Annotated in this window: 65 protein-coding genes, 1 pseudogene and 1 other annotated feature (2 of these 67 only partly in view); of the genes and pseudogenes, 10 read left to right on the top strand and 56 right to left on the bottom strand. The window is 27.4% G+C overall.

From position 1 onward, the window contains the following. The 41 genes and pseudogenes from map to gmk all read right to left on the bottom strand — a co-directional run. On the bottom strand, nt 1-587 hold the 5' portion of the coding sequence (gene map / locus UPA3_RS01310) for a type I methionyl aminopeptidase (protein ID WP_006688884.1). 163 nt of this gene lie to the left of the window's left edge; 587 of the gene's 750 nt are visible here — the first part of the coding sequence; it begins with the start codon at nt 585-587; its stop codon lies off the left edge, out of view. Between the two features lie 24 nt (nt 588-611). Beyond that, a complete protein-coding gene (locus tag UPA3_RS01305; protein ID WP_006688832.1) occupies nt 612-1,253 on the bottom strand; it encodes a nucleoside monophosphate kinase in 642 nt (213 codons plus the stop codon). Between the two features lie 8 nt (nt 1,254-1,261). Further along, complete coding sequence (gene secY, locus UPA3_RS01300) at nt 1,262-2,677, bottom strand: preprotein translocase subunit SecY (RefSeq protein WP_006689109.1); 1,416 nt, start codon at nt 2,675-2,677, stop codon at nt 1,262-1,264. Nucleotides 2,678-2,729: 52 nt separating this feature from the next. Next, nucleotides 2,730-3,176, bottom strand: coding sequence for a 50S ribosomal protein L15 (gene rplO, locus UPA3_RS01295; RefSeq protein ID WP_006688932.1), 447 nt, complete (start codon nt 3,174-3,176; stop codon nt 2,730-2,732). A 16-nt stretch (nt 3,177-3,192) separates the two neighbouring features. Beyond that, a complete protein-coding gene (rpsE, locus tag UPA3_RS01290; protein ID WP_006688963.1) occupies nt 3,193-3,804 on the bottom strand; it encodes a 30S ribosomal protein S5 in 612 nt (203 codons plus the stop codon). A gap of 17 nt (nt 3,805-3,821) precedes the next feature. Further along, nucleotides 3,822-4,187 (bottom strand): 50S ribosomal protein L18, encoded by a 366-nt coding sequence (gene rplR / locus UPA3_RS01285; RefSeq protein WP_006688827.1) that lies wholly within the window; start codon nt 4,185-4,187, stop codon nt 3,822-3,824. A gap of 18 nt (nt 4,188-4,205) precedes the next feature. Then, nucleotides 4,206-4,754: a 50S ribosomal protein L6 gene (gene rplF, locus UPA3_RS01280; RefSeq protein WP_006688947.1), complete on the bottom strand. Its 549-nt coding sequence runs from the start codon at nt 4,752-4,754 to the stop codon at nt 4,206-4,208. A gap of 8 nt (nt 4,755-4,762) precedes the next feature. Continuing rightward, on the bottom strand, nt 4,763-5,161 hold the full coding sequence (gene rpsH / locus UPA3_RS01275) for a 30S ribosomal protein S8 (RefSeq protein ID WP_004025683.1): 399 nt from the start codon (nt 5,159-5,161) through the stop codon (nt 4,763-4,765). 10 nt (nt 5,162-5,171) lie between these two features. Next, nucleotides 5,172-5,357, bottom strand: a complete 186-nt coding sequence (locus UPA3_RS01270) for a type Z 30S ribosomal protein S14 (RefSeq protein WP_004026507.1) — start codon at nt 5,355-5,357, stop codon at nt 5,172-5,174. A gap of 3 nt (nt 5,358-5,360) precedes the next feature. Next, entirely contained in the window at nt 5,361-5,915 is a 555-nt protein-coding gene (gene rplE / locus UPA3_RS01265; RefSeq protein WP_006688965.1) for a 50S ribosomal protein L5, read from the bottom strand. Between the two features lie 16 nt (nt 5,916-5,931). Further along, nucleotides 5,932-6,264 carry a 50S ribosomal protein L24 gene (gene rplX, locus UPA3_RS01260; RefSeq protein WP_006688875.1) on the bottom strand — a complete coding sequence of 111 codons (333 nt, stop codon included), beginning with the start codon at nt 6,262-6,264 and terminating at the stop codon, nt 5,932-5,934. A gap of 14 nt (nt 6,265-6,278) precedes the next feature. Continuing rightward, entirely contained in the window at nt 6,279-6,647 is a 369-nt protein-coding gene (gene rplN / locus UPA3_RS01255) for a 50S ribosomal protein L14 (protein WP_004026223.1), read from the bottom strand. A 19-nt stretch (nt 6,648-6,666) separates the two neighbouring features. Continuing rightward, nucleotides 6,667-6,921 carry a 30S ribosomal protein S17 gene (gene rpsQ / locus UPA3_RS01250; protein WP_004025503.1) on the bottom strand — a complete coding sequence of 85 codons (255 nt, stop codon included), beginning with the start codon at nt 6,919-6,921 and terminating at the stop codon, nt 6,667-6,669. Further along, nucleotides 6,921-7,148: a 50S ribosomal protein L29 gene (gene rpmC / locus UPA3_RS01245; RefSeq protein ID WP_004026203.1), complete on the bottom strand. Its 228-nt coding sequence runs from the start codon at nt 7,146-7,148 to the stop codon at nt 6,921-6,923. The genes rpsQ and rpmC overlap by 1 nt, the downstream gene beginning before the upstream one ends. Further along, nucleotides 7,148-7,564, bottom strand: coding sequence for a 50S ribosomal protein L16 (gene rplP / locus UPA3_RS01240; protein ID WP_006688879.1), 417 nt, complete (start codon nt 7,562-7,564; stop codon nt 7,148-7,150). The genes rpmC and rplP overlap by 1 nt, the downstream gene beginning before the upstream one ends. Nucleotides 7,565-7,578: 14 nt before the next feature. Next, nucleotides 7,579-8,352 (bottom strand): 30S ribosomal protein S3, encoded by a 774-nt coding sequence (gene rpsC / locus UPA3_RS01235; protein ID WP_004026040.1) that lies wholly within the window; start codon nt 8,350-8,352, stop codon nt 7,579-7,581. A 19-nt stretch (nt 8,353-8,371) separates the two neighbouring features. Then, nucleotides 8,372-9,307 carry a 50S ribosomal protein L22 gene (rplV, locus tag UPA3_RS01230; RefSeq protein WP_006688968.1) on the bottom strand — a complete coding sequence of 312 codons (936 nt, stop codon included), beginning with the start codon at nt 9,305-9,307 and terminating at the stop codon, nt 8,372-8,374. Nucleotides 9,308-9,328: 21 nt separating this feature from the next. Further along, nucleotides 9,329-9,595: a 30S ribosomal protein S19 gene (rpsS, locus tag UPA3_RS01225; RefSeq protein WP_004025915.1), complete on the bottom strand. Its 267-nt coding sequence runs from the start codon at nt 9,593-9,595 to the stop codon at nt 9,329-9,331. A 20-nt stretch (nt 9,596-9,615) separates the two neighbouring features. Then, nucleotides 9,616-10,455: a 50S ribosomal protein L2 gene (rplB, locus tag UPA3_RS01220; RefSeq protein WP_004025838.1), complete on the bottom strand. Its 840-nt coding sequence runs from the start codon at nt 10,453-10,455 to the stop codon at nt 9,616-9,618. A gap of 53 nt (nt 10,456-10,508) precedes the next feature. Continuing rightward, on the bottom strand, nt 10,509-10,826 hold the full coding sequence (locus tag UPA3_RS01215; protein WP_006689129.1) for a 50S ribosomal protein L23: 318 nt from the start codon (nt 10,824-10,826) through the stop codon (nt 10,509-10,511). A gap of 2 nt (nt 10,827-10,828) precedes the next feature. Continuing rightward, entirely contained in the window at nt 10,829-11,464 is a 636-nt protein-coding gene (gene rplD / locus UPA3_RS01210) for a 50S ribosomal protein L4 (protein WP_006688823.1), read from the bottom strand. Between the two features lie 10 nt (nt 11,465-11,474). Next, on the bottom strand, nt 11,475-12,176 hold the full coding sequence (gene rplC, locus UPA3_RS01205) for a 50S ribosomal protein L3 (protein WP_006688934.1): 702 nt from the start codon (nt 12,174-12,176) through the stop codon (nt 11,475-11,477). A gap of 24 nt (nt 12,177-12,200) precedes the next feature. Next, nucleotides 12,201-12,506, bottom strand: a complete 306-nt coding sequence (gene rpsJ, locus UPA3_RS01200) for a 30S ribosomal protein S10 (RefSeq protein ID WP_004025692.1) — start codon at nt 12,504-12,506, stop codon at nt 12,201-12,203. Nucleotides 12,507-12,724: 218 nt separating this feature from the next. Then, nucleotides 12,725-13,087, bottom strand: coding sequence for a 50S ribosomal protein L20 (rplT, locus tag UPA3_RS01195; protein ID WP_006688834.1), 363 nt, complete (start codon nt 13,085-13,087; stop codon nt 12,725-12,727). Between the two features lie 54 nt (nt 13,088-13,141). Then, entirely contained in the window at nt 13,142-13,336 is a 195-nt protein-coding gene (gene rpmI / locus UPA3_RS01190) for a 50S ribosomal protein L35 (RefSeq protein WP_006688895.1), read from the bottom strand. Nucleotides 13,337-13,350: 14 nt separating this feature from the next. Continuing rightward, nucleotides 13,351-13,914 carry a translation initiation factor IF-3 gene (gene infC / locus UPA3_RS01185; protein WP_006688881.1) on the bottom strand — a complete coding sequence of 188 codons (564 nt, stop codon included), beginning with the start codon at nt 13,912-13,914 and terminating at the stop codon, nt 13,351-13,353. A gap of 197 nt (nt 13,915-14,111) precedes the next feature. Next, nucleotides 14,112-15,665, bottom strand: a complete 1,554-nt coding sequence (locus tag UPA3_RS01180) for a BMP family ABC transporter substrate-binding protein (protein ID WP_006688914.1) — start codon at nt 15,663-15,665, stop codon at nt 14,112-14,114. Nucleotides 15,666-15,839: 174 nt separating this feature from the next. After that, nucleotides 15,840-16,282, bottom strand: a pseudogene (locus UPA3_RS01175) (hypothetical protein). A 9-nt stretch (nt 16,283-16,291) separates the two neighbouring features. Next, nucleotides 16,292-16,609, bottom strand: a complete 318-nt coding sequence (locus tag UPA3_RS01170; RefSeq protein WP_006689232.1) for a hypothetical protein — start codon at nt 16,607-16,609, stop codon at nt 16,292-16,294. Nucleotides 16,610-16,665: 56 nt separating this feature from the next. Beyond that, complete coding sequence (locus UPA3_RS01165; protein ID WP_006688888.1) at nt 16,666-17,814, bottom strand: hypothetical protein; 1,149 nt, start codon at nt 17,812-17,814, stop codon at nt 16,666-16,668. A gap of 177 nt (nt 17,815-17,991) precedes the next feature. Beyond that, nucleotides 17,992-20,340: an amino acid permease gene (locus UPA3_RS01160; RefSeq protein ID WP_038105987.1), complete on the bottom strand. Its 2,349-nt coding sequence runs from the start codon at nt 20,338-20,340 to the stop codon at nt 17,992-17,994. A 211-nt stretch (nt 20,341-20,551) separates the two neighbouring features. After that, nucleotides 20,552-21,304 (bottom strand): tyrosine-type recombinase/integrase, encoded by a 753-nt coding sequence (locus UPA3_RS01155; protein ID WP_006688953.1) that lies wholly within the window; start codon nt 21,302-21,304, stop codon nt 20,552-20,554. A 129-nt stretch (nt 21,305-21,433) separates the two neighbouring features. After that, nucleotides 21,434-22,999 (bottom strand): formate--tetrahydrofolate ligase, encoded by a 1,566-nt coding sequence (locus tag UPA3_RS01150; protein WP_006688872.1) that lies wholly within the window; start codon nt 22,997-22,999, stop codon nt 21,434-21,436. A 14-nt stretch (nt 23,000-23,013) separates the two neighbouring features. Further along, nucleotides 23,014-24,300, bottom strand: coding sequence for an MSC_0882 family membrane protein (locus tag UPA3_RS01145; protein WP_006688943.1), 1,287 nt, complete (start codon nt 24,298-24,300; stop codon nt 23,014-23,016). Between the two features lie 109 nt (nt 24,301-24,409). After that, the gene (locus UPA3_RS01140) at nt 24,410-25,966 is read right to left on the bottom strand and encodes an ammonium transporter (protein WP_006688868.1); all 1,557 of its coding nucleotides are present in this window, start codon (nt 25,964-25,966) and stop codon (nt 24,410-24,412) included. 173 nt (nt 25,967-26,139) lie between these two features. After that, the gene (locus UPA3_RS01135; protein WP_006688894.1) at nt 26,140-27,663 is read right to left on the bottom strand and encodes an ammonium transporter; all 1,524 of its coding nucleotides are present in this window, start codon (nt 27,661-27,663) and stop codon (nt 26,140-26,142) included. Between the two features lie 145 nt (nt 27,664-27,808). Further along, nucleotides 27,809-28,720, bottom strand: coding sequence for a ribosome small subunit-dependent GTPase A (gene rsgA / locus UPA3_RS01130; RefSeq protein WP_006688949.1), 912 nt, complete (start codon nt 28,718-28,720; stop codon nt 27,809-27,811). A 2-nt stretch (nt 28,721-28,722) separates the two neighbouring features. Further along, nucleotides 28,723-29,883, bottom strand: coding sequence for a serine/threonine-protein kinase (locus UPA3_RS01125; protein WP_006688905.1), 1,161 nt, complete (start codon nt 29,881-29,883; stop codon nt 28,723-28,725). A gap of 5 nt (nt 29,884-29,888) precedes the next feature. After that, nucleotides 29,889-30,632: a PP2C family protein-serine/threonine phosphatase gene (locus UPA3_RS01120; protein WP_006688864.1), complete on the bottom strand. Its 744-nt coding sequence runs from the start codon at nt 30,630-30,632 to the stop codon at nt 29,889-29,891. 3 nt (nt 30,633-30,635) lie between these two features. Then, complete coding sequence (locus tag UPA3_RS01115) at nt 30,636-31,646, bottom strand: 23S rRNA (adenine(2503)-C(2))-methyltransferase RlmN (RefSeq protein ID WP_006689138.1); 1,011 nt, start codon at nt 31,644-31,646, stop codon at nt 30,636-30,638. After that, a complete protein-coding gene (gmk, locus tag UPA3_RS01110; RefSeq protein ID WP_006688865.1) occupies nt 31,627-32,202 on the bottom strand; it encodes a guanylate kinase in 576 nt (191 codons plus the stop codon). The genes UPA3_RS01115 and gmk overlap by 20 nt, the downstream gene beginning before the upstream one ends. A gap of 214 nt (nt 32,203-32,416) precedes the next feature. Further along, nucleotides 32,417-32,492 (top strand) — a sequence feature (ribosomal protein L21 leader region). Nucleotides 32,493-32,519: 27 nt separating this feature from the next. Here gmk and rplU point away from each other — a divergent pair. The 3 genes from rplU to rpmA are packed head-to-tail and all read left to right on the top strand — an operon-like array spanning nt 32,520 to nt 33,444. Beyond that, on the top strand, nt 32,520-32,822 hold the full coding sequence (gene rplU, locus UPA3_RS01105) for a 50S ribosomal protein L21 (protein ID WP_006688851.1): 303 nt from the start codon (nt 32,520-32,522) through the stop codon (nt 32,820-32,822). 5 nt (nt 32,823-32,827) lie between these two features. Continuing rightward, entirely contained in the window at nt 32,828-33,136 is a 309-nt protein-coding gene (locus UPA3_RS01100; protein WP_006688952.1) for a ribosomal-processing cysteine protease Prp, read from the top strand. Nucleotides 33,137-33,141: 5 nt separating this feature from the next. After that, complete coding sequence (gene rpmA, locus UPA3_RS01095; RefSeq protein WP_006688856.1) at nt 33,142-33,444, top strand: 50S ribosomal protein L27; 303 nt, start codon at nt 33,142-33,144, stop codon at nt 33,442-33,444. A 422-nt stretch (nt 33,445-33,866) separates the two neighbouring features. On the opposite strand, the gene rpmB is transcribed toward rpmA, so the two are convergent. Then, nucleotides 33,867-34,061, bottom strand: coding sequence for a 50S ribosomal protein L28 (gene rpmB / locus UPA3_RS01090; protein WP_004026215.1), 195 nt, complete (start codon nt 34,059-34,061; stop codon nt 33,867-33,869). 118 nt (nt 34,062-34,179) lie between these two features. Between rpmB and UPA3_RS01085 the strand changes: the two genes are divergently transcribed. The 6 genes from UPA3_RS01085 (at nt 34,180) to rpsO (ending at nt 38,957) form a co-directional block, all read left to right on the top strand. After that, nucleotides 34,180-34,797: an Mbov_0400 family ICE element protein gene (locus UPA3_RS01085; protein ID WP_006688848.1), complete on the top strand. Its 618-nt coding sequence runs from the start codon at nt 34,180-34,182 to the stop codon at nt 34,795-34,797. 104 nt (nt 34,798-34,901) lie between these two features. Beyond that, a complete protein-coding gene (locus UPA3_RS01080) occupies nt 34,902-35,168 on the top strand; it encodes a hypothetical protein (protein ID WP_006688901.1) in 267 nt (88 codons plus the stop codon). 14 nt (nt 35,169-35,182) lie between these two features. Beyond that, nucleotides 35,183-36,877: a DAK2 domain-containing protein gene (locus UPA3_RS01075; protein ID WP_006688935.1), complete on the top strand. Its 1,695-nt coding sequence runs from the start codon at nt 35,183-35,185 to the stop codon at nt 36,875-36,877. Between the two features lie 4 nt (nt 36,878-36,881). Continuing rightward, entirely contained in the window at nt 36,882-37,877 is a 996-nt protein-coding gene (plsX, locus tag UPA3_RS01070; protein WP_006688948.1) for a phosphate acyltransferase PlsX, read from the top strand. Then, nucleotides 37,867-38,577 carry a ribonuclease III gene (rnc, locus tag UPA3_RS01065; protein WP_004025836.1) on the top strand — a complete coding sequence of 237 codons (711 nt, stop codon included), beginning with the start codon at nt 37,867-37,869 and terminating at the stop codon, nt 38,575-38,577. The genes plsX and rnc overlap by 11 nt, the downstream gene beginning before the upstream one ends. 110 nt (nt 38,578-38,687) lie before the next feature. Then, a complete protein-coding gene (gene rpsO, locus UPA3_RS01060; protein WP_004025791.1) occupies nt 38,688-38,957 on the top strand; it encodes a 30S ribosomal protein S15 in 270 nt (89 codons plus the stop codon). Between the two features lie 342 nt (nt 38,958-39,299). Here the strand turns inward: rpsO and UPA3_RS01055 are convergent, their stop codons facing one another. The 12 genes from UPA3_RS01055 to ytpR all read right to left on the bottom strand — a co-directional run bounded on the left by UPA3_RS01055 (nt 39,300) and on the right by ytpR (nt 52,753). Further along, complete coding sequence (locus UPA3_RS01055; protein WP_006688858.1) at nt 39,300-41,429, bottom strand: heavy metal translocating P-type ATPase; 2,130 nt, start codon at nt 41,427-41,429, stop codon at nt 39,300-39,302. A 3-nt stretch (nt 41,430-41,432) separates the two neighbouring features. Then, the gene (locus UPA3_RS01050; RefSeq protein WP_006688893.1) at nt 41,433-41,657 is read right to left on the bottom strand and encodes a heavy-metal-associated domain-containing protein; all 225 of its coding nucleotides are present in this window, start codon (nt 41,655-41,657) and stop codon (nt 41,433-41,435) included. Between the two features lie 159 nt (nt 41,658-41,816). Continuing rightward, complete coding sequence (locus tag UPA3_RS01045) at nt 41,817-42,473, bottom strand: phosphate signaling complex PhoU family protein (protein WP_006688962.1); 657 nt, start codon at nt 42,471-42,473, stop codon at nt 41,817-41,819. A gap of 23 nt (nt 42,474-42,496) precedes the next feature. Beyond that, a complete protein-coding gene (pstB, locus tag UPA3_RS01040) occupies nt 42,497-43,486 on the bottom strand; it encodes a phosphate ABC transporter ATP-binding protein PstB (RefSeq protein ID WP_006688921.1) in 990 nt (329 codons plus the stop codon). 4 nt (nt 43,487-43,490) lie between these two features. Further along, the gene (pstA, locus tag UPA3_RS01035; RefSeq protein ID WP_006689125.1) at nt 43,491-45,686 is read right to left on the bottom strand and encodes a phosphate ABC transporter permease PstA; all 2,196 of its coding nucleotides are present in this window, start codon (nt 45,684-45,686) and stop codon (nt 43,491-43,493) included. Further along, entirely contained in the window at nt 45,686-46,858 is a 1,173-nt protein-coding gene (locus tag UPA3_RS01030; protein ID WP_006688890.1) for a PstS family phosphate ABC transporter substrate-binding protein, read from the bottom strand. Before UPA3_RS01030 ends, pstA begins: the two co-directional genes overlap by 1 nt. Before the next feature lie 87 nt (nt 46,859-46,945). After that, nucleotides 46,946-48,511, bottom strand: a complete 1,566-nt coding sequence (metG, locus tag UPA3_RS01025) for a methionine--tRNA ligase (protein WP_006688946.1) — start codon at nt 48,509-48,511, stop codon at nt 46,946-46,948. 19 nt (nt 48,512-48,530) lie between these two features. Beyond that, nucleotides 48,531-49,757 carry a replication-associated recombination protein A gene (locus UPA3_RS01020; protein WP_006688885.1) on the bottom strand — a complete coding sequence of 409 codons (1,227 nt, stop codon included), beginning with the start codon at nt 49,755-49,757 and terminating at the stop codon, nt 48,531-48,533. A gap of 1 nt (nt 49,758) precedes the next feature. Then, on the bottom strand, nt 49,759-50,598 hold the full coding sequence (rsmI, locus tag UPA3_RS01015; protein ID WP_006688957.1) for a 16S rRNA (cytidine(1402)-2'-O)-methyltransferase: 840 nt from the start codon (nt 50,596-50,598) through the stop codon (nt 49,759-49,761). A 3-nt stretch (nt 50,599-50,601) separates the two neighbouring features. Next, nucleotides 50,602-51,141, bottom strand: a complete 540-nt coding sequence (rnmV, locus tag UPA3_RS01010; protein ID WP_006688912.1) for a ribonuclease M5 — start codon at nt 51,139-51,141, stop codon at nt 50,602-50,604. Between the two features lie 6 nt (nt 51,142-51,147). Then, nucleotides 51,148-52,140: a ribose-phosphate pyrophosphokinase gene (locus UPA3_RS01005; protein WP_010891707.1), complete on the bottom strand. Its 993-nt coding sequence runs from the start codon at nt 52,138-52,140 to the stop codon at nt 51,148-51,150. A gap of 19 nt (nt 52,141-52,159) precedes the next feature. Next, nucleotides 52,160-52,753 (bottom strand): YtpR family tRNA-binding protein, encoded by a 594-nt coding sequence (ytpR, locus tag UPA3_RS01000; protein WP_006688899.1) that lies wholly within the window; start codon nt 52,751-52,753, stop codon nt 52,160-52,162. A gap of 144 nt (nt 52,754-52,897) precedes the next feature. On the opposite strand from ytpR, the gene UPA3_RS00995 reads away from it, so the two are divergent. Then, a complete protein-coding gene (locus UPA3_RS00995; protein ID WP_006688828.1) occupies nt 52,898-53,752 on the top strand; it encodes a DegV family protein in 855 nt (284 codons plus the stop codon). Between the two features lie 73 nt (nt 53,753-53,825). Here UPA3_RS00995 and UPA3_RS00990 read toward each other — a convergent pair whose 3' ends face one another. Beyond that, nucleotides 53,826-54,347: an MBA family surface membrane protein gene (locus tag UPA3_RS00990; protein WP_006688938.1), complete on the bottom strand. Its 522-nt coding sequence runs from the start codon at nt 54,345-54,347 to the stop codon at nt 53,826-53,828. Between the two features lie 122 nt (nt 54,348-54,469). After that, nucleotides 54,470-57,671, bottom strand: the 3' portion of a protein-coding gene (gene rpoC, locus UPA3_RS00985; protein WP_010891704.1) for a DNA-directed RNA polymerase subunit beta'. It continues 716 nt past the right edge of the window; 3,202 of the gene's 3,918 nt are visible here — the last part of the coding sequence; its start codon lies beyond the right edge, outside the window; the stop codon is at nt 54,470-54,472.

The raw sequence follows: 57,671 nt of genomic DNA, 5'->3' as shown, positions 1-57,671 counted from the left end.
TTCTCTTCTAATGTAACATTACGATACAATAAAGATCGATAATTAGGAATCAATGGATCTTCATGAATTTCATTACCACAACCGTGGCCGGCAAAATCACGAAGAACAAAATAACCGTTTTTTTCAATAAACTTTTGAATTGCATTCGAAATTGCATGTGTTGTTACTTTTGGTTTAATAATTGCAACGGCTTCGTCAATTGATTTTTTACAAATCTCTGATATTTTTAGTGCTTCAACATTTGAGTTGTTAATAATAATGGTAAACGCCGCATCACAATAATGATTATCGTATTTAACACCAACATCAAATGTTACCTTATCACCATCTTTTAAGACGTAATCGGTTGGGACTCCATGAATAACGCACTCATTCACTGAAATACAAATATGACCTTTAAAACCTAAATAGTTGTGAAAAGCAGCAATTCCACCATTTGCTTCAATAACTTCTTTAGCTAATAAGTCTAATTCTTTTAATGAAACGCCTGCTTTAGCTTGTTTATAAATTGCTTCACGAGCAATTTTTCAAATTCGCACAGCTTCTTTAATAGCAGCAATATCTTTTTCTGTTTTAACAATAACCATGGTTTTAACTTCATCTACTTTTTTTTACTTATTTTGTTTTAAATAATTGTTAATGTTTTTATAAACATCTTCAATAGGTTGATTAGCATTGATTTTAATAAAACGTGGATTAGTTTCATAATGCTTAATCAAAGGTAGGGTTAATTTATCATATTCATCTAATCGAATACTTACAGCATCTGCATGATCATCAGCTCGTTGATAAAGAGTAGCTTGATCATTGTCACATAAACCATGAACTTGTGGTTTTTTAAAATGAATATTATAAATTCCTGCACATTTTGGGCACATTCAACGCCCAGTTAAACGTTTCATTAATTCTTGATGATCAATATCTAGATAAAAAATATAATCTAAATTACAATATTGTTCTAATGCTAAGGCTTGATTAATTGTGCGTGGATAACCATCTAAAATAAATGATTGTTCATTTTTAATTAATTCATCAATTGCTGATTTAGCAACTTGATTAGTAATTTCATCTGGTACTAATTTACCACCAGAAACATTAATCTCTTTAATTTTACGTGCTAATTCGCTATCCTCTTTTAGAATTGCACGAAATAAATTACCTGTGGAAACATGTTTTAATGTATTATTTTTAGTTAATAATTCACTAACACTTCCCTTACCACTCCCTGGGGGGCCAATTAAAAGGATTTTCATAAATACCTCTATCAAATTTGTGACTTACTACTCTTGTCACTTTCAGCGCTTACTGTAATGGATGTTTCTAATTCTTTTCTTTGGTAAGCGTATGATGTTGAAGTTGATGTTGATTTAATTGCATTTCATAATTCAAGCGTTGCTGTAACCATAATAATAATTGAAGTTCCTCCAAAAATTGTTGATGGTTGAATTACAGGAATTCCATGATTGATTGTTTTAGCTACTAAAGCAACCAAATGAGGCAAGCATGCTAGAAAAGCAAGAATTGGTGCACCAATTCAATTCACGCGATAAATTACTTTTGTAATATGTTTTTCAGTATCCATTCCAACTTGAACACCTGGAATAAAACGACCGGCTTTTTTAATATCTTCAGCCATTTTTGGTGGATTAAGTTGTACATATGAAAAGAAGAATGTAAATAATAAAATTAAAACAACATAAATTGCTAGACCCGTTCAAGAATCAACAATGAAGTAATTATGAATCACATAATAACCCATGCTTTGTTTATCTAAAAATTCAGCAACTTGTGCAGGAATGGCTAAAACAGATGATGCAAAGATCACTGGCATTACTCCTGCTGTCATAATTTTAATAGGAAGAAATGGTAGTTTCTCATGATCTAAAATTAGAGCTTGACCGGTTTGTTGAACTGGAATTTTTCTTGTTGAATTATTAACAAAAACAACACCAATTAAGATCATAATATAGAATAAAATGTATAAAATGAAACCGATAATTTGTGAAACTTTACTGCTTGTTAAACTACCTAAATTTGAAAAAATTGCAATAAAGTGATTAAATAATGAAGCAACAATTCCTGTAAGAATTAATAATGTAATTCCATTACCAACACCTTTTTTCGAAATTAGATCAGCTAAAAATAACGAAATATAAGTGCCACCAACCATTAAAAAAATGTATGTTACATAAAATAATGGTGAACCAATAGCAAATGGTGCATTTGAAACAATTGAAATAAATCCATTTGCTCTTGTCATTAAATTAATAATAATGACAGCTTGCATCACTGCAAGAGGCAAGGTAATGATTCTTGTAATCACTTCAATTTTTTTACGACCACGCTCACCTGATTTGGATAATTTGGCGAGTGGTGGCACAAGCTCACTTGATAAAAGTTGCATAATAATTTGAGCGGTAATATAAGGTCCTATCCCAATTGCGAAGAGTGAAAATTGTGATAGCCCTCCCCCGCCTAATAAGTTAATAATTGAAAAGAATGAACCTTGATTGCCAAAATTACCATTTAACTTAATGTATGGCATTGGGATAACAGATCCAATTCTAAACAAGATTAATATACTTAAAGTTACAATTAATGCAACTAAAACTTTTTTATTTTTAAAGATCATTAACAACTGTCTAAAAGCATTTTTTTTCTTCTGTTTGTTAGTCATTGTTAATCCCCTTATTTTGGTTTAGTAATAAATTATATATTATAAACTTTTATTACTCTAAAATTTGTGCTTTTGCTTTTGAATTACTAATTGATTCCAATGCGCCTTTACTAAATTTGTGAGCACTTACTACTGTGCCACTTGGTAAAACTGCATTACCTATAACCTTAATTGGTAAATCTTCATTTTTAGCAATTTTATTTGCATACATAAATTCAACTGTTAATTCTTTTGTTTCATATTTTACTAATGAAATTAAAGTTACAACGTTATATTTATTTGCAAAACGATCGTTGTTAAAACCAACTTTTGGCACACGACGATAAAGTGGTGTTTGTCCTCCTTCAAAAGCTAAACGTACCATTCCTGATTTACGTGCTTTTTGTCCATCTTGTCCACGCCCAGAAGTTTTTCCTAAACCAGAACCATGACCACGACCAACACGTTTTTCTTTGTGGTTTCTTGAACCTTTTTTATATTCTAAATTATGTAATTGCATGACAAACTCCTAATCACTATATTTCTCTTAAACTTTTGTCACGTAAACGTGCAATTTCTTTTGGTGTTAATTGTTGTAATAACCCATTGATTGTGGCACGAATAACATTCATTGGCGCATTAGCACCACGTGATTTTGTATAAATATCAGTAAATCCAGCTAATTCAACCACAGCACGTACAGGTCCACCAGCAATAATTCCAGTACCTTCAGGAGCAGGTAGTAACATTACTTTAGCAGCTCCATGACGACCATTTACATCATGGTAAATTGAACCTTTTTTTGTTTGCTTAACTTTAATTAAATTATTGTTTGCGTTTTTAATCGCTTTTTTGATTGCATCTGGAACTTCAATTGATTTACCCATACCAAAACCAACAGTTCCATTTTTATCACCAATAACAACTAAAGCACTAAAACGCATCATACGTCCACCTTTTGTTGTTTTTGAAATTCGTTTAATTTTCACTACACGTTCTTCAAAATTTGATGTTGTTGTTTCACGTTTAAATGTTTTTGCTTTTGGTTCTGTATTTTCTTTTTTATTAACTACTGGTGCAGTTACTAGTTGTTGCTTTTCAACTTTTTCACTATCTACAATAGTTTCTTTTTTAACATTGTTTTCCATATTATAACTGCTCCTTTTTAAAATTCTAATCCAGCTTCACGCGCTGCATCTGCTAATGCTTTAATACGCCCATGGTATTTAGCACCATTTTTGTTAAAAATAACTTGTTTAAAGCCTTGTGCTAAAGCTTTTTTAGCAATATCAACACCTACTAAACGTGCATTATCTTTATTACCATTTTGTAAATCTAATTGTACAGATGATGATGAAGCTAAAGTAATATTTTTGTTATAGCAAATTAATTGTGCTCAAATGTGTGCATTTGTTTTTGTAATAACTAAAACAGGTTTGTTTGCAGCTAATTGAAGGTTACGAATTTTAACATGAAGACGTTTAGCACGAAGTGCACGTTGTTTAGCACGACTAAAATTAATTCTTTTCATACTTTATGAATGACCTTTCTATTTTTTCTTATCTGCAGTTTTACCTGCTTTACGCACAATTCTTTCGCCCTTATACATCACACCTTTACCTTTGTAAGGTTCTGGTTTACGATAAGCACGTACTACTGCTGCAAAAGCACCAACAGCAGCTTTATCTGCTCCATTAATACTAATTTCAGTAGCTGATGGTGTTTCAACTTTTAAACCTGTTGGAATTTGAATTAATAAAGGGTGAGAAAAACCTAATCCTAAATTAAGTTTTGAACCTTCAACTTTTGCTCTAAAACCTACCCCTTTAACTTCTAATTCTTTCTTTCAACCAGTAGTTACACCAACTAAAGCATTAGCAATATTTGCATTTACTGTTCCATGAAACATTTTTGTTTGTTTTTCATCGTTTGCACGACTAACTTTAACAGTATTATCAACAACATCTACACTAATTAGATTTACTGGAAAATCAACACTTAATTTTGCAGTTTGACTAACAATATGTACTTTACCAGATTCAACACTAACATTTACATTAGCTGGAATAGTTAATTTACGATTTCCAATTCTTGACATAAATATTCTTATCAAACGTAAGCGATTACTTCCCCGCCTACATTTTCCTTTCTTGCTTGTTTATCTGACATAACACCTTTTGAAGTTGTGATGATAGCAATTCCTAAACCATTTAATACTTTTGGTAAATTTAAGTGTGTTGAATAAATTCTTAATCCTGGTTTTGAAATTTGTTTAAAACCATTGATAGAAGATGTTGTTTGGTTTTTGTATTTTAGTTTAACAACTGTTTCAGATTTATTGTTTTCAGTTGGACGAATATCATAAGATTTGATATATCCTTCTTTAACCAATAATTCTAAAATCGCTGTTTTAAGCTTTGAAGTTGCAAAACTAACTTCAGCTTTATGGGCCTTACGACCATTATTAATTTTTGTAATTAATTCAGCAATTGGATCTAAATACATATCTATCCTCCTATCAAGATGCTTTCTTAATTCCTGGAATTGCACCAGCGTAAGCTAAATCTCTAAAGCAAAGACGACATACACCAAATTTACGATTAACAGCATGTGGACGACCACATCTTACGCAACGAGTGTATTCACGAACTGCAAATTTTTGATGTTTTTTTTGCTTAGCAATTAATGATTTTTTCGCCATAAATTATTTGTCTCCTCTTACTTTTTGAAATGGAGCACCTAGTCCCACTAGTAATGCTTTAGCTTCTTGGGCTGTTTTTGCAGTTGTAACAAATGTTACATCAAAACCACGCACTGATTTAACATCATCATAAACAACTTGAGGGAAAATAATTTGTTCTTTAATACCTAAAGTGTAGTTACCTTGGTTATCAAACGAATTATTTGAAATTCCTTTAAAATCACGTACACGAGGTAAAGCAATATTAAATAAAGTTTCAATAAATGCTCACATACGATCGCCACGTAATGTAACTTTAGCACCAATACTTTGACCAGCACGTAATTTAAATGTTGCAATTGATTTTTTAGCTTTTGTTTCAACAGGTCTTTGTCCTGTAATCAAAGTTAATTCTGAAATAGCTGCTTCTAAATGTTTTTTATCAGCAACAGCATTTCCAATTCCTGCGTTAATAACTACTTTTTCAATTTTAGGAATTTGCATTACAGAAGAATAAGCAAATTCTTTTTGCAAATCTTTAGCAACTTTATTTTTATATAAATCTTTTAAGAATGCCATAACTTATCCTTCCTTTTTATTTTTTATTTACATCAAGTTCTGAACCACTTTTACGTGCTACACGAACTTTTTTGTTATCTTTAAGTAAATATTTAACTTTAGTTGCTTTACCTTTATCTTTTCCTTTAGGATCAACTAATGCTAATTTACATAAACGAATTGGAGCTTCTTTTTCAATAATTCCAGATTGTTCATGCGTTTGATCTTTCTTTTGATGACGTTTAATTTTATTAACGCCTTCAACAAGTGCTGTTTGTTCTTTAGGGTTAACTTGAATAACTACGCCAGATTTATTTTTGTTTTTACCTGAAATAACAACAACTGTATCGCCTTTTTTAATTCTGTTCATTATCTGCTAACCTCCTATAATACTTCAGGAGCAAGAGAAGCAATTTTTGTGTATCCACGATCACGAATTTCTCTTGCTACAGGACCAAAAATACGTGATCCTCTTGGTGTCTTATCCTCTTTAATAAGTACACATGCGTTTTCGTCAAATCTAATTAATAAACCAGACTCACGACGAATTGATTTTTTTGTTCTAACAATTACAGCTTTGGCCATTTGTCCTTTAGCAATTAAACCAGCAGGTGTTGCTTTTTTAACTGAGACAACTACAATATCGCCCACTGATGCATAACGTTTTTTAGAGCCACCAAGCACTTTGATTACTCCAACTTCTTTAGCACCTGTGTTATCTGCAACTTTTAGTCTTGTCATATGTTGAATCATAATCTTCTCCTTAGTTGCACTAACGTGCTCTTTCTAAAATTTTGCTAACTCTTCAATTTTTTGTTGCACTTAATGGACGAGTTTCAGTGATTTCAACAAGGTCACCAACTTTGGCATCATCATTATCATTGTGTGCGTGGTATTTTTTATGACTAATTACAAGTTTTCTATATATTGGGTGTTTGCTTTTAGTTTCAACACTAACAACAACAGTTTTTTGCATTTTATCTGAAACTACTAACCCTTCTAAAACTTTACGACGGCTTCTTTCCATTATTTATTAGCCTCCTTGTTGTTTAATTTTTCTGCTAATTCACGTTCATTTAAAATTGTTAATGCACGTGCAATTGTTTTACGAATTTCTTTGGCTGTATGAAGTTTTTCTGCTTCCCCATTCGCAGCTGCAAAACGAAGTTCTAATAATTTGGCTTTAAGCTCAATAACAATTTTTTCAAGTTCTAAGCTATCTTTTTTACGAAGATCTTGTGCAATACTACTCATTAGTTAGCTTCTCCCTTCTTAACAATTTTTACTTTAATTGGTAACTTATTTCCAGCAGCACGTAAAGCTTCACACATTAATTCTTCTGAAACATTAGCAATTTCAAACATTACTGTTCCAGCCTTTACAACTGCTACTCATTTTTCTGGACTACCTTTACCAGAACCCATACGTACTTCTAATGGTTTTTTAGTTAATGACATATGTGGGAAAATACGAATTCACATTTTACCAGTTTTTAATAAACGTTTTGAAATTGCAATCCGTGCTGATTCAATTTGACGCGCATCAATTCATGCACCTTCTAGTGCCATTAATCCAAATTCACCAAAATCAACTTGTTTATTTCCTTTAGCTTTACCTTCGTAGCTTACTTTATGAGGCTTACGAAATTTTGTTCTTTTTGGTTGTAACATAATTTTATAATCTCCTATTCGCTAACTGCTTGTTTTGGAGCAGGTTTAGTATTTTTTGATCTTGATGAACGATTAAATGATCCTTTTTTTGGTTTTGAACTACGACTAAATTCCTTATTTGCAGCATGCGCAACACTGTTTACTAATTTGTTACCAAATAATTCGCCACGATTAATTCAAACTTTAACACCAATAATTCCATAAGTTGTATGTGCTTCTTGCATTGAATAATCAATATCTGCACGTAATGTATGTAAGGTCATTACACCTTGTGTATATCCTTCTTCACGTGCCATTTCCACGCCACCTAAACGACCTGAAACATGTGTTTTAATACCTCTAGCACCAGCTTTTAGAACTTTTTTAATTACCATTTTTTGAGCAATTCTAAATGAAACTCTATTTTCAATTGCGTCGGCAATTTCACGTGCCATTAATGAAGCTTGTAATTCTGGAATTTGAACTTCAACTACTTTTAAAGATACTAATTGTTTACGACCAACGATTTTGTTAATTGCTAATTCAATTAATTTCTTTTCTGATGCTTCTGTTCCAATTAATAAACCACTTTGTACAGCATATACATAAACATTTACCCGTTGTTGGTCACGTTCAATTTCTACATGATCAATACCAGCATTTTTATATTTTGTTGATAAATATTTTCTAATCTTATCATCTTCAACTAATCATTTAGCCATTTGTAATTGATCAGTTGGCACTCAACGAGATAGTCATTGTTTGTTGATCCCAAATCTTAGTCCATTTGGATTTACTTTTTGACCCATTTGTAAAATCTCCCTTACCCTATTTTAAATATTGGAATCCACTTGGACCTTTAGTCATGTTATATTCGCTAAGATCTTTTGGATTACGGTATTTATATGCTTTTTTGCTTACAAGTGCATGTGCTTTATCTTTTCCTTCATAGTAAGCATCATATTCTTTTTTAGAAATTACAGATTGTTTGCTGTATTTTCTTCAAATTGATGAAATTGCACCAATTTCAACTGATTCTAAATCAAATTCACCAACAACTTTTTTAGTTGGGCTAGTTACATAAACTAGTACACGTAAAACTTTATTAATAGGTGTTGTTTTATAAAAGATTACATTTTTTTCTAAATCATCAAATAAAACTTGTGCATTCTTAGGTGATGTTGAAATCATAATTGTTTCAGTAGTTTCTTCTTCTTTTTGTGAAGCAGTTTTTTCAACAACTTTTAAAACTTGTTGTTCACGTTTTAAAAGTTCTGGATCAACGTTTTCGTCTTTTTCAACTGGTTTTATTTCTACTTTGCTTGGTTTAGCAACTTTTTTAGTTTCAACTTTAGCAATCGGTTCAACTGCTAATGGTTTTTTTGATTTTTTAGCTTTAATAGCTGCTAATTCTTTTTCACGTTCATTAACATCATCAGATAAAACAATTTCTAAATGTGTTGTACGTTTAAATAATTGATCAGCAGAACCCTTAGCACGTGGTAGTGTTCTTTTCATTGTTGGACCTTGATTAGCTACAATTTTGTAAATATATAGTTTACTTGGATCCATATCTTTAGAGTTATGTTGAACGTTTGAAATTGCTGAGTTAAGTAATTTCAAAACGATTGGAGCAAACTTCTTTGGTGTATTACTTAAAATTCGAATTGCTTCATGTACTGGCTTGTTTCGAACTAAATCAATTACAAGAGAAGCTTTACGGTGCGAAATATGAATATTTCTTTGAATAACTTTATTTGTCATATCTATAAATTACCTTTCTTTCTAACGTTTAGCTTCTGTATGGTTTTTGAAATTACGTGTTGGTGCAAATTCACCTAATTTGTGACCAATCATATCTTCTGTTACGTAAACTTTTAAGAAAGTTTTACCATTATGAACTTCAAATGTTAATCCAACAAAGTTTGGAAAAATTTGACTTCTTCTAGATCATGTTTTGATTGGTTTTTTAGAAACTGATGCATTAGCTGCTTCAACTTTTTTTAATAAACTAGGATCAGCGTAAGCACCTTTTTTTAAACTTCTAGACATCGCGATTAATCCTTTCTATATTATTTACGACGACGAACAATCATGCTCGTTGATGATTTCTTATTGTTGCGAGTTTTAACACCCATGTGACGTTTACCTCAAGGTGTACGAGGTGCATCCATACCAACTGGTGAACGACCTTCACCACCCCCATGTGGGTGATCATTAGGGTTCATTGCAGAACCACGAACTGTTGGACGAACCCCTAAATGACGTGATTTACCAGCTTTACCTAAATTTTCAAGAATGTGTTCATCATTTGAAACAGTTCCAATTGTAGCACGACATTCTTTTCTAAATTTACGAACTTCGCCTGAGTTTAATTTAACTAAAATATATTTTTTAGTTTCATCAAAACCAAGAATTTGTGCACTAGCACCAGCACTTCTTGTAATTTGACCACCAGCATTTGGTGATAGTTCAATATTGTGAACTAATGTACCTTCTGGAATAAATTCAAGTGGTAATGAATTACCTAATAAAATATCAATGTTTTCATTTCCTGAAATAATTTTATCGCCCACTTTAATTCCTTTAGGAGCAATAATATAACGTTTTTCTCCATCAGCGTAAACAACTAATGAAATAAATGATGTTCTGTTTGGATCGTATTCAATTGATTTAATAGTTCCATAAATATTATCTTTATTTCTTTTAAAGTCAATAATACGATATTTACGTTTATGACCACCACCATGGTGTCTAATTGTAATTTTCCCTTGATTGTTTCTACCTGCTTTTTTAGGTAAAGTAACAAGCAATGATTTTTCTGGTTTACTTGTTGTTAAAATCGATTTGTAATCAACAACAACAGTTTGTCTTTTACCACTACTATGGTTTTTAATACGTTTAACTGCCATAATTGCCTCTTTCTAATTTGCTTTTCGACTGTTATTTTTAATTTTGTTTTAAACTACTTTGCGTTTGCTGCTTCAACTTCTTCTTTACTTACAGCTACTTTAACACCTACTGGCATTACTACATAAGCAATTTTTTTTGCTTTTGTATATCCTGGTCTAGCTGTTGAAGTACGAATTTTTGCAGGACGACGATTTGTAGTACGAATTTTAAGTGGTTTTAAACCAAAAATCGCAATAAATGCTTCACGAATTTGGTATTTATTAGCATTTTTATCAACAATAAAAGTTAATGTTTCATGCTCGCTTTTATTACGAATAGAATAAGTTTTTTCTGTCGTATATGGATGTAAAATAACTCTTGTTAATTCCATGATTATTTACTTACCTTTCTTGCGTAATTTGTAAATGCTTCTTCAGCCACAACAACAACATTTGCATGCATTAAATCACGAACTGAAACTTGGTATCATAATTTTGTTGTAACTTTTTGTAAATTGTTTGTTGATTTTTTAATATTACTAAAATTGTCGACTATTACTAATAAAACTTTTTGATTTTCTAAGTTAGCATTATTAATGAAATTTACCATTTTTTTAGTTGAAGGTGTTTCTAAATCGCTATTTGCTACTAAACCTAGCATTTTTCCTTCATTCAATTTAATAGTTAATGCTGATTTGAAAGCTAATAGTCTTACTTTTGCATTAACTTTTAAATTGTAGTTACGATTTGGTTTTGGACCAAATACCACACCCCCACCTGTTCAATGTGGGTTACGTGTTGAACCTGTACGTGCTTTACCTGTGTGTTTTTGTCTTCATGGTTTTTTACCACCACCACGAACTTCACCCTTTGTTAGGGTTGAATGTGTACCTTGACGTTCAGCTGCATTTTCAGCAAGCACTGAGTCAAACATTGCTTGTTTGTGAGGTACTTCAACAAAAAGATCAGAGGTTACTTCAAGTTCTTTTGCGAAGTTACCATCAATAGATAATAATTTAATTTTTGCCATGACTAACTCCTTATTCGTTTGCTTCACTTGATGATGCTTTATTAGCTAAGTAGTTAACAACTTGTGGATCGCTTACGATATGGCCAACTTTTTTAGCTGATTTTAATAAAACAATTGAACCTTTTGGTCCTGGAATAGCACCTTTAATTAGGATTAAATTTTCATTTGCTTTAACATCTAATACTAGTAAGTTTTTAGTTGTTACTAATTCATGTCCATAATGACCAGGTAATTTAGTTCCTTTGAAAACACGTTGAGCTTGACTACCCCCACGTCCTTTAGCAATAGAACCAACATAACGATGTGGATAACCAGCACCATGGCCCATTGGACCCATACTAAAATTATGACGTTTAATTGAACCTGTAAATCCGTGTCCTTTAGTATATGCTTGTGCATTAACTAATTGTCCTGGTTCAAATTCACTAACTGTTAATTCAGCACCAACTTCAGCAACAACATCTCTAAATTCTTTAATGTGACGTTTTGGATCTGAATTTGCTTTTTTGAATTGACCTAATAATGGTTTGTTTAATGCTTTTTCTTTTACTGTTTCATAACCAATTTGAATTGCACTGTAGCCGTCTTTTTCATTAGTTTTAACAGCTAAAACCTTATTTGGTTCAACATAGATAACTGTGGCAGCTACAGCTTTACCTGTTTCTGTAAAAACTTGAGTCATGCCAACTTTTGTTCCTAATAATGATTTCATTTTTTTTACTTGCCTCCTAATGAATTAAATTTTGAAAGTAACTTCAACACCAAATGGAACTGATAAACGTTTTAAAGCTTCCATTGTTTTAGGTTGTGGATTTTCTAAAATAATTAAACGTTTGTGTGTTCTTCTTTCAAATTGTTCACGACTTGATTTATTAACATGTGGTGATCTTAAAATTGTAAAAATTTCCTTTTTAGTTGGTAGAGGAATTGGACCTCTTAATTTAGAACCTGTAGAGTTAGAAATGTTTACAATTGTTTTTACTGTATCATCTAATAATCTGTGGTCATAAGATTCTAATCTAATTCTTAATTCTTGATTCATAAAATGTTGTCTCCTTTTGCATCGATATATTATGCGAATCATAAGAATTGTGTATTAATGAGTTACCTGATACGTTTTATTGACAACGTTTCTTGGCGTATCAGCAATCTCAACAATAACAAAACCTTTAAAATTATACACGAAACAAAAGTAAAAAACAAGATAAAAATAAAAAATATACTATAACCAGCAATTGGCAAGTATATTTTTATCTAATATTATTTCATTACTTTATCAACTAATTGATTAAATGCTTCAGGGTTGTTAATTGCTAATTCAGATAGCATTTTTCTATTTAAACCTTGACCATCTTTAGTAACAACATTAGCTTTTACTAATGCATTCATAAATTGTGAATATGTATATCCTAATTCACGAACTGCAGCATTAATTCTTGAAATTCATAATTTTCTAAAATCACGCTTTTTATTACGACGATCACGATATGCATACTCTGCAGCACGAATTACTGTTTGACGAGCAATTCTATATGAGGTATTACGTGTTCCTCATGAACCTTCAGCTTTTTCTAATCATCTTTTACGACGTTGACGTGTAACACTTCCACCTTTTACTCTCATTGCTAATTTACTCCTTAAATACTATTTATAACTATTAAATTATTTATATTCTAACTATAAGCATTGAGTATATCTTTTTGTGTCAGATGTGCTCATAATTGCGTCTTTTCTTAAATGACGTTTAGCTTTTGTTGAACGACCTAGAGCTAAATGTGATCTATAAGCGTGTTTACGTTTTAATTTACCATTTTTTGTAATACTAAAACGTTTTGCAACAGCTCTTTTTGTTTTTTGTCTAATTTTAGCCATTATAGTTACCTTCCTTATTTTTTAATTGGTTCAATAATTGTTTCATATCGATAATTGCTAACTTTTTTATTAGCTTGAACAACTGTACCATAATCTTTAATTAAGTCAATGAATTTTTCATAAGCTTGTACAATAAATTCATCTTTTGTACACATACGTCCACGTGCTTCAATCACAAATTTCACGTTGTCTTTATCTTCTAATCAACGTTTAGCATTTTCTGCTCTTACTTTTAAATCATGTTCACCAATCATTGGTTTAATTTTGATTTCTTTTACCTTAATAATTGTTTGATTTTTTCTTGATTCTTTTTGACGACGTTTTTGTTCGTATTTGTACTTACCATAATCTAAAATTTTTGTTACAGGAATATTTCCTTTTTTAGCAATAACAACTAAATCTAAATTCTTTGAAGCGGCTAAATTAAGGGCATCAATACGATTCATTTCACCTAAATTATTACCATGGTCATCAATTACAACCATTGTTCGAAAACGAATTTGATCATTAATTAAAGGTTGATTTTTACGTGCATCATTATTTGATGACATATGGCGTTGATTGTTTGGTGTATTCATTAAACACTCCTAATTAAAAATTAAATGTATAAAGAAAATCATTTATATCTATAACATGAATAAATGATGTAATAATCGAAATATTAAGCATTAACCTATTCCCAAATAAACAGAAATCAGGTGAGTTTTAAACTACTTTCTTTATACAATATAGAATTATATATTATTTATGGGTAAAAAGCAACTTAATAAGTTAACTAATATAATTTAGGAATAATAATGTTTTTAGATTTATAAAATTCTTCTAATCCCTTATAAATTGACTCAGAAAATGATTTATCTTTTAGTACATCAACTGATTGTCCTAAAAATATCTTAACTAAATTTATTTGATTAGCATCTTTAGCATTTCAATAATTATAAAAAGCTCTTGAAGCTTGACGTTTATTTGGATCTTTTTCTAAATAAAATGAATTAGATAATTCATATGGATATAGTTCATTTTTTTGATCAACATAAACTAATCCACCTAACATTTTTTGTAATTGTATAAATGGTAAATCTTGATATTCGCTTTTTAATACTCAATCACCTTGTTGTGATTTAGTAGCAACTTCATCTAATTTTTTAGTTCCAATTTGTGATAAAAGTTTAAATAAAGGATCTTCTTGGATTATTTCAACAATTGTTTTATAATCATTTACTTCTTTTAAACCACTTAATTTAATTGCATCAATTAAATACTGATGTCCAGCTTTTGATAATTCAACTAACGCTGTATTATCAACATAAGTATTTTTATTAAAACTTGCTTCAGTGTGTGTTCCTAATTTATAAGCGTCTTTGTTAATATCATTAGTTAATTGTGCCCCTTCTGATGCTTTTAATAAAGCACCTTTAAAAGCTAAATCTAAACGTTTAACAATAGAAAAAATAATTGTTTTACCGTTAGCTAATGATTTATTATTTTCACTAATACGTGCTTTATTTGTATTATCATCTAATTCTTGTTCTGTATCAACACCAACAACAACGATTGGTTTACTTGATTCAGCAGCAGCTGTTGTTGCATAATCGATTTGAGGTCCAGCCACTGGTAAAATTAAATCAACATTATTAGAAACTAATTGATTAACAATTGCTTTTGCTTTATCTGATGTTGGCGAAAAATCTCCTGATTGATAATTCGTAGCAAAGACTTGTTCTACATTAATTCATTCTTTTTCTTCATTATTTTCTGTTTGTTTAACTTTTTTGTTTTTTAGTTTTTCATTTGCTCATTGAATACCAAATTTAAAACCTTGAATAAATCTTGTAGTTGATGGTAAATGAATACCAACAAAACCGCCCCATGTTAATTTATTATCTTTACCAAAAACATTTTGATTACTATTTAAATAATAAGCTGCAGCAATTCCAGCTAAAAAAGCAGCTTGATCTGCACGATATGTGATTGATGCAATTCGATCTTTACCTGTTTGTAAATCATAAATTTCATCAATTAATACTGCTGAAACTTGTTGATTATCTTTTGGTGAATTAAAGTATTTTGAAATTGGATTTTTATGTCTAAATGAAATTAATCCTAACATACGTGCACCATCTTGAATTTTAGACGCATAGATTGCTTGATATGCATCATCCCCATCACTTGATGGGCGACCATAAAAATTGTTTAAAGTTAAGTTTCTAGAATCAGATTTTGTTTTATTTTGACTACATGCAACCAATGCTATAGGAACCAAAGCTACACCCATTATTCCAATAACTGATGCTAAAATAATTTTTTTATTTAATTTAATTTTTCTCATGATTTTCTCCAAACAAATTCTCATTTACACAAATTAAAAGGTTAATTATATATTTATATATACAAAAAAGACGTAAAAAAGAAACAAAGTAATAATTATTACCTTTTTAGTATAATAATTGGAACATTAAAAAGGTAATAAAAAATGACTTCAATATAAAGTCATTTTTTTCTTTTATATTAAACTAGATTCGTTTTGTTGCTTATAAAATTTATTTAATTGTACATAAATAATAATTGATCCGATTATAGGTATTATTCCTAAGCACCCTAAAATGCCAAAAACAAATGGCAAGACAAAGTTTTCTTGTCTTTTTAAATTTAAACCAACATTGACTGTTGTTGTTACAAATAAAGCAAAACTAGCAATTTCAATTAAAGCAAAAATTACTAAAAAAGCCACTCCAGCATTATACATAGCTCAAGCATTTACAACATTTGTTGTAGCTATATCTTGCGTTAAATATGGTGATCCATAATATGAGTAAACCATATAATAAATGCCAAGATGCACTAAAATAGCGCCAATTATTATAAAACAACTACTCCTATACTTAAAATTAAATTTGCTAATGCAATATCTAAATCTTTTTTATTAACAATTTTGTTCTGATTCACGATTTATCCTTAATTTTGTCCTAATGTTTTTTTCATTCCATCAATTGAAACTTTTAATGAAGCTGTTAATGCTTTATACGCTTCATCAGATAATTTTTCACTCTTATTGATTTGTTTATTAATTTCTTCTTTCAAAGTACTAAAAGCTTCTTTAAGTGCTGGCATTTTTGAAGCTAATTTGTCTAATCAACTTAAATATTCTTTATAAGTTTTTTCAAATTCTTTTTGTGCTTCACTCTTAGTAGAACATGAAGCAACAACAATTGGAATAGCAACTAATAAACTAGTTGGTAGTGCAATTGTTAAAATTTTTTGTCATTTTTTCATATTTCATTTCCTAAACTATATTTTTTGTGTTTTATACAATAAATTATGTATTTAATTTATTTTGTTGAAAAACTTAAGCTAGCTAAAAGCTCTTCTGTAATTTTGATTGATTTATCATCATATCTAATATCTTCAATTACAAAATCACTATTAGCATCTAATCCATTTAATGTGAATTGATAGCTTCCAATAGGTTTTGATTTTTCATTGAAATTAAATTCTTTAACTGTATTTGTTGCTTTATTTTTAACAAAGAAGCTAAATTTTATTGCTTTGTCTTTTTTATTAATTAATTTGTTAGCACCAACAATAATTGAATTACCATTTAATTTTAAACTTAATGTTATATTGGCACTGCTACTATTTTGTTTTGTAATACTAATAGATTTTAATTCTTGATTACCAAAAACTTTTTTAGTGATATCGATGATTTTTTCCACATTTTTAATATGTTTTTCACCAACAGTAATTGTGAATGATTTAAATAAGGAATTGTTTGCAGTGATTTCTATTTTTTCACTAATTACAGGTACTCTTGGTAATTTAATTTGAATTTCTGAATAATCTTCTTTAACGTAAGGTCTTTGATTTTCTAATATTGCATTTTTAAGATTTGCAACATTTGAGATTTTTGAAGTAAAAGTTACAGATTTTAAAATTTCTTTTGTTGGTTCATTTAAATTTTGAGGGTCTTTAACTTTTAGAACAACATAATATGTTTTATCATCAAGTTTCAAAATTTTTTCTTGTACTTCATATTCAATTTTAGGTTTAGTTTTTGTAGTAAATACTTGATTATTACTTAAAATAACTTCTTTATTTGTTTGATATAAAATTTTGTTAATTTTATATGTTTGACCGTCTTGTAAATTATTTAGTTTTAAAACTAATTTTTGATTTTCAATTGTTGCAGATAAATTACTTGCTTCAATAACTTCATTAGTGTTTTGAGTATTTTTTAAAATAACTTTAAAATTATCTAATGTTTTAAAACTATCATTATTATCAAAAATTAATTTAGCTTCATTAAAACCAGTTTCAACACTTGATAAACTTAATTTATATTCTTCTATAGTTGATGGTTTATCTGGTTTTGGATTAGATTTTTTTCCGTCTTTACAACTTGTTAATGCCAATGTTGATAATCCGCCAATTAATAAAATTGGCGTTGTCATTAATAATCATTTTTTATGATTCTTCTTCATATTTTAACCTTCTTTTATACATTTAATAAATAAGAATTTTAATAATTTGATTTGTTATCTTTATTTTATATAAGAGTATACATTTAGATTATATATATATATATAATATGTCAAGTGTAAAATAAAAAAATAAGTCAAAACACTTTTTAAAAAAGTATTAAGACTCATTTTTGTTTTTTAATGTTCTTCTTCTGGTGCAAATCTTGTTGCGATTTCAGCTGCTAAATATTGCATTTCATTCGCAACTAATTCTCTTTGTGCCTTATCTTTTGTTGTTCTTACAATTACTTGTTTTTGTTGTAATAATTGCACATGACGTTCAAATTTAGCAAATTCTTTTTGATCTTTGTATAAATGTCAATTATTAATTACATCTAAAACATTTTGATCAACGTTTGTTAAGTTTGAATGTTCTGATAAATTAATACCTCGTTTTTTATTTCAAGCATAATTAATTAGATAAATAAATAATCCAAGTAATAATGTGCATATAAACATTGGTAATGCAATTGAAATAAATACATAATAAGCTTCTTGTCCAGGATATAGTTCTGGAGCAGCTGGTAAGTAAGTTGCAACAACTGCAAATGTATTAACGCCCATTGCTAATAAAGCTAAACTAATTTGTAATCATGATCATTTAACTCTAAATTCACGACGTAATCAATTAGCTTTAAAGACATATCTTAGATATCCAATTAAGAAAATGTTATATCCAATATAATACATTGAGATTTGTGAAACAACGTTTGAAATGAATGAAATATTAGTAATTGATGCTGGTGTTCCCGATGCTACGGCATTAATGCCAATATAATCTTTGATTTTATCATAAATTGCTTTTACTTCACTGTTAGCATGTTTATTAAAATCAAAATGTAAAACATTAGCTTGTGCTCCAGGAGCATGACTATGTTCGTAAATTGAACGAGCCATTAGTTTAATTTCATCTAAATTTTGATTAGACAATAAAGCCATTGGTTCTTTTTGATCTTGGTTAATACGAATTTCATTAGCTAAAATATCACTAATTGTTTGACCTTTGTATTGCATTAATGAATTATAACCAAACATGTAAATTGCAAAAATGCACATTAGTAATACAATTCATAAAATTGCTACTGTTAACGCTGACCCATTCTTTAAACGATATGTAACCCATGCTGGGAAGTGGGCTTTACGCATTGCATAATTTAATCCAGTTGAAAGGTTTGACATTCAAACAGAAACTTCAACAAATACACCTATTCCAATGAAGAAAGTAATAGCTTGTAATCCTTGCATAGCCATTTTATTTGTTTCTATATTCATAACAGAAATAAATAAAGATGGGTTTTTTAAAGGATCGTTAACTTCTGATGTTAGTGTTAATAAATCAGAACGTGCTAAGTCACTACCTGTATTAATTGGATGACCATACACAAATTGATACATAACTTGGTTAGCGGCAGCTGTGCCATATTGAGTTTCAATTACTGAGTATGCATGTGCTAGTGTTTTATAATGAGCAACTGTGCCATCTGGTAGTTTAACATCAATTCCACCAACAGATAAGTTGAACATAATTGTCTGTACTAATCCACCATTGAATGATAATGTTGAAGTTGGTACAGTCATTGAAATCATAATTGATCCAATAATAATGCAAACTAAAGCAGAAATTACAACAATCATCATGGCTTGTGGATATTTCTTAGAAGGATTATCCATTCGATTAGCAGCAATAGCTGAAACTTCTACACCATGTAAGCTAAAACTAAATGCCATGAAAGATGCCATAACAACTGATGACATGAAAGTTTTATTTAATTCATAAGAAGTACCAGTTACACTTGGGTCTAAATGTGGTTCTTTTTGGAAGTGTTTTCCAATAAAGTATAATGGATCTGGCATTGTTGCCACTGTATAAATTTGGAATCCTAAAATAATAAAGAATGGTAGTAAAATACCAATGATTAAAGCAACTTGGCCAAATTGGTGAGTTCGTTTTTGGCCTAATAAACTCATAAAGATTAGACCTGCGACAACAACAATACCAATTCCATATAATGCCCCATTGCTAAAGTTTTTTGAAAAGTTGACTGATGTAGCTTGATTTAAAGTTGTTCCCAACTTAAGTGTATTAAAATAATTATATCCATCAGCACCTGCGAAAGCAAATGAAAAGGATGAAAGGACGAATAAGATCATAGCCACAAATCCAAATGTGACTTGGAATTGTAATCAGGTTACAATAAACCCATTTCGTGGACCTAATAAATTTCGTACCCAGGTAAATATTCCCCCCTCGGCCCAACCTTTAATTGTTGCCATTTCAGCGGCTGCAATCCCAATTGGAATGAATCAACACATAGCTGTAATAAAAGCAAAGATAATTGCAATTCAACCAGCTGTTGAAAGTGATGGGAATGTATAAAAAGCAATAATTGCTGAAGCTGTTAGTAAAACAAAACCCATTAAAGAAACTTTTTTGTTTTTTTCTAGTTTCTTTTTGATTTTTGCTTCTTTTATTTTATTATTTATCAATTTTTTATCACCTCTTATTCTAAAAATATTTGAAACTAATTTTATTTTTGATAAATCGCTTACGACCAATCAAAAATTTGCTCATAAATTCATTACTATATATAAAACCTAATTTCTAATTTAGATTATATAATAAATGCTAGTATTTCCTATGCTTTTTAGCATAAAAATGTCGATTTTTAACATTTTTATTTTTTATTTTTACAAAAATTTATTCTGCATCATTTTGGTACATAATTTTGTTATAAATTCGACGATTTGTTTGTTCATTTAAATTTAAATAACTAAACGTTGTTTGAATGTTTGCATGTCCCATTTGTAACATTACAGTTTTGGGATTTGCCCCTTTAATTAACATAAAAGTAGCAAAGCTACGACGTAATGAATGGGGAGTAAAATTCTTGCCAATAATTTTTTTAATATATAAACGTAATGTTTTAGTTGTTTCAAATCCTTTTAGATTCTCATAAAACTTTTGTAATTGTTCAAAAGTTTGTTTTACAAAGAAAATTTGTCGTTTTTTATTTCCTTTACCTAACACATACAAACGATTATTAATAGATTCTAGAAAAAATAATTCATGAGCTCTAATTCCTGTTTCAAACAAGAATCTAATAATGGTTTTATATTTTTTAATTTCTAATGAATCATCATCTAAGATATCAGTTTTTTTATATAAATTATTTTTACTAATTACATCAAAATATTTCATTTCAATTTGTGGTAATTTTAATAATTTTAAATTTTGTAAATATCTTTTTAGTTTTTTAAATTCAAAAAAACTTAATAAAACGTTTTTGTGTAAATGAATTGTTCGTGGTTTAAAGTTACTATTAATAATTTTATTTCGTATTTTAATTCACGAATCTAAAACAGGTTCATAATGTTTTAATACTGATTCATAAGTACGAATTGTGTTAAGACTTAAATTTCTTTTTTTAGTATATCTAATAAAATCTTTCATATTATCTACTTTTCCTTTTTATGATTTCTTATTTTTTTATCTTCTAAAGTATGAAAAAAATAAACAAGCATCTTTGAAGCGATCAACTTGTTTATTTTTTATTTTTTTAATAATAAAGATTTTTAATAGTTATTTCATAACGAAATTTTTGGCCGCTGGTTCTTTATTTAAGCCAGGCATACGATAAATAGTTGTTGTAATAGCAATGATTAATTTTGCAGCATAATTAATTTCAAAGCGTTCAATATGAATTTTAAAGTTCTTAGGATTATTTAATAATTTTGCATCATCAGAAATTGAATATGGTGTTTTAGCAATGCATAAATAAAAATCTAAATGTTCATAACGATTCAATTGTTCTTTAGCTTCATAGCTTAATTCATATCCATCAGCACCATAAACATTTTCACATATTTTTTTTAATTTATATGATAAATGATCTTTAATATCATAAATTAATTTTAATTCATGATCATTAATTTGATTAGTTAAAGTAATTGTTTTTTTAGTTATTTCTTCACTTTTTTTAGAACCATAGCTATAAGCATAAGAACGTGCATGTTCAATTTGATGTTCATCTAATAGTTTTTCTAAAGTTAATAAGTCTTCTTCGCTATCAGTATTAGTATTGACATTAATATAAACAATAAAAGAAACATTATATTTTTTAATGTGATTAATATGACATAAAACATTAGCAAAGCCTTGTTTAACGTAGTCTTTTTCGTTTGTTTGAGCATGATATGCGATTGATTTTAGACTAATAACTAAACCAATTAAATCTGGTTTTAAATTCAAACTAGCCATCTTGATATTCATAAATTTTTCAAGTCCTAAATCGCTACCAAAACCACATTCAGTAACAACATAATCACCTAAAGCTAAAGCATTTTTGGTTGCAATAATACTATTACAACCATGAGCAATATTAGCAAATGGGCCACCATGAACAAAAACAGGGTTATCCTCATTAGTTCGTACTAAATTAGCATATAAAGCATCTTCTAAAATTGCCATAATAGCTTTTGTTAATTCTAAATCACAAATTCTTATAGGTTGGTTTACTATATTATATGCAACAATTGTTTGCGCAAGTTTATCTTCAAAATCTTTATGATCATGTGCTAAACAAAATAATGCCATTAAATCACTCGCTGCTGTAATGTTGAAACCACTTTTTGTTTGTTGATGGTTAATATCATATTCAATATTACGTAAAGAACGATCATTAACATCTAGACATCTTTTAATTAAAATTTTTTGAGAATCGATTTGCATTGAAGACCTATTATGTATTTCATTTTCTATTACTGCAACGATTAAATTATTAGCTGCAGTAATCGCATGGAAATCACCACTAAAATGTAAATTAATTTTATCAAAGGGTTTTAAAAAAGATAATCCTCCTCCAGAACCCGTACCTTTCATACCAAAAACTGGTCCCATTGATGGCTCTCGTAAGGCTCCAATTGCTTTGTATCCATGTTTATTTAAAGCATCAACTAAACCAATAGCAGTTGTTGTTTTACCTTCACCAGCTGGATTAGGATTCATTGAGGTAATAACAATTAATTTTGAATCCTTTTTATTTAGTTTTTTAATTGATTTAATTTTAGCAATCTCATTGCCATAAAGTTCATAATCATCAATTAACAACCCTTTTTTATTAATCATTTCTTCAATAATTTTTGCCATATATAAACCTTCTTTTATTTTTTGATAGTGTATTTTCTTTTTAAAATAGTATACATCAAATAAAAAATTAAACCTAAAATAACAGTTAACACTAAAAATATGACTAGACCACGACGATTTGCTTGTTTTTTTAATGAAATTATTTCTTCACTAGTAATGATTTCATTAACATAATAACTATGAATACGATTAATACGATGATGAGCATTAAAAACCAACCATAAATGAATAATAAATGTTAATCCTAAAATAGCACCTAATCCAATCATTGCCCATAATGGATTTTTGTTAAAACTAATTTTTTGTGAAAGATGATTATTAATAACAACAGGAATTTTTATAATCAAATCACCAAAACGACTTCCTATAGCTGCATTATAATATAAATTCATAAAATAACTGACAACAAAAACACCAAATATCATAAAAAGACTAGTAAGATAAATATAAGCTGTGATTCAGTTTACATTAATATGTACTACTATTAATTTACGATATATACCTACAATAAAATTTGTTGCTTTTGTACAATCAAAATGGTTTTTTTGATAATCCATTTCTTTTTTAAAATTTATAAAATTACTACATGATAAAGCTAAAAAGAAAATCATCAAGACACAATAAATACTAATTGGTAAAAAAATCCATGGATTAAAATGATTAATAATAACTTCATAAATCAAATAAAATATTAATCCTACGCCAATTGCTAATAAAATAGTTCAAATGATAATTTTGTTACGAACTGCATGAATTTCTTTTAAATAAAAATCAGGTGTATTTTTTTGATTAACTTTTTCTTCTAGTTGACTAAAAGTTAAATTATTTTCACTTCCGTATGTTTTTGGATCGTCTTCATTATGATAAATAAATTCTGAAATATTTTGAGGAATAAATTGTTTAGTTTTTAAAGCAAAACCATTGGATTTTTGACTTATAGATAAATGATTATCATCTGTTAAGTCCTGATCTATTATTTCTTTTTTTAATTGATAATCAACAGTGTTTTTTTTATCGATTTCAATTTCTTTTAATCTTAAATTTTCATAATTTTTAGTAGGAACAATTGAAATTAATTGATCACTATCATCAAAATTTAGAGTTGGTTTTAACTTTAAAATATTGTCTTGTTTTTTAATTAAGATATCTTGTGAATCATTATTAGGAGAAAAACCAGCATTATATTCTTTCGTTTCTAATAAGCGAGTGTATTCAATATCATCACAAATTTTATTGTTATTACTTTTAATTCTATTTTTATCATTATTTTCATTAAAAACTTGCGTATTTATTCGTGGCATTCATTGATCCCCCATTTAAGATAAATATTACTATTTCATCAATTATAAATTATAAATAAAAAAGAAGTTAGTTTTAATTAACTTCTTAATTATGAAATACTGATATTTTCTATTTTGTACACTCACGAGATTTAGATTGTCATGTACAATCATTCTCATTCTCTATAAAAACAGGGTTTTTCTTGGCAGCTAAGTTGCTTTTTTTACAACCACTAGCTTTACATTCTCAAGTTTGATCAAAACTTTCATATTCAAACATTTCACTTTCTGAAGGAATAATAAAATCAAACTTGTATGCATCTTCACCATGATTGATGTAGTCTATATGGCCTAATTGTTGACGCACTGATAAACGAGGTTTAGTAATATAAACTATTAAACATGTAAAGGCAAATGCCCATGTTGCTGCTAATAATACAGCACCTAATTGTAGTCCAAATAAAATACCATAAATTGGATTTCCATTATTATCTAATCCGACGGCGTCATATTTAATTCCATGTGCAACCGTGTTAGTAGCAAATGCTCCAATTAATAAAGAACCTATAACACCACCCATTCCATGAACTGGTAGAACTTCTAAAGAATCATCAAAACGGAAGTAATCTAATAATCTAGAAACTGAATAACATACTAAAACACCCATAATGGCAATAGGAACAGAGGCTCAAACTGGAACAAAACCTGCTGCGGGAGTAATTGTTGCTAATCCAGCGACTGCACCAGTCACTAAACCTACTGTTGTTGGTTTGTGGTTTTTGTTAACAATAGTTTCAAGTGTAACTCAACCTATCATACCTATTGCTAAGGCAATAATTGTATTTAATCATGATGATATAGCTTGTGAAATGTGATTTGTATTTTCTTTAACAAAACCTGCACCACCAACATTAAATCCAAATCAACCAAAAAATAGTAATGCTGCACCTAATACAACCATTGGTAAATTATTAGCTCGCTTTTTATCTGTAATTAATGTTGTACGTTTTCCTAACATAAATGAAGCAGCCAAAGCTCCAAAACCAGCAGTTGTATGAATTACAATACCACCAGCAAAGTCAATTACTCCAGCAGCAGCTAAGAATCCTTGACCTCAAATTCAATGTGCAAAAGGAATATAAATTAAATATTGTCATAGTACTAAGAATACTAGATAATTTTTAAATTTCATTCGGTCTGCAAATGCACCAACCATTAATGGTGGTGTAATAATTGCAAAAGCTAATTGATAAGCAAAGAATAAAATTAATGGTACGCCGTTAGTAAAATTAGCAAAAACTAAAACTGCTCCTCCACTTCAACCATCAGCAAATAGTAGATTTCTAAATGCAAAATAAGTTGAAATATCACCAATTATTCCTTTACCAACAGAAGGTCCAAAAGCAAGTGAGAAACCTCCAAAAATTCAAATCAATGTTGTAATTCCAAGTGAAGCTACACATTGATTAATAATTGTTAAAGCTGATTTACGTCTTACTAAACCACCATAAAATAATGCTAACCCTGGTGTCATTAGTAAAACAAAAGCAATTGCTAAAGCTACTAGTAGTGTATTAGTAGGATTAAAACCTATTGCATTAAGTGTTGATTGACTTGCATCTGCGGGCACTCATGTTAATTCATGAGTTGAGAAATAAATATCTTTATTTAGGCCTCAAGTTGACACAATTTTCACCTCGTGTTTTCTTTTTCGTTTTCGATAAATAAATTTTGTACATAAATTTATAAATACAAAATATATCTATAGTATTATATTACGTTAATTAATAAATTCTTTATTTTTTTATTATTTATTAATTAAAAAAACTAAAGTATTTTGCTTTAGTCTTTTTTTAAAAATTAATGGTCGTTTGCTACTTTATGATTTTGCTGGTTTTTATTATTAAGCAATGAATACTTAACACCTGTGCTTGAGTGTCATGTACTATCTGCTAATTCATATTGCTCCATTTCTTTTTCAGATGGAATTTCAATATCGAATGAATATGCATCTTCGCCATGATTAATATAGTCTATATGACCTAATTGTTGGCGTGCTGATAATCTTGGACGAGTAATATATACTAATAAAATAGTAAATACAAATCCATAAACCGCAGCTAATAAAACCGCTCCTAATTGGACACCAAATAAAACACCAGTTGTTGTTGGACCAATTGCTTCATACATAATTGATGGGTTTACAGATTTAGATGCAAACGCACCAATTAATAATGAACCAGTAACACCACCCATTCCATGTACGCCTCATACTTCTAGAGTATCATCAATTTTGTGGAAATGATGTAAAGTTTTAGCACTAGTATAACAAACTAGCACAGCAGCTACACCAATAGGAACAGATGCTCAAATTGGAACATAACCTGCTGCAGGAGTAATTGTTGCTAATCCAGCAATTGCACCTGTTACTAAACCAACACCTGTGGCTTTATGATTTTTATTAAAGATTGTTTCAAGAACTGCTCAACCAACCATTCCAATAGCTAAAGCAATAATTGTATTAATCCAAGCACTTGTAGCAGCTGATCAAGTAGCAGCATTCCCACCAGCTACAAATCCTGATCCACCAACATTAAATCCAAATCAACCAAAGAATAACAATGTTGCTCCAATAATAGTCATTGGAATATTGTGTGGACGACTTTTATCATTCTTAAGTAAAACACGTTTACCTAATACTAATGAAGCAGCTAATGCTCCAAAACCAGCAGTTGTATGAATTACAATACCACCAGCAAAGTCAATTACTCCAGCAGCAGCTAAGAATCCTTGACCTCAAATTCAATGTGCAAAAGGAATGTAAATTAAATATTGTCATAGTACTAAGAATACTAGATAATTTTTAAATTTCATTCGATCTGCAAATGCACCAACCATTAATGGTGGTGTAATAATTGCAAAAGCTAATTGATAAGCAAAGAATAAAATTAATGGTACACCATTAGTAAAGTTTGCAAAAACAATTCCTACATCTCCACTTCAACCATCAGCAAATAATAGATTTCTAAATGCAAAATAAGTTGAAATATCACCAATTATTCCTTTACCAACAGAAGGTCCAAAAGCAAGTGAGAACCCTCCAAAAATTCAAATCAGTGTTGTGATTCCAAGTGAAGCTACACATTGATTAATAATCGTTAATGTAGATTTTCGACGTGTTAGCCCACCATAAAATAATGCTAAACCTGGAGTCATCAATAAGACAAAGGCAATTGCTAATGCAACTAATAAAGTGCTAGTCGGATTAAAATTAGTTAATGCTAATGTATTAGCATCAGCTGTTGCTGGCACTCATGTTAACTCATGCTTTGAAAAGTAAATATTTGGATCTACTCCTCAAGATGTAGTTATAATTGTTGACACAATTCTCACCTCTTATTTATTTTTTTTATACTTTAAAACAAAATATAATTTTTAAGTACATATTACTATTATAGTACTAAAAAAATAAAAAGCAAGCACAAGCGAATTATAAAAAGTATTTTTGCAACTAAAGAATTAGAATTATTTATTTACATTTTCTATTTTGAGCACGTGTTTTTATTTTCAACACATCATTTGGTAATTCTTTTATTATTTTTAAATAGTCATCATATCGTCAATTAACAATTAATTTTTCATCAACAGCTTTTTTAATAGCACATTCTGGTTCTTCAATATGTAAACAATTAGAAAATTTACAAAAACGTGCATAATTTGCAAAATCATTAAAGGCATTAGCCATTTCATTCTTGGTTAAATTAACCTCTAAATTTCCAAAACCCGGTGTATCAACTAAAAAGCCATTAGCAAAACTAATTAGTTTGGTACTTGTTGTTGTGTGTTTTCCTCGATTCAGAAAATGTGATATTTCCTGTGTACGTTGTTGAATGCTTGGATCTAATTTATTAATTAATGTTGATTTACCTACGCCTGAATTTCCTGCCAAACAAAGTGTCTTGCTTTTAATCTTTTCTTTTAATAATAAAATATCATTTTCTTTTGTTAATATAAAAACCGCATAGTTATTTTTTTTATAATCTAAAATTAACTTATTAATTTTTTGTTTTAAATGATTATTGGCTAAATCATATTTACTCAAACCTATTAAAACATTTTTAATATTGCGAGCTTCATAAAAAGCTAAATATTTGTTTAAACTCAATGTATTTAAATCTGGTTGTACAATAGAGACTACGATTAAAACAATATCAATATTTGCAACTTTGGGACGAATTAATTGATTATAACGTTCATAAATTTTTGTGATTAAATAAGTATTCCCAATTAATTCAACTTCAACATCATCCCCAACCATTGGTTTTAATTCATGACTGTTATGTTTAAAAATCCCTTTGGGAATTGCTTTTATCTGAATTTTTAAATCATAAAGATGTACATAAAAATTATTAGCAACAACCGAAATAATCTTTGCCCGCACAATTAGATTGCCCCACTTTTTTTAAAAAATAAAATAATAATTAATAAAATGATTAGAATAACCGATAAACAACTAATAAGAATAATAAATCATTTTTGTAAATATCATTTACGATCTTTTTCTTTAATTTCATATAAGCCTGCTAGATTTTTACGATAAATTCGTAACTTATTTAATGGTTTAATGTATTCTTGATTAAGATTTGACTCTGGATCCATAACATTACTTAAATCATCAATTAAAGTGTAGATATCTTTGTATAACAACTTATTATCTTCTTTTTTTCAAGCAAAACAACGCATTAAAATATTATCAATACCTTTTGGTATTGTTTTATTAATTAACGATAGTGGTTCAACATCATATGTTATTCATTTTTCTAAATAATCACGATCATCTGTAATTGTATGTTCACTAAAAGGGTTAGTTCCAGTAATTAATTCATATAACATAACTCCTAAAGAATGAATATCATAACTAACACCTAATGCGTCATTAATTAAACTTAAAGCTCTTTTATTTAAACCCTTATTAGCTTGTTCTTTAACTTTTTGCCCAAGACTTAATAATTTTGGTGAAGCGTAAATAATTGTACATTTAATTTCTTGATCTTTTGTTAAATCTTCACGATTGTAAAAAACCGATGCTGCACCATAATCAATAATTTTAATTTTTGTTAAGGTTTTATTAATCATGCAATTTTCTGGCTTTAAATCACGATGAATAATTTGTGGATTACAACTATGAAAAAAACTTACACCTAAGGCAACCTGACGAATAATTTCAACAGCCTTAACATAAGTAATTGTTTTAAATTCATCAAGATATTCACGCAATGTCAAACCTTCAATGTATTCAAAAACAATATAAATCCTTTTATCATTATTTTCTAACGAACCGGTTTCAAAATATTCATAATATTCCATAATATAGTTTTTTTTATCAGAATCAGAATTTTTAATTAAATTTGAAATTCTTAATTCATCATAAACAACCATTTGTTGTTTCTCATCATTAATATCTAAAACTTTAATAACAATAAACTTAGTTTCATCTGATAAAAAACAACATAAATAAACTTTACTAAAACCACCATCTGCTAGGTGTTTAACAACTTTATATTTATAATTAAGAATTGAGTTTGTTTTTATTTCTTCACGCATAAAATTTAAAAAATTAAGAAAGCTAATGATAAATTATCATTGCTACCGTTGATAATAGCTTGTCTTATTAATTGTTGTAAAAGTTCATTTTTTGTCTCTTGGGTGCTTTTTATTAATTTTTCATATAATGTATTTAATTCAAAATAGTTATGGAATCCATCTGATGTTAAAACAATAATTTCATTTGGGTTTAATTTATTTACGAATAAGTCATAACTCAAAAAAATATTACTTGTGCGACCAACAAATTGTGTTAATGAAAATAAATTCTTCTCATGTTTTTTATAAACCTCAGGGTTGGCTTTACGTTCTTGTAAAACTTGTAATAAATTATGATCGCGACTTATTTGTAAGAATTGTTCATTGGATAATAAATAAGCACGCGAATCACCAATATTTAGAGTGTATGAAAAATCATTAACAACAATAGAAGCAACAACTGTAGTTCCCATATTATAAACGTCTTTATCTAGTAAAACAGTGCGATCAATTTCAACCTGTGCTAGTTTAATAACTTTAATATACCATTTTTGAATCTGTTGTTTATCATACTCACTAAAATCTGTAGTTAAAAAATTATCTTTAATTGTTTCTAATGTAATGTGGCTAGCCGCAGCACCACCTTTATACCCGCCTAATCCATCACAAACAATTAATAAAGTTTGTTGATATTGATTTTGAATTACCAATGCACAATCATCATTATGTTTGCGTTGTGAGCCAATATCACTAATAAACCCAAAATTCATTTTTTACTCCTTAATTTTCAATTGTTTAAAACTAATATCTAAATCGTTACTTTTTCGTATACGCTTACTAATTCGTATTTTATTAACAGATAAAATATTAAAAAAATCATCTAAATTAGCACTAGTTCGATAATTATTTAAATTATAAGGAATTAAAAGCACATAACATAAGATGTTTTTTAATAATTCTACTAATTCATTAGCATAATTTAAATCATCATTAATTTTATCAATTAATAAATATTCTAATACAACGCGATTATTTGTAATCTTTGTATATGCCTTAATTTGCTCAATTAATTTTAAAAAAGATCAATTTTGATTTAGTTTCTTCAACATTATTTTTTGATAAATTAATGAGTTTGAAGCATTCATACTAATAATCAATTCTATTTGATTTTGTAATTGTCCTCATTTAATCAAATCAACATTTATACCACTTGTTCAAACTGCAATTTTCCTTTTTCCAATATTTAAACCATTTTCATTATTAATAATATTAATGAAGTTTGATACAACGTCCATATTTAATAAGCTATCCTGTAATCCTTTTATAATAACATTAGTAATGTTGCCTAATTTACGTTGATCTAGAAATTGTTGTATTAATAAAATTTGTAATACTAATTCATTAGTTGATAAATTAATAATTTCTTTTTTAAAATTAATTCCAAACGGATTTATTTTTATTAAAAATCCGTTTTTAAATTTAATAATCATGCAATTAATAATCAGATTTTTATCTGTTAAAAATTCAAACTTAATTGAACCATCAGAATTTGATTGATAACTGTTAATTTTTAATAGATTATTACTAAAATTTTCTTTTAGAATTATTACATTATTTTTAGCAATATTAGAAAATTTATCAAAATTAAAAATTCGTTTCTGATAAATCCAAGAATAAATTTGTTTGCTAATAAAAGATTTTAAGCCTAATTTAAATAATTCTTCTTTAAGTTCATTTAATGATAATGAATAAATTTCTTTTAGATTATGATTGTTTAATTTCATTTAGAATAATCTCCGCCAACTGGTTTGCTGCATGATCTGGATTATCATTAATAATATTATATTGATAATAATCTTTTATTGTTATTTCATGAGTAGCTTTTTGAATTCTTTTTTTAATTGTTTCTAATGTTTCTGTATTCCTTTTTAATAAGCGTTTTTTTAATTCATCAATACTTGGTGGTAATAAAAAAATAGAAATTAAATCATCATTTTTATATAAATCTAAAACTTTAAGTGCACCTACAACCTCAATTTCTAAAATAACATTTTTTCCTTCATCTCTTAATTTTTCAACAATAGTTCGTGGTGTTCCATATTTATTTCCAACAAACTCAGCTCACTCAATTAATTCATTATTTAGTATGGCCTTTTTAAATTCTTCATCATTAACAAAATAATAATCAACACCATTAACTTCACCTTCACGTTTTTTTCGGGTTGTCATTGAAATACTATATGCTAAATTTAAATCTTTACGATTTATGATTTTAGATAGAATTGTATGTTTTCCTACACCACTAGGTCCACTAAAAACAATTAATTTTCCGCGTTTCATAAATTAAAACTCCTCTTTTTTATTTTTATGGTTATTATTAATACCAATGTTTTTAAAATTTAGTAATTTTACATCTCTAATTTTGAATAAATTTACAACTTAATAAATAACACATGAGTTAATTTATATTATATAAAGAAAACATCCAAATAAACAAGGTTAACCTATTTAATTATGATATAATATTTAAGCTGTGTATGATTTAAATTAACGTATGCAGCTTCAACCACTCAAAAAAGGTTTAAAAATAAATGTTAATTTATACCTTATTGGTGAGTCTAAGTTGATAAGATATCAATTCTAAGGAGAAATTTGTAATGTTTGCTATTTTTCAAACAGGCGGAAAACAATACAAAGTTCAACAAGGCGAAAAAATCTATGTTGAAAAACTAGATTTAGAAGTTGGTAGTAAAATTTCATTTGATCAAGTTATTATGGTAGAAGGTAGTGTTGGTACTCCTTTTGTAAAAAATGCTGTAGTTAATGCTACTGTTATAAAACAAGGAAAACAAAAGAAGATCAACATTATTAAATTTAAATCTAAAAAACACCATTTAAAACGTCAAGGTCATCGACAACCATATACACAATTAGTTATTGATTCAATTAGTGTTAAGTAGTTTTTATGATTAAAATAAATCATTATCCAAACGCTTTATTAGTAAAAGGTCATGCAAATTTTGATGAGCATGGCAAAGATATAGTATGCGCTGGAGTGAGTGCTATTATTATGGGTGCACTTAATTGATTTGATCAACAAAAAACAACAATTAAGGTTGAGCAAGGATTTATATTAATAATTATTGATAATAACAATCAATTGTATCGTCAATATCTAGAATTAATTATAATTCAATTAAAAGCAATCTATTTTAAATATCAATCTTATATTGAATTACACGAATATAAACAACAATATAAAAGAGGTTTATAATTACAATGAATAAATTATACTGATTAACTGACTTACAACTTTTTGCTTCTAAAAAAGGGGTAGGTTCATCTAAAAATGGTCGTGACTCAAATCCTAAATATTTAGGCGCAAAACTTGGTGATGGGCAATCTACTAAAGCAGGTCAAATTATTTATCGTCAAAGGGGCAATAAAATCTACCCTGGATTAAATGTTGGACAAGGTAAAGACCACACTTTATTTGCAAAAACTGCTGGTGTGGTAAAATACACTAAATTTATGGGAGATAAAACAAAAGTTAGTGTTCTTCCAAAAGAAGATAATAATTAAAGAGGAATTATTCCTCTTTTTTTATTTTAAACATATTACTTTAAGTAATTTGATTAATGTTTAACAATTATCTTTTAAAAAATCTAAATATGAATATTAATATATATACATATATATTCTTCTTAAGATTTTAATCTTCTTATTTTATATTTGTGTTTATAAATTATTTCTAACGTCATTTTTCAATAAAAATTGATGATTTGTATATAATTAAGATTTGAATTTGTTATATTTATAATGTATGATTAACATTAAAAAATTTATTAATTAAAAACGGTTATTAAAACTTAATGTCAGTCATATAAATTTGTTTATTAACTAGAGTTTTAATTAAGTGGACTTTAAATAAAATAACCAGTTAATAATAAAAAAATGTACAAGCAATGGTTTGTACATTTTTTTATTTTTAACATTTTCGTTCACTAGGCTAATAAATTATGCTTTTTAAGTGTTTTTAGTGTTTTAGCTGAAACTAATACACGTTGGCTCCCGTTTTCAGTCTTAATAGTTGCTTTTTGTAAATTAACATTTCAACGACGCTTTGAATGATTCATAGCATGTGAACGTGTATTCCCACTTAAAGGACCTTTGCCTGTTAATTGATCTCTTTTTGCCATCTTTTTAAACACCTCCACGTGTTAAAATTATTTAAATATTTTAATTTCACTAATTTTAATATTATAAAATATTTATAGTAATATAATAAATTTTTTTATGAATATCAACTGAAAAAGTATGTATAAAGAGATTTTAATAAGAAATAGTGATTTAAATTATATTGTTAGTGATCCTTTTGAAAACATGATTGGAGGTTTTCCTATTATTTTATTTGAAAATGATAATTATATATATTATTTATCTGGTCAAAATGCTTATTTACCTTCAAAAATGCGTCGTTGAAAAAACTGAGATGAAATTTTGATCAATAAAAATGACTTATTAAAAGAAAATTTTATTTATAAGGATATTTATATTAATTTATTTCAAATCTATGTTACTAAAAAAAATAATTTAAGCAGATATTTAAGTAACCAGTTTAATTTTACGTTAACAAAAAACGATTTTAAAGACGAATTGTGAAATAAATTAATATATAATACAATAAAAAAATTGATTAATAATTCCAATCCACAAATTTTACTATTTGAAATTTCAAGAAATAAAAAGCAAAAATATCATAGTTTATTACTTTTTGCTGATAAAAATGTATTGAAAAAATTTTATTTAAATTCTGCAACAAAAGATAATTATGAAGATATTATTGATTTGGCCTTTAATAAATTTGAAAATTTACAAAATTTATTAAAAACAACAAAAGTTAAAAACCATTTAAAAAATTTGAAAAAGTATTAAGATTGTATTTATCTTATTTGTCTAAAAACATAAATAATAATTTTATAATATAATATAATTTTGAAACTATAAATATGAGAGCGTAAATGTGGTGGGAGTAGGGCATGTTAAAAAAAACTAAATTTGATACTCAACTTGTTAAAAGTTTAATTACATCCTCTATTTTAAAAGTTCCTGGGATTTTTAGTGTTGACATAAATGACAAATTATCAGATTTTAATCGTAATTATTTTGTAATTAAAATTGATTTACATGAAGATGTTGTTAATGTTTTAAGTGTAGCAAATGAAGCGCGTAATTTAGTATATTATGAATTGTCAAAACAATTAAATGATGATAATGTGGTTATTAACATCATTATAAACTGTTAAAATGGAAGTGTGATATGAAAACAATTAAGTTAGATCTTTTTCAAAAAATGTTATATGCAGGTGCAAAAATATTAGAAATTGAATGTGAATATATTAACGATTTAAATGTTTTTCCTGTTCCAGATGGTGATACTGGTTCAAACATGAAAACCACAACAGCTGGTGCAATTATTGCTATTAAAGAGATAGAAATATCCAATTTTTCCCAACTTGCTAAAATTTTTAGTCGTGGTCTATTAATGAACGCCAGAGGTAACTCTGGTGTTATTTTAAGTCAAATATTTCGTGGATTTATGGATGCTTTAAATAACGATGCTTATGAAGTTAGTATTGAACAATTAAAACAAGCTTTTAATGGTGCAAAAGAAAAAGCTTATGCAAGCGTCTCTACACCTATTGAAGGAACAATTTTAACAGTCATTCGCGTTATTAATGAGCGAATAAGTGAACGTCAAAATTTTGATAGTGTCGAAGATTTATTTGCATTTGTTACAAAAGAAGCGCAAATCATTCTAGAAAGAACACCAGAAATGTTACCTTCGCTAAAAGAAGCTAATGTTGTTGATTCTGGTGGATATGGTTTAGTAAGTTTTCTAAAAGGAATGTATCAAAGCTTAACAAATACATTTGATGAAAAATTAATTATTAAAAACGAAGAAGAAAATATTAAATCAAAGACTAAACCGCTTGATCTTGAAATTATACATAAAGAAAAAGAAGAAGGTTTTGGTTATTGTAGTGAAATTATTTTATCTTTACGAAAAAAAATTATCCCTAATTCACCAAGTAAAAGTTTTTTTGAATTTGAAAAATATAAAAGTGAATTAGCAAAAATCGGTGATAGTATTGTAGCAATCCAAGATGAAGATCTAGTTAAAGTTCATTTGCATACCCTAACTCCTTATAAATTCTTACAATTATCACAAAAATATGGTGAATTTGATAAGATTAAAATTGAAAACATGACAAACCAATTTTATGAAAGTTTAGAACGAAAAGGGTTGACTACAAAAAAAGAAAATAAATTGACTTTAAGTATGGAGCAAAAAATTATTGCAACAGTTCCATCTGAAAAGTTTAAAAAAATGTTTATTGAAGAACATGGTATTGATAATGTTATTGTTACTGAAACAGAAGGAGCTCCATCAATTCAACGTTTTGTCGATGAAATTAACTCAACAAACTCTTCACAAATTTTTATTGTCACTGATGATTCAAATATTGTATTAGCTGCTGAACAAGCTTCAAAAATCGTTGCTGAAAACAACATTTTGGTTTCTGTAATTGGAGCTTATAATGTTTTTGAAACGCTTTTAGCGATTTCTCATTTTGAACAGCAAAATGATTATCGCACAAATTTTAAAACAATGAATAAAATAGTTAAAAAAGCACGTAGTGGGATGATTACTACTTCAATTAAAAATGTTAAATATCCACATATTACTGTTAATAAAGATGATTATATAGGCATTATTAATAAAAAAATTATCGCTTCTGAAAAAAATGCTTATGATGTTTTATTAAAAACAATTGAAATGTTAATTGAAAGTTTAAAAAAACCAGAAATTTGTTATATATATTATGGCATTAATGCTTCACAAACAGATGTACATCAAATTGAAAAATACATTTCAGAAAAATATGGAATTATTTGTGATTTAAGATATACTGGTCAAAGTTTATATCATTACTACATAGGAATTCAATAATATTATGGAAAAAATTAAAATTTTATTAGATACAATGGGTTATGAAAATGATTTAGAACATGTAATTAAAGCAGCTAAAGATTTTTATTATCAACATGAAGATGATTTAGAAATTATCTTAGTAGGAAATGAACAATTAATTAAGCCATTATTAGATAATGATTGACGTTTATTCCCTATTGTACATACTGAAGTAAGCATTGAACAAAATGATACTATCTTATCAGCTCGTAAAAAACAAAATTCATCAATGCATTTAGCTTTAAGATATTTAAAAGATAAGCAAGCTGATGGAATGTTAACAGCTGGAAATTCTGCTGTTTTTGTTTATAATGCTTATGCTACAATCGGATTATTAGAACATATTAAGAAACCTGCTTTTATGCCTTTTGTTCCAACAATTGATGGTGGTGTTACAAATTTATTAGATGTGGGTGCATCAATTGATGTTGATGGTACAGATCTATTTAATTTTGCAATCATGGCTAATACAATTGCTAAAATGCGTACTCCAAATCCTCGTGTTGGCGTTTTAAATATTGGTACTGAAGATCATAAAGGTTTACCATATCATCAAGAAGCTAATGAATTATTAAAAACATCAAACTTAAATTATGTGGGTTTTGTAGAACCAAAAACAATTTTAGAACGAGAAGTTGATGTTTTAGTTGCTGATGGTTTTAGTGGAAACATTGCTTTAAAAACAATGGAAGGTGTTGGTAAAACAATTTCTAATTTTTTAAAAAATGAATATAAAAAACCAAAAAATCTTTTTGCTGCTTTATTGTCAAAACCAATTTTTAAAAAAATAAAAAAAGCATTTGATTATAAAGAACATGCTGGAGCTTTTGTTTTAGGATTAGATGGCATTTTAGTTAAAACCCATGGTAGTGCTGATTACCAACAATTTATGAGTGCTTTAAAAATTTTGTATGAAACAATTAAAGCAGATGTTTTAAATGAAATTAAAAAAGATTTAAATAATTATTATGGACAATAAAAAATTTTTAGATTTTTTAAAACAAAATAGAATTGAACCAAAAAATTTATCTATTTATCTTGAAGCATTAACACATAAATCTTATGCAAACGAGCATAAACTTACTAAAAACTATCAACGTTTAGAATTTTTAGGTGATGCTTGTGTTGAATGGGTAATTAGCAATTTTATTTTTAACTACAAAATTAAAGATAATGAAAAAATGCGTTCTTTAGATGAAGGTGAAATGACTCGAGCGCGTTCTAATATGGTACGAAGCGAGATTTTATCATATGCTGCTAAAGATTTAGGGTTAACTGATTTTTTAATGATTGGTGTTGGTTTAGAACAAGACCAATCAGCTCGTATGGAAAAAATCTATGAAGATATTTTTGAAGCATTTATAGGTGCTGTAGCTCAAGATCAAGGTATTAAAAAAGTTTCATTAATTCTTGAAAAAACTTTAATTAAATATTTTAGAGAAGGCCAAATTAATTATCAAAAAGATTATAAAACGATTTTTCAAGAACAAGCCCAACGTATTAATAAAAAACCTATTATGTATAAATTAGTACGTAATGAAGGCGATAAAAAAGAAGTCCATTTAGTTTGAAATGATTTAATTTATGGAATTGGAATAGCATCAACGCGAAAAGAAGCAGAAATTTTAGCAGCTAAAAATGCAATTTTAAAACTTGATGATTATACAAAAAAAGCATAATTATGTTAAAATTATTAGATATTGATTTCTTGCATAGTTTGATTTAAAATCTTCGAAATTAAACTAAGTTAGGAATAGATTAAAAAAATATACAATTCAAGGAGATTATCATGGCAGTAAGCAAACAACAAAAACATGATTTAACAGTTAAATTTGGTGGTTCTGCATCAAATACAGGAAAAACAGAAGTTCAAGTAGCAATCTTAAGTGCTGAAATTGATTCATTAACAACACATATGATTGAAAATAAAAAAGATAAAGCTTCAAAGCGTGGTTTATACAAAAAAGTAGCTCAACGTAAAAAATTATTATCATACTTACAACGTGTTGATATTGAACGTTATCGTGCTTTAATTAAAGAATTAAACTTAAGAGGATAAAAAAACATTAGTTAAATTTAATTAACTAATGTTTTTTTAATTATAGGAAATAAATATCATTAACCTAAAAGATATATGAAAAGCTGTTTTTTTATTAATAGATTTTATAATTTTAATGTGTGTTTCTTTTAGATTTCGTCCTTTTCTTAAAAGAAGTGCAAATTAATTATTAAACTAAATGCCTATTATCTTTATAATTTGTCGCTTATTATAAGGAATGTTCTCCAAATTCATTATTATTTCATCTTCGCATGAGTTTATTAATTAATTAAAACAAAAACACTTGTTTAATATACAACAAGTGTTTTTTTATTTAATTAGTAAATTAAAAAATAAATAAAATTATTTATGTAACATAGCCTCATTGATAATTTTTAAATTAAGTTTATGAATTTGCTTTTTATTAACTAGACGCATTTTTAATAATCTAAAAATTAATGAGTTTAATACAACAGCAATATCACTAGTTGTCATAATTAAAACAGAAATAAATGGTGGAATAATACCAATTAATGCTAGTGGAATAAAAATTAGATTATAACCAAACGCTCATAGTAAACTACTTACAATAAACATCTTAGTAATTTTTGTTAGTTTAATTACTTTGTAAATATTTAAAATATCTGGTTTGATTAAACTAATATCAGCAACTGCATTAGTTGCTTTATTAGTTTCACCAATTGATATAGAAACATTAGCTTGTTTTAAAGCTAATAAATCATTAATACCATCGCCAACATACATTACAGTTTTTTGATCATTTTGAATTTTTTTAATAATGTTAGCTTTTTCTTCTGGTTTAACTTGAGCATAAAAATGTTTAATTCCTAATTCCTTTGCGATTTTTTGAGCAACATTAAAACTATCACCAGTAATCATATAAGTTTCAATATTATTTTCATGCAATACCTTAATTGTTTCATAAGCATCAGCACGAATTTCATCTTCAAAAACAAGAATTGATTGCACCTTTTTGTTAATACTAAAAATAATATTTGAAGCTAATAAATTAGTAGAAGTAGAAGATTTTTGATTAATCAATGAAAAATCAAATTGATTTTCATTTGCATAATGTTCTGATGTTAATTCATAAATATTACCATCAACATCTTTAGCAATAATCCCCACTCCTGCAACTTCTTTAATATCAATTAATTTTGTACTCATGACGATATTATTAATAATGGCATAAGTTACGAATGATTTTGCTAGTGGATGTAAAGAAATTAATTCCATTTGATAAATTAAATCTAAAAATTGATCATTTCCTATAACTTGTTTTAATTGTAATTTTCCATAAGTTAATGTCCCTGTTTTATCAAAAGCAATTGCATTAACTTTTTTAATCTTTTCAAAAATATTACTATTGTTAAATGTAATCCCACTTTTAGCACCATGCCCTGCACCAATTAAAACTGCTAAAGGCACAGCAATACCAAATGCACATGGACATGATATAACTAGAACAGAAACTGCTACATATGCTGCTTTTTCATATAAATTAGAATCATTATTTGATCCATGAAGATTTAAAAAAGCAATTGGTAACTCTTGAATACTTGGTACAAAAGCTTGTAGTAAAAAAGCTAGAATGGCCATTAATAAGATAAATGGAGTGAATCATAACGAAATCTTATCAGCAACAACTTGAATTTTTGGCTTGCTACTAGCAATTTGATTAACACCATTAATAATTTTTTTAATCGTTGAATCATTATAAAGTTTAGTAATTTTAAAAATAAAATTATCTCCAACATTAATTGATCCAGCAATAATATCATTATTAATTGTTTTTAGAATTGGACGAGCTTCACCAGTTAATGATGATTCATCAACTTCAGCAATTTGTGAATATAATACGCCATCTAATGGAACAATTTCACCTTTTTTAACTAGTGCGTATTCGTTAATTTTAGCTTGAAAAACAACTTTTTCACTAACTTGTTTTGTGTTCAAATCATAACTATTATATTTTTTGACTTGTAAATTATTTAAAGATTGTAGATCTTGATTTGCTTTTAGTTTAATACGATCACTAACTAATTGACCAACACTCATTGTCGCTATAATCATGCAAGCTGTTTCAAAAAAACCATGTAGTTTAGGTTCATAAATAATTGTGTTAGAAATTAAACTATAAGTACTATATATGAAAGCAACACATGTTGAAATAACAACAAGTAAAGACATTCCAGGTTTTTTTCATTTAAAAACTTCAAAAAAAGCACCCTTAAAAAAACTAAAACCTAAACCAAAGACAATGAAAATACTTAAAACAAAAACAATTCATCCATATATAAAATAACCATCAATGCTTAAAATTAAATTACTTTTAAACATAAATAGCATTTCAAAAACCATTAAAGGAATACTAATTAGAAGTGCTATTGATGTTTTCATTAAAGAAATTAAATATCTTCTTTTATTAATAGGTAGTAATTGAAATTTTTTAATTAAATTATTCTTTAACATTTTTTAGTATATGTATTTTTCTAAAATATTTGTTTTGAAACCATTTTTATTGATTTCTTTAATTACATCTTGATCAGCAATTTTATTTTCTTCAAATTCAAAAGCAAATTCTGAATTTAAAATATTTACACTAATATTTTGTGCGCCAATCTTTTCAAGTACATTATATAAATTTGAAGAACATGACCCGCAATGTAAGTCACTAGATGTTAATAGCATATAAGTCATAAATAAGACCTCCAAGTAAAATAATTGGTACACTAATATTAAAACACAAAAATATAAATTTGTTCCATTTTTTTCACTTTTTATGTAAAATTTTTGGAAGACTTATTTTTTATATAAATAAAAAAACTAGGTAAATGCCTAGTTTTTGCTAATGATTTATTAACGACTGGTAATGTGCACATTACCAAAGTTCTGCACAATATTTATGCCATGTTCAATATTTCGTTCAATATGACGATACATTAAAATTAATTTAATATAATTTGAGTTTTCATCTAATAGTTTTGATTGATCATGTAAGGACTGAATTAAATTTTTATTGATTTTCATAATTGATTTAGAACGTAAATCTTTAATATGTTCAATTGTATTGACACTAAATTCATTTTTATCAAAAAAATCATATAAATCAGAAAGAATTTGATTAGAAATCTCAAAGCTAGTTAAAAAAAAATTTTTTTGTTCTTCATCAAATTCAGTTTCTAAAAAGTATTCACAAATAATTTCAGAGTGATCAGAAATTCTTTCTAAATCTTTAATAGAATTGATTCCTGCAATAAAAAAACGTAAATAACTAGCACGTGGTTGGTCACGTTGAATAATTCACATAATTTCTTCTAACATATCAGCATATGTTGTATTAACTTTTTTTTCTAAAAAACAAGCTTTTTCATATGTTTCTTTATATGATGATTGATCGTTTTTTAATAAATCACAAATTAGTTTTTGATTATCAATTACCATTTGAAAAAAGTTTTTAAAATCATTTAGTAAATCACATTGTGATTCTTTCATTAAAAAATAATTAGTAGCCATAAATATATCACCAGTTCTTTTTATTAACCAATCTTTCCAGAAATATAATCTTTTGTTCTTTTATTTTTAGGATGGATAAAAATAGTTTTTGTTTCTCCCGCTTCTTCAATTCACCCTTGATAAAAAAACACAGTTTCATCACTTATTCGCTGGGCTTGTGCCATTGAGTGAGTCACAATAATAATAGAATATTTCTTTTTTAATTCTAATATTAATTCTTCAATTTTAGCTGTTGCAATTGGATCTAAAGCACTTGTTGGTTCATCCATTAACAACACTTCTGGCTCTAAAGCAATTGCTCGCGCAATACATAAACGTTGTTGCTGACCACCTGATAAAGCGTTCCCAGCTTTATCTAAATCATCTTTAACTTCATCTCATAAAGCTGCACTTTTTAATGATTTTTCAACAATTTTTTCTAAAATTTTACGATCATTAATTCCATTATTTCGTGGACCATATGCAACATTATCAAAAATACTCATTTCAAATGGTGTTGGTTTTTGAAAAACCATCCCGATTCGTGTTCTTAATTCTAATGATGATATTTTTTTTGAACGTGTATTAGTTCCTAAAAAATAAATTTCACCTTCGTGACTAGTCCCTTCTATTAAATCGTTTAATTGATTTAAATTTCTTAAAAAAGTTGATTTACCACAACCACTTGGGCCAATAAATGCTGTTACTTTATTTCTTTTAATATCCAAATTTAAATCATGTAGAACATGTTTTGTTCGATTCATATATCAAAAATTAAAGTTTCGAATTTCAAAAACATTTGCGTGATTAAAATCTTCTTTTAGCAAATCAACTTGCGTTTTTTTCTTATTTAAAAATTGCTTTAATTCAGCTTTTTTTTGTTTTGGAAGTTTTAGTCAAGCAAAAGCTCTTTGGTATTTATTTAATTTTTGAAATTCATCATAAATTGCTTTAGCATCCAATTCATTTAAATTAGTTTTTTGATTTAAAGGAACAATTGTTTGAATTTCTTTATTGTCTTTTTGATCATTCATATTTTTATCCCCTAACTTTTAATAACTCTTTTTGAATTTGTTCATCATCAACATAACGAATTTCATATAACTTTAAACCAATTTTAGCAACTTTATTTACTGATTCATTATATCCCATGATTTTGGCTTGATTATGTGTTAAATAAAGATGTTTTTGATAAATTTGTGGTTTGAAAACTTTAATATCACGCATGTAAGGTGCGCGAAGATAATTTTTTAAAATTTTAAACCATTTTTTAATATCATGTTTAATAAATTCAAAATAAGGAACAATAACGTGAGCAATGATGATTAATGCAATAACTAATCATAAAGTAATAAAAGCAGATTCGTACATTACATTATGAGCAATATTTGTATTATTTTCATATAATTGAGCATAAATACGTGTTGTTAATGTTTGTCCAGGATTTAAAATTGTTATGCTTTGAGCTGATGATAAACCTGCTGTTAAATACAATGGTGCAGTTTCAGCTACAATTCGACCAATTGTTAATACAATCGCAGAAATAATTCCTTTTTTTGCTTGTGGTAAAACTAATTTAACAATTGTTTCTCACTTTGAACATCCCAATCCATAAGCATTTTCACGAATGCTCATTGGTACTGCTTTTAAAGATTGTTGAATTGAACGTGTAAATGTTGGAAGGACTACTAAAGTAATTGTTAAAGCACCCGCTAATAGTGATTTACCAATATTACCCATTGAAGTAAAACCAAAAATTTCAATAAAAATAACTAAACCAAACATCCCAAAAATAATCGAAGGCGTTGATCCAAATGAATCAATAAAAAATAATAAAACTTTTTTTGGTCATTTATTTTTAGCATATTCATTAATATAAATTGCGACAAACAATGAAAATGGTAAACCAATTAAAATTGCAACAATAATAATTATTAAAGTATTAATTGTTGCTTGTCCAGTTGTGTTTTTTGTATAAGCTACTACTGTTGATGTTGGTAAATTAATTGCTTTAATTCCATTAACTAAAATATCTAGTGAAATTCAAGCTAAAAAAGCAAAAGCAACCATAAACGCTAATGATTCAAAAAATAATTTGTGAACAGTATATAAACGTTTTAGTTTTCGATTTTGAATACGATCTGTAATATAGTTATTTAAGTTATCCAAATTGTTTACATGTAATTTATATTGGGAACGATGCGTAATTTTCTCATATAAAATTTTTAATTGATCTGGTATAAAACAAACTATATAAGCTAAACTTTTTTCTAATTTAATAAATCAAGCATATGTTTTCTTTGAACGTTTTCTTGTTAAATAAGTTACAAGGCCATTTAAAATCATAATCGCTACAAATAAAACGATCCCATAAATATATAGTAATCCTCTTAAACCTTCGCCACCATTTTCAGCGAACATGTTAGCTGAAATTACAGCACCTAATGGACGAAGAGCAGAGTGCATAATTTGTAAAAAACCAGTACCAAAAATGTTTTGGTAACCTTGATCACTTAAAATCATACTAATGGCCATTGTTTCGCCGATCGCACGACCTAAGGCAATAATAATGGCAATAATGATACCACCACGAGCTTCTTTTTTAAAAATCTTATAAATTGAACGTGTATAAGAACTTCCCATTCCTATCCCATTTTCAATTAAACGCATATCAATACCATCATATGTGCTTAGCGTTAAAGAAATAATTGTCGGAATAATAATAAACGCTAACATAAACATTGACGTAGTAATGTTTTGAACAGTATCAATGTGGAAAACAAACGAAATTGCAGGACCTAAAGACTGAATAGCAAATAATCCAAAAATAACTGAAGGAATTCCAGCTAATGCTAAAATCGTGACTCTAAAAAATTTTTGTAATCTTTTGTTTTTAATTCTAAACTTAATAAAAGTAGCTGTTTTAATACCAATTGGAGCAGCAATTATAATTGCACCAAACGAAACAAGCAAAGTAATTGCTAATGGAAATCAAACTGATGAACCAGCAGCATAATCAGCTAAGTTAAAATTCTTGCTTCAAAAAATGTTTTTTAATCCATAAGCTTCAAAGCCAGGTATTGAACGAATAATAATAAAAACAACTAAACCAATAAAACAAATAGAAAATAATCAAGCAAAACTAATAACTAACGTTTTAGCTAGTTTATCTTTTATTTTTTTGTTAAAAATGATTTTTTTAGTCTGTTGCGAATTAAGATTTAAAATACTCATTATGCTGATTTTGCTCCTAATATATTAATTCTATTTGATTCTATTAATTCAAAATCACTTACAAAAAAATTGTTTTTTGCGCTTTGATTGTTAATGGCTTCTTGAAAAGATTGTTCATCTTTATAAGGTTTTAAGAACATTGAATTTTTTTGTTCAAAAGTAAGGGGAATAAACCCTGATTCTTGAATGATTTTTTCAACTTTTTTATTGGTTAATAATCATCAAACGAATTCTTTAGTATTTTTAATTCCTTGCATATTTAAACTAAAAACTAAATTAAAAGGTCGATATCATCCATAAGTTTTAGCAACATTAACAATTTCTTGTTTGTTTTCATTAATTTCAAAAGGTAAATAATTTTTTAAATCTTTATTTTGTAAATAAGCAATCTTATATCCTTTAGCAATAATTTGATCATAATTTTTAAGAATAAAACCTGTTGATAAATAAGTTATTGATCCATCTACATTATCTTTAGAAATATTTGTTCAAGCTTGAGTATTCGATTCTTCAGTACTTCTTATTAATTTGCCATAAGTACCAGCTTCAATAACCTTATAAATATCATGATATTTTTTTTTAAATTCTTTTTTAGAAATTAATGGATTAGAAGTCAAAAAAGCCTCGGCTGTCCCTGAGGCATTTGCTCCACCTGTGCGTGAATAAGCTAAAATTGGTGTTTTTGGTAATTGGGGATCAAGATCATAATAACTTACTTGTTCATTCCCAGTAAAAGCTTTAAACAATTTAATAATATTGTCTTTTGTTAAAACTAATTCATGATTAGTTTTATTGAGTTTATAAATAATGCCTATACCATCTCAAGCAATTGTATAAGTTTTCAATTGATTTTGTTTTCACTTATCATAAACTACATGACTTTTTTCAACACTTTGTTGCTCAAAATCAATATTTGGACTACGTGAACTTACGCCTATATTAGTTCTTTGTTCAACAGCTTCAATTATTCCTAACGAAGAACCTCCAGCATTAGAAATAATATCTTGTTTATGATGTTTTTCAGATAAGGCCTGAATTAAGGGTAATACTGATGAACTACCATTTGCATAAACAATTGGAATTTGTTTATAATCAATTGATATTGCAGCAATAACACCAACAACACCAACCACTCCTAAGCTAGCGCATAAGATTTTATATCTTAACCTCATTAATTCCTCAACTACTATTAAATGTTAGTCTTATAAATTATATAAAAAAAGCTTAATTATTTTAATAATTACAAAGAATTAAAGATTTTATTGTTTTTCTACAATGATTCTTGCAAAAATTGGTTTTGAATCATTAACTTTATGGTAGTTGAATATATCATAAGATGCTAAACTAGCTAAAGTTAAAAAAGATTCATCAAAATTTAATTGTTCAACTGCTTTTTTACTTCCTTCAATTAAAATTGGTGATAATAAAGTAGTAGTTACTTGAATAACTTTTACTAAATGAACTAAAAGTGAATCTAATTCTTGCTCTTGTTGATTTTTAGCTAATTCTCAAGGTTTATTATCTTCAATATATTTATTTGCTTCAACTAAAATTTCTTGAATGCAATTAAGTGCTTTATCAATACTATATTTATTAATGTTTTCTTGAACTAATTCAATATTTTTATTAATTAAATTTTCTAATTTTTCATCATTTTTTAAAACACAACCAACATATTTTGGAACTATATTATTTCGATATTTTTTTAACATTCCCAATGTTCTTGAAATCATGTTACCATAACTATTTGCTAATTGAGTATTATAAGTTTCAATCAAATTATCTTCACTAAAAATAGCATCTCTAAATAAACTTAAATCAGCCATTAAATAATAACGAAGTGCATCCACACCATAAGTATCAATTAAAACATTAGGATCAATTACATTGCCTAATGATTTAGACATTTTGCCTTCTTTTGTAATGATTCATCCATGTGATAAAATTGTTGATGGAAAACGAATTTGTAAATCATTTAAAAAGATTGGTCAATAAATGCAGTGAAAACGCGCAATTTCCTTTGATAATAAATGAACAATTTCAGTTTCATTATCACATCAATATTTTTGAAATAATTCCTCATTATTTGATAAATAACCAGTTGCAGTTAAATAATTCATTAATGCATCTAATCAAACATAAATTACATGTTTTGGATTTTCAGCAATAGGAATCCCTCAATCAAAAGTAGTACGTGAAATACTTAAATCTTCTAAATTATTTAAGAAGTTATTAACCATTTCATTTGCACGTTCATTTGGAATAATGAAATTCGGATGATTTTGATAGTAAGTTTTTAAAAATGGTGCTTGATCACTCATTTTATAAAAATATGATTCTTCAGACTTAGTTTCTAATTTATGACCCATGCGACATAACATTATATTATCTTGACTTTTAATAATTTCAGCAGGATTATAATTTTCTTCGCATGATACACAATAATAACCTGTCCATTGGCCTAAATAAATTTTTCCTTGTTTATATAAATAACTAAAAACTTTTTGTACAGACTCTTCATGATCCATTTGCGTTGTACGAATAAATTTTGAAAAACTAATATTTAATCGTTTTCATAAATTTAAAAAAATAATTGAATTACGATCGACCAAAGCTTTGGGAGAAATGTTTTCTTCAAAAGCTTTTTGTTGGATTTTTTGACCATGCTCATCCATTCCTGTTAAAAAGAAAACATCATATCCAAACAAGCGTTTATAACGTGCTAAAACATCAGCAATGATCGTTGTATAAGCATGACCAATATGAGGATTTCCAGAAGAATAGTAAATGGGAGTAGAGATAAAAAATTTCTTTTGTTTTAACATATTTTTCTCCTTAAAATTTTTAATTATTATTTTTAAATTTTTGTTGATTTTGGTTTAATTTAAACTCTTGTTCGTTGTTTTGGGGAACATAATATTTTTTGTTTGTTAATTCACGTGGTAAATATTGTTGATTAACATAGTTATTTTTAAAATCGTGTGGATATTTATAACCATGAACACCCAATTTTATTGCTGATGCATAATGAGCATCACGGACATGATTTGGAATTGAATATTGTTTGCCATTAGCAGCATCTTCAAATGCTTTTTGATAGGCAAGATATACAGAGTTTGATTTATTTGATAAACAAATTTGTAAAACTAAATTAGCTAAAATTACTTGATTTTCTGGATATCCTAAAAATCGACAAGAATTAATTCCTTGATCAACACGTAAACATAGATTAGGATTAGCTAAACCTATATCTTCATGAACACAAACACTAACTCTTCGATAAATCGCTTCAAAATCACCTATGATTATTAAACGTGCTAAATAATATAAAGCTGCATCACAATCACTTCCACGCATTGATTTATGAAAAGCTGATTTTAAGTCATGAATTTCATCGCCATCGCTACTACCTAATGCGTATGATTCTTGCATAATACGTTTTAGTAATACATAATCAACTTTATGTTCTTTATATAATAAATAAATAATTTCTAATGTATTGATAACAGCCCTTAAATCTCCATTAGTTTTATTAATTAATAAATTAAAAGCTTGTGGTTCAAAAACTTCTTCAACATTAATCAAAGTTTTAATTCGTTCACTAATTTGTGAACTCGTTAATGGTTTTAATGATAATAGTTGACAACGACTTCTTAAAGCAGGGTTAATAACAAAAAACGGATTTTCAGTTGTTGTCGCAAATAATTTAATTTTATTTGCTTCAATAATTGGTAATAAAATATCTTGTTTATCTTTATTTAATCGATGAATTTCATCAATAATGATAATAAAGTTATTTAAATCTAATGCTTGTTCAATGATTTGCATTAATTGCTTTTTTGAATCAACAACTGGATTGAAAAAAGCAAATGGAACTTTTAAATCTTGTGCTAAAACTTTAGCAAGCGATGATTTTCCTACACCTGGGGGGCCATAAAAAATTAAATTAAATACTTGATGGTGATTAACCATTCTTCTAATTATACCAATTTCATCTAATAAATATTTTTGACCAACAATGTCATCAATACTATGAGGATTTTTTAGAGTTTTAATTAATTTATCTAACATATTATTTTTGATTAATTATTAATTTATATAATTCTTTACTATCAAAATTAGAAGATTTACTAACTTCTTTACAAGCATCTTTTAATTTAAAATTTTGTTTCATTAAATCTCTAATTTTAATTAGACATTCATTAATATTATTATTCTTAATAACATCTTGATTGATCTTATTATCAATAACAATTACAAACTCTCCTTTTTCAGTAATTGGGGGTAGTTGTGAAAGATAACCATAATAATGACTTTCATTTTTTTTTGTTAGTTCGCGCCCGATAAAAATTAAAATATCTCCTCATATTTCATATATATCCATTAAAGTCTTTTCTATTCGGTGCACAGCTTCATAAATAACAAAAGTTGTTTGCAAGTTTTTATATAATTTTAGTTTTTCAACACGTTGTTTTTGCGTTTTACCTAAAAAACCTAAAAACATAAAATCTTGCGAACACATTCCACTAGCAACTAGAGCATGCATCAAACTTGAGGGACCATTAATAACTTGAATTCCAATATTTTGTTGATGACATTCATTAATTAATTTATAACCAGGATCTGAAATTGTTGGATAGCCTGCATCACTAACTAAAGCTGTTGGATATTTTTTAATATAATTAATCGCTTCATTCAATTTTTGAATTTCATTAAAATTATGATAACTAATTAATTTTTTGTAATCATAAATATTTAATAGATGCAACAGCTTAGCTGTAACTCGAGTGTCTTCACATAAAATAACATAAGCTTCATTTAAACATTTAATAACACGTTCACTAACTTCTTCAAGATTGCCAATTGGTGTAGCAATAACAGATAAAATATATTCTTTATCACATAATTTCATAAGTTAAAATCCTTCAATAATTATTTTAATTTCTTTAAATGTTTTTTGCATCATGTTTAATCTTTTAAATAATTGTTTGTGATTACAATAACTAATATTTAAATAATCACAAAGCATTAAACGTATTTTTTTGTTATTTAAATTTAAACTTAAGTATTCTAATCAAGTAATAGATTCAATTGAATTAATAACGAATGTTCCTTGAGATTTCAAAGCTTTCAATAAAGCATCATTATTAGCTTCAGCAATTCCAATTTTTTTAGAATTATTCTTCATATTGTCCTTACTAATAAAACACTGTTTAATAATGCCATCTTTTAAATAATTAGTAATTATTTTACGAATTCTTTCTCCTTGATAATCAGGATCTAAAAATAAAATAATTCCTTTTGATAATTGTGCTTGTTTAATTAAAGCTAAAGTCTTTTTATTAATTTCTGATCCATTAGTAGTAATAATTTGTGCATTTACTAATTGATCAATTTTTTGTGCATCTGTTTTACCTTCTACAATAATAACTTCTTTGATAATTGGTTTATTCATTTTTATTTAATATATTTTTTTAGCAAATAAAACTTTTGAATTTTCATCATGTACAAACGACATCGAACCTGTACCCTCTGAATAAATTTCAATACATTTGGCAATTGCTGGAGCGATACTTACAATTTCAAGACCATCAAAAGGTTCATTTTCAATTGTATCAGCTATACAAATTTTATTAATAATTCGATCTTTAATTGCTTGTTGAAAATGTTGTCGTGCATTATTATTAAACAAACCATGTGTAGCAATAATTGTTATTGATTTAGCGCCTTTTTCACGCACAATTTTAGCAGCACCTAAAATTGTGCCACCAGTATCAATCATATCATCAACAATTACACAATCACGATCTTTAACATCACCTAATACATTATTAATTTCCACCTGATTTTTGCCAGATCTTCGTTTATCAACAATTGCTAATGTTGCACCTGTAGCTATTGAAATTTCACGAGCACGTTTGACACCACCATAATCTGGTGAAACAATAGTTATATTTGATGAATCTTTATAAGCACTAAAATAATGTTTCATTAAAACTCATACAGCCTCTAATGAATCAAACGGAATATCAAAAAAACCTTGTGTTTGTAAAGAATGAATATCTCAAGTTAATACACTAGTTGCGCCCGCACTCTCAATCATTTTTGCAACTAAACGTGCTGTAATTGGTTCACGTGGTTTAGCTTTACGGTCTTGACGTGCATATCCATAATAAGGAATTACAACACTAATTGCTTTGGCACTAGCTCGTTTAATTGAGTCAATAGCGATTAATAATTCCATTAAACTATCGTTAACAGGTTTAGATGTTGATTGAATAATAATAACTCGACGTCCACGCACTGGAACTTGAGGTGCAACAATTAATTCACCATCTGCAAACTTATCAATTCTAATTGGTGATAATTCAATTTTTAGTAAATTAGCAATTTTATTAGCTAATTGATGTGAATTTGAAAGACTAAATAATAATATATCATCATTTTTTGACATTAATTTTACCTACTTTAAATTATAAATTACTATAAACTTTTGTAAACAATTGACCAACCTGATATTCATCATTAAGTTCGACAATTCCTTGTGAATTAAAATTATTAATATTTAATTCTTTTTGTGAACACAACATTCCAAATGAATCATAGTTCATTAATTTGGATTTTTTAATTTCATTTCCATTTGGCATTAATAAATTAGGTGTCGCTACAACCGTTTTTAAGCCAATACGGACATTTTGTGCTCCACATATTATTTGTATTTGTTGATCACCTATATCTACTAAGCAAATATGTAAATGAGTATTGGGAATTAAATTAACTTCTAAAATTTTACCTACCACAAAACCTTTAAAAGCATTATCTAATGATAATTTTATTTTTATTAAATCACTTAATTTTTGAATTAATTGAGTCGTAGGATATAAATATCCTTCATTTAAATTTTTTAAATATTCACTTGCATTAAATAAATTTAAACCAATTAGTTCATCACCATGATAAAAAAGCAATAAGTCATCGTTTAAAAACACTTGATGATCATATTGCTGATTGTTTTTTAAAAAAATTAACGTATCGTTTAGACTTGTTTTATTATAATAAATATACATTTCAACTCCAATTTTTAAAGAGAAATTACTCTCTTTATTTATAAATTATAATATTAAATTAACTTTATCTAACTTTTAATCATAGTTAATAATGTTGTTTTTATTATAATTTTTAATAAGTTTTAGTTGATTAGGGGTAGATTTATGAAAACAGCAATTTTAATCGATACAGGTGCTAACGTCTTAGATATTAAAGATGATAATGTATATTTTGTGCCTATTCAGTTAATTATTAGAGAACAACAAATAGAAAAAGAATTAAAAGATGTTATTGACGTTAGTCAAGAACAATTGAAACAAATATTAATTAATAAAACAAATATTCATACTTCATTACCTTCACCAGGTTTTGTTATGAAAAAATTAGATGAATTATTCTTAAAATATGATCGTGTTGTTATTTTAACATTATCAAGTGGTTTATCAAGTTATTTTGAATCTCTAAGTATTATTAAAGAAGATTACAAAGACAAACATTTAGTGTGCATTGATTCACGTTCTGTTTCAATTGGTATTTTATGATTAGTTGATGAGATTAATTTACTCTTAAAAAATAATCCGAGTGATGAAGAATTAATTAGTTTAGTAAAACAACGTTCACAAAAAATTATAGGTGGAGTTATCGTAAATAATTTAGACCAATTAATTGCGGGCGGACGTGTTAAAAAAACTAAAGGAATTATAGCTAAAGCTTTACGCTTAAAATTAATTGTTCGTTGAAATGGGCAATTAGATTTTATGGATAAAACACCGAATTTATCAACAGCTATAGATAAATTATTAGATATAATTGATAATCAAAATCATTGGCGCACAAATGGTATTAAGAACATTGCAATTCTTACTGATTTAGAAAATGAATCACAAATCAATTCATTAAAAACTTCATTACAAGAAAAAATTCGACAAACTATTGAAATTAAAATTTCATATTTACCGGGTTGTATTTATGCGCATGTGGGTTTAAATAATTTTGCTATCTTAATTGAAGCTAAATAGACTCTTATTAAATAAAAGATCTGATAGTCTGTTAACCATCAGATTTTTTATTTAATCATTATTTATTTTAATTCTATTTATATTCGTTAGTTAAATTATTTTTTTTAGTTATTGCCGTATTAGATCTTTGTAATTCGCCTTTTTTATTAATTTTAATAAAATTTAAATTTTCATTTGTAACTACAAAGCCGTGTGTTTTTAAAATTGAATTATTTGGTAAAATAATAATACTTTCACCAACTTCAGGCTTACGAACTAATTTGATATAAAATGTTTTCGCTTGCTGATTGAATAAAATGCCTTCATTTACTTTTGCATTAAAAACTTGTGAGTTTTTTGTTTTATCAGTTGGGGTAATAGATGTTGAAAAAGTGACTTTTTCTAATTGTTTTTTTTCAAAATCTTTTAATTTTTCATAATTTGAAATTTGATATGCTACGTAATAATTATTATCTTCATCTTCAACTAATTTATCACTTAATTTAGATTCTATGTTTGAACTAGAGCATGAAGCAATTGATGTAATAACACTTACACCAATTAAAACACTACTAATTGTTAATACCCAAATTTTTTTGTTTTTTAATAATTTCATCTTGTTTTCTCCTATTTTCTAAAAATAAGTATGATTAAAAATATATAAATAAAACGTAAATGTGTTTAGCACACATCTACGTAAATATCAAAGTTATTTTGTGAAACTTTTAATAAAAGGATTTAGTATTGCTTTTTATACATTTCTTCACCATAAGCAATCACTTCTTCAACATCCTTTAATCCTGTTCCAGCAGGAATTAAATTTCCTAGAATAACGTTTTCTTTCAAGCCGATTAACATATCTTTTTGTGAACGCGCAGCAGCGTCAGTTAATATTTTCTTAGTATCTTGGAACGAAGCAGCAGATAAGAATGAACCTGATTTACTTGGCGCATGGTCTAAACCAAATACTTGATTAATTGCACTTGGTGGTTTTTTCTTATTAACAAGCATATTTTGAGCCACTTCAGTAAATTCATTAATACTAATTGTTTCTCCAACAAATAATCCTGAATCTCCTGGATTTGTAATTGTAATTTTATTTGTAAGTTGTGAAATGATTACTTCAATATACTTATCTGAAATCTCAATTCCTTGCATACGATAAACTTTTTGAACTTCTTTAATAATGTAATGACGCACATTTTCAATACCTGCATATTTTAGTAAATCATTAACATCAATTGATCCTTCAGTAATTTTTTGACCAGCAATAATTTCATCTCCTGTTTTAACACGTAATACAGCATTCGAACGTGTTGGATAATTTACATAATTATCTTTATTATATTTAATTACAACATTATAACCATTGGTGTTTGAATCTTTTTCGATTCGTTCAACAGTTCCTTTTACTTGTGAAATAACTGCTTTCTCATTTTCTTGTGGTTGAATGCAATCAAATAATTGTTTAATTCTTTCAAACCCTTGAGTAATATTCGTATCACCAGCAACCCCTCCAGTATGGAAAGTACGCATTGTTAACTGTGTTCCAGGTTCACCAATTGATTGCGCTGCAATTACTCCAATCGCTGTACCGGTTTCAATTAATTTATTTGTTGATAGATCTAAACCAAAACATTTTTGACAAACACCATAAAGTGATGCACAATGTAATGGAGAACGAACCTCAACTTCACGAATACCTGAATTTTGAATGATATTAGCTATTTCGCTTGTAATTAATTTATCACTTTCGATAATTAATTTATTTTTTGTATCATAAATTGTATTAATACTATATCTTCCAACAATACGATCTTTTAGTGATTCAATTGATGTATTATCTTTTGTATTTCGAATTTCACGAACAATAATACCTTCTTTTGTGCCACAATCATGATCTTTAATTACAACAGCCTGTGTTGAATCAACTAACTTACGTGTCATATAACCTGATTTTGCGGTTTTCATCGCCGTATCAGTCATCCCTTTACGTGCTCCAAATGATGAATTAAAGTATTCACTAACTGATAATCCTTCAATAAATGAATGCTTAATTGGAATTTCAATTGTATCTTTAATAACACCATTATTATTTTTTTGGTCATAGTTATATGATTTTGACATTAAACCACGCATTCCTGCTAACTGTGTAAAGTTTGACGTGTTTCCACGAGCTCCTGATTTTGCCATAATCACAATCGGATTATCTTTATATTCATTAGAATTAATTAGTTTTTCAATATCATGAGTAACTTTATCTTTTGTTTGTGATCAAGCTTGAACAACTTTAGTATATCGCTCATCATCAGTTAATTTACCATCTAAATAGAATTCACGAAGTTTTGAAACCAATTCATCAGTTTCTTTAAAATATTCATATTTTTGATCATAAGATGGAATATCAAAGGCAGAAATGCTTGTCGCTGAAATCATTGAATATTTAAATCCTAAAGCTTTAATTTTATCCATTGTTTGTGGTACGACTTCGATTTCAGAAACTTTATATAAATAATCAATTACTGTTGATAAAGTTTTTTTAGTTAATGGTTCTTTTAAATTATAGGCTTTTAAATAATCTAAAATACTTTCATGCATTCCAATAATTTCAAATTGATTTTCGCCATATAGATTTTTAACATCATTAATATATGGAAAATTAACAGGAAAAGCTTGGTTGAAGATAATTTTTCCAACCGTTGTAACCAAAATACCTTCTTTACTAAATGTTTTATTGTTAAAAGCTTTTGTTGTAATTCCAATTACGTCATTAATACGAATTGTTTTTAATTTATAAGCACGAATAGCTTCGTCTTGTGTTGAAAAAATGTGAAAATTATTAATAAATTCAACTCTCGCTTGCGTTGGATCTTTAGCCATCATTTCTTCAATTACTTGTGGAAATTTTTCTTTTGTTAAATAATAAATACCTAAAATCATATCCTGTGTGGGTGTAATGATAGGTTTCCCATCTTTTGGACCAAGAATATGTCATGAGGCTAATAAAATTGATCGTGCTTCAGCCACTGCTTCTTTGGATAAGGGGATATGAACAGCCATTTGGTCTCCGTCAAAATCCGCATTAAAAGCGGTTGTAACTAGAGGATGTAAACGAATAGCTTTACCGTCCACCATTTTTGGTTCAAAAGCTTGGATCCCTAAACGGTGTAAGGTTGGTGCACGGTTTAAAATTACAGGACGTTGCTTAATAACTTTTTCAACAACGGGTCAAATCTCATTATCTTGCGCAAGAATTTTTTGTTCTGCTAATTTAATATTGGCACAAATTGGTTGAATTTCATTACCTAATTCATCACGTTTACGTATTAATTCAGAAATAATATATGGTCTAAATAATTTTAAAATCATTAAAGCAGGAATTCCTACTTCATACATTTTTAATTCAGGACCAACAACAATTACAGAACGACCTGAATAGTCAACACGTTTTCCTAATAAATTTTGTCTAAATAATCCTTGTTTTCCTTTAAGATGATTTGACAATGATTTTAAAGGACGTTTATCTTTACCTACAACTGGTTTTTTACGTGAATTATTATCAAATAATGAATCAACTGCTTCTTGTAATAAACGTTTTTCATTATCTAATAAAATTTCAGGAGCATCTGTTGCTTGCATTTGTTTTAAACGTTCATTACGAATAATGATTTTACGATAAAAATTATTTGTGTCAGAGGTCGTAAAACGACCGCCATCTAAAGAAATAATTGGTCTTGTTTCAGATGGTGTGACAGGGATTCTTGTCATTACCATTCATTCTGGTTTTGAACCTGAATCCTTAATTCATCTTACACATTCTAAACGACGCAATAAGCGTTTTGTTTTTTGATCATAAGCATTAGGTGAATTTTGAATTGCTTGTTTAATCTTTTCATGTTCTTCTTCAAGATTTAGTTTTTCTAATAATTCACGAATAGCT

It is taken from the genome of Ureaplasma parvum serovar 3 str. ATCC 27815, assembly GCF_000019345.1.
In the GTDB taxonomy this organism is placed as follows: domain Bacteria; phylum Bacillota_I; class Bacilli_A; order Mycoplasmatales; family Mycoplasmoidaceae; genus Ureaplasma; species Ureaplasma parvum.
Note: the sequence above shows the minus strand (reverse complement) of the source record. Positions and strands in the feature narration are given on the sequence as shown.